The 56,445-nt window shown below is 72.2% G+C and carries 56 protein-coding genes (1 of these 56 cut by a window edge); 38 read left to right on the top strand and 18 right to left on the bottom strand.

Translation table 11 applies throughout. From position 1 onward, the window contains the following. The 3 genes in view from ASG76_RS03470 to prcA are tightly spaced (at most 11 nt apart) and all read left to right on the top strand, a layout consistent with a single transcriptional unit that may run on beyond the window. Positions 1-87, top strand: the final stretch of a protein-coding gene (locus ASG76_RS03470) for a ubiquitin-like protein Pup (protein WP_056600169.1). The gene continues 111 nt to the left of window position 1, outside the view; only the last 87 of its 198 coding nucleotides appear in the window; its start codon lies off the left edge, out of view; its stop codon occupies positions 85-87. A gap of 4 nt (positions 88-91) precedes the next feature. Beyond that, complete coding sequence (prcB, locus tag ASG76_RS03465; protein WP_056600166.1) at positions 92-922, top strand: proteasome subunit beta; 831 nt, start codon at positions 92-94, stop codon at positions 920-922. Positions 923-933: 11 nt separating this feature from the next. After that, positions 934-1,848 (top strand): proteasome subunit alpha, encoded by a 915-nt coding sequence (gene prcA / locus ASG76_RS03460; protein ID WP_056600163.1) that lies wholly within the window; start codon positions 934-936, stop codon positions 1,846-1,848. Positions 1,849-1,872: 24 nt separating this feature from the next. Here the strand turns inward: prcA and ASG76_RS03455 are convergent, their stop codons facing one another. After that, complete coding sequence (locus ASG76_RS03455; protein WP_056600160.1) at positions 1,873-2,283, bottom strand: hypothetical protein; 411 nt, start codon at positions 2,281-2,283, stop codon at positions 1,873-1,875. A 119-nt stretch (positions 2,284-2,402) separates the two neighbouring features. Between ASG76_RS03455 and pafA the strand changes: the two genes are divergently transcribed. The 11 genes from pafA to ASG76_RS03400 all read left to right on the top strand — a co-directional run bounded on the left by pafA (position 2,403) and on the right by ASG76_RS03400 (position 13,649). Further along, on the top strand, positions 2,403-3,764 hold the full coding sequence (gene pafA, locus ASG76_RS03450; RefSeq protein WP_056600158.1) for a Pup--protein ligase: 1,362 nt from the start codon (positions 2,403-2,405) through the stop codon (positions 3,762-3,764). Between the two features lie 75 nt (positions 3,765-3,839). Then, on the top strand, positions 3,840-4,808 hold the full coding sequence (locus ASG76_RS03445; protein ID WP_157558926.1) for an FKBP-type peptidyl-prolyl cis-trans isomerase: 969 nt from the start codon (positions 3,840-3,842) through the stop codon (positions 4,806-4,808). Between the two features lie 73 nt (positions 4,809-4,881). Then, a complete protein-coding gene (locus ASG76_RS03440) occupies positions 4,882-5,829 on the top strand; it encodes a helix-turn-helix transcriptional regulator (RefSeq protein WP_056600152.1) in 948 nt (315 codons plus the stop codon). Continuing rightward, positions 5,826-6,821 carry a helix-turn-helix transcriptional regulator gene (locus ASG76_RS03435; RefSeq protein WP_056600149.1) on the top strand — a complete coding sequence of 332 codons (996 nt, stop codon included), beginning with the start codon at positions 5,826-5,828 and terminating at the stop codon, positions 6,819-6,821. Before ASG76_RS03440 ends, ASG76_RS03435 begins: the two co-directional genes overlap by 4 nt. A gap of 46 nt (positions 6,822-6,867) precedes the next feature. Beyond that, positions 6,868-7,164, top strand: coding sequence for a twin-arginine translocase TatA/TatE family subunit (tatA, locus tag ASG76_RS19795; RefSeq protein WP_056600145.1), 297 nt, complete (start codon positions 6,868-6,870; stop codon positions 7,162-7,164). A 19-nt stretch (positions 7,165-7,183) separates the two neighbouring features. After that, entirely contained in the window at positions 7,184-8,020 is an 837-nt protein-coding gene (gene tatC / locus ASG76_RS03425) for a twin-arginine translocase subunit TatC (protein WP_056600142.1), read from the top strand. Between the two features lie 32 nt (positions 8,021-8,052). Further along, positions 8,053-8,478 carry a hypothetical protein gene (locus tag ASG76_RS03420; protein WP_056600138.1) on the top strand — a complete coding sequence of 142 codons (426 nt, stop codon included), beginning with the start codon at positions 8,053-8,055 and terminating at the stop codon, positions 8,476-8,478. Positions 8,479-8,501: 23 nt separating this feature from the next. Beyond that, positions 8,502-9,416: a YegS/Rv2252/BmrU family lipid kinase gene (locus ASG76_RS03415; protein WP_056600137.1), complete on the top strand. Its 915-nt coding sequence runs from the start codon at positions 8,502-8,504 to the stop codon at positions 9,414-9,416. After that, positions 9,413-12,226 carry a DEAD/DEAH box helicase gene (locus tag ASG76_RS03410; protein WP_056600133.1) on the top strand — a complete coding sequence of 938 codons (2,814 nt, stop codon included), beginning with the start codon at positions 9,413-9,415 and terminating at the stop codon, positions 12,224-12,226. Before ASG76_RS03415 ends, ASG76_RS03410 begins: the two co-directional genes overlap by 4 nt. Positions 12,227-12,247: 21 nt before the next feature. Then, a complete protein-coding gene (locus tag ASG76_RS03405; RefSeq protein ID WP_235529391.1) occupies positions 12,248-13,186 on the top strand; it encodes a 5'-3' exonuclease in 939 nt (312 codons plus the stop codon). Between the two features lie 10 nt (positions 13,187-13,196). Then, positions 13,197-13,649 carry an Lrp/AsnC family transcriptional regulator gene (locus ASG76_RS03400; RefSeq protein ID WP_082587280.1) on the top strand — a complete coding sequence of 151 codons (453 nt, stop codon included), beginning with the start codon at positions 13,197-13,199 and terminating at the stop codon, positions 13,647-13,649. Between the two features lie 374 nt (positions 13,650-14,023). Here ASG76_RS03400 and ASG76_RS03395 read toward each other — a convergent pair whose 3' ends face one another. Together ASG76_RS03395 and ASG76_RS03390 are read right to left on the bottom strand one after the other, a co-directional pair. Next, on the bottom strand, positions 14,024-14,977 hold the full coding sequence (locus tag ASG76_RS03395) for a hypothetical protein (protein ID WP_056600128.1): 954 nt from the start codon (positions 14,975-14,977) through the stop codon (positions 14,024-14,026). Between the two features lie 214 nt (positions 14,978-15,191). Beyond that, entirely contained in the window at positions 15,192-16,658 is a 1,467-nt protein-coding gene (locus ASG76_RS03390) for a KamA family radical SAM protein (RefSeq protein ID WP_056600126.1), read from the bottom strand. A 163-nt stretch (positions 16,659-16,821) separates the two neighbouring features. Between ASG76_RS03390 and ASG76_RS03385 the strand changes: the two genes are divergently transcribed. From ASG76_RS03385 to ASG76_RS03355, 7 genes are all read left to right on the top strand, one after another. Beyond that, complete coding sequence (locus ASG76_RS03385; protein WP_056600973.1) at positions 16,822-17,898, top strand: hypothetical protein; 1,077 nt, start codon at positions 16,822-16,824, stop codon at positions 17,896-17,898. After that, positions 17,898-19,493 carry a lysine 5,6-aminomutase subunit alpha gene (locus tag ASG76_RS03380; RefSeq protein WP_056600124.1) on the top strand — a complete coding sequence of 532 codons (1,596 nt, stop codon included), beginning with the start codon at positions 17,898-17,900 and terminating at the stop codon, positions 19,491-19,493. The genes ASG76_RS03385 and ASG76_RS03380 overlap by 1 nt, the downstream gene beginning before the upstream one ends. Continuing rightward, on the top strand, positions 19,490-20,245 hold the full coding sequence (locus tag ASG76_RS03375) for an OAM dimerization domain-containing protein (protein WP_056600121.1): 756 nt from the start codon (positions 19,490-19,492) through the stop codon (positions 20,243-20,245). The genes ASG76_RS03380 and ASG76_RS03375 overlap by 4 nt, the downstream gene beginning before the upstream one ends. Positions 20,246-20,289: 44 nt before the next feature. Next, positions 20,290-20,643, top strand: a complete 354-nt coding sequence (locus ASG76_RS03370) for a hotdog domain-containing protein (protein ID WP_200948070.1) — start codon at positions 20,290-20,292, stop codon at positions 20,641-20,643. A gap of 408 nt (positions 20,644-21,051) precedes the next feature. Continuing rightward, positions 21,052-22,599 (top strand): apolipoprotein N-acyltransferase, encoded by a 1,548-nt coding sequence (gene lnt / locus ASG76_RS03365; RefSeq protein WP_056600114.1) that lies wholly within the window; start codon positions 21,052-21,054, stop codon positions 22,597-22,599. Positions 22,600-22,625: 26 nt separating this feature from the next. Continuing rightward, entirely contained in the window at positions 22,626-23,348 is a 723-nt protein-coding gene (locus ASG76_RS03360; protein WP_056600971.1) for a polyprenol monophosphomannose synthase, read from the top strand. Then, positions 23,345-23,851, top strand: a complete 507-nt coding sequence (locus ASG76_RS03355; RefSeq protein ID WP_056600110.1) for an FxsA family protein — start codon at positions 23,345-23,347, stop codon at positions 23,849-23,851. The genes ASG76_RS03360 and ASG76_RS03355 overlap by 4 nt, the downstream gene beginning before the upstream one ends. Positions 23,852-23,860: 9 nt before the next feature. On the opposite strand, the gene ASG76_RS03350 is transcribed toward ASG76_RS03355, so the two are convergent. The 3 genes from ASG76_RS03350 to ASG76_RS03340 all read right to left on the bottom strand — a co-directional run bounded on the left by ASG76_RS03350 (position 23,861) and on the right by ASG76_RS03340 (position 26,700). Further along, entirely contained in the window at positions 23,861-24,241 is a 381-nt protein-coding gene (locus tag ASG76_RS03350) for an RNA polymerase-binding protein RbpA (protein WP_056600970.1), read from the bottom strand. 246 nt (positions 24,242-24,487) lie between these two features. Then, positions 24,488-25,879, bottom strand: a complete 1,392-nt coding sequence (locus ASG76_RS03345; RefSeq protein ID WP_056600107.1) for an MFS transporter — start codon at positions 25,877-25,879, stop codon at positions 24,488-24,490. Then, complete coding sequence (locus ASG76_RS03340; RefSeq protein ID WP_056600104.1) at positions 25,876-26,700, bottom strand: glycerophosphodiester phosphodiesterase; 825 nt, start codon at positions 26,698-26,700, stop codon at positions 25,876-25,878. The genes ASG76_RS03345 and ASG76_RS03340 overlap by 4 nt, the downstream gene beginning before the upstream one ends. Positions 26,701-26,734: 34 nt before the next feature. Here ASG76_RS03340 and ASG76_RS03335 point away from each other — a divergent pair, with 34 nt between their 5' ends. Continuing rightward, entirely contained in the window at positions 26,735-26,995 is a 261-nt protein-coding gene (locus ASG76_RS03335; protein WP_082587224.1) for a zf-TFIIB domain-containing protein, read from the top strand. Between the two features lie 18 nt (positions 26,996-27,013). Here ASG76_RS03335 and ASG76_RS03330 read toward each other — a convergent pair whose 3' ends face one another. Together ASG76_RS03330 and ASG76_RS03325 are read right to left on the bottom strand one after the other, a co-directional pair. Further along, positions 27,014-28,537 carry a helix-turn-helix domain-containing protein gene (locus ASG76_RS03330; RefSeq protein ID WP_056600097.1) on the bottom strand — a complete coding sequence of 508 codons (1,524 nt, stop codon included), beginning with the start codon at positions 28,535-28,537 and terminating at the stop codon, positions 27,014-27,016. Between the two features lie 59 nt (positions 28,538-28,596). Beyond that, positions 28,597-30,036, bottom strand: coding sequence for a hypothetical protein (locus ASG76_RS03325; RefSeq protein WP_056600094.1), 1,440 nt, complete (start codon positions 30,034-30,036; stop codon positions 28,597-28,599). A 113-nt stretch (positions 30,037-30,149) separates the two neighbouring features. Between ASG76_RS03325 and ASG76_RS03320 the strand changes: the two genes are divergently transcribed. Together ASG76_RS03320 and ASG76_RS03315 are read left to right on the top strand one after the other, a co-directional pair. Then, entirely contained in the window at positions 30,150-31,166 is a 1,017-nt protein-coding gene (locus ASG76_RS03320) for a zinc-dependent alcohol dehydrogenase family protein (RefSeq protein WP_056600092.1), read from the top strand. Further along, positions 31,163-32,968, top strand: coding sequence for an alkaline phosphatase D family protein (locus ASG76_RS03315; protein ID WP_200948051.1), 1,806 nt, complete (start codon positions 31,163-31,165; stop codon positions 32,966-32,968). The genes ASG76_RS03320 and ASG76_RS03315 overlap by 4 nt, the downstream gene beginning before the upstream one ends. On the opposite strand, the gene ASG76_RS19335 is transcribed toward ASG76_RS03315, so the two are convergent. Next, positions 32,955-33,101 carry a hypothetical protein gene (locus ASG76_RS19335; RefSeq protein WP_200948050.1) on the bottom strand — a complete coding sequence of 49 codons (147 nt, stop codon included), beginning with the start codon at positions 33,099-33,101 and terminating at the stop codon, positions 32,955-32,957. The two genes, ASG76_RS03315 and ASG76_RS19335, sit on opposite strands and share 14 nt — an antisense overlap. A 189-nt stretch (positions 33,102-33,290) precedes the next feature. Between ASG76_RS19335 and ASG76_RS03310 the strand changes: the two genes are divergently transcribed. Then, positions 33,291-34,400 (top strand): DNA glycosylase AlkZ-like family protein, encoded by a 1,110-nt coding sequence (locus ASG76_RS03310; protein WP_235529390.1) that lies wholly within the window; start codon positions 33,291-33,293, stop codon positions 34,398-34,400. On the opposite strand, the gene ASG76_RS03305 is transcribed toward ASG76_RS03310, so the two are convergent. Further along, positions 34,390-35,013 (bottom strand): CG0192-related protein, encoded by a 624-nt coding sequence (locus tag ASG76_RS03305; protein WP_056600089.1) that lies wholly within the window; start codon positions 35,011-35,013, stop codon positions 34,390-34,392. The two genes, ASG76_RS03310 and ASG76_RS03305, sit on opposite strands and share 11 nt — an antisense overlap. Before the next feature lie 32 nt (positions 35,014-35,045). Further along, the gene (locus ASG76_RS03300) at positions 35,046-35,846 is read right to left on the bottom strand and encodes an SRPBCC family protein (protein WP_056600087.1); all 801 of its coding nucleotides are present in this window, start codon (positions 35,844-35,846) and stop codon (positions 35,046-35,048) included. 224 nt (positions 35,847-36,070) lie between these two features. Here ASG76_RS03300 and ASG76_RS03295 point away from each other — a divergent pair, with 224 nt between their 5' ends. Continuing rightward, positions 36,071-38,434 carry an ATP-binding cassette domain-containing protein gene (locus ASG76_RS03295; protein WP_056600084.1) on the top strand — a complete coding sequence of 788 codons (2,364 nt, stop codon included), beginning with the start codon at positions 36,071-36,073 and terminating at the stop codon, positions 38,432-38,434. An 89-nt stretch (positions 38,435-38,523) separates the two neighbouring features. After that, positions 38,524-38,682: a hypothetical protein gene (locus ASG76_RS18970; RefSeq protein WP_157558925.1), complete on the top strand. Its 159-nt coding sequence runs from the start codon at positions 38,524-38,526 to the stop codon at positions 38,680-38,682. 22 nt (positions 38,683-38,704) lie between these two features. On the opposite strand, the gene ASG76_RS03290 is transcribed toward ASG76_RS18970, so the two are convergent. Beyond that, on the bottom strand, positions 38,705-39,496 hold the full coding sequence (locus tag ASG76_RS03290) for an Fpg/Nei family DNA glycosylase (RefSeq protein ID WP_056600081.1): 792 nt from the start codon (positions 39,494-39,496) through the stop codon (positions 38,705-38,707). A 62-nt stretch (positions 39,497-39,558) separates the two neighbouring features. Here ASG76_RS03290 and mmuM point away from each other — a divergent pair, with 62 nt between their 5' ends. Further along, on the top strand, positions 39,559-40,461 hold the full coding sequence (gene mmuM, locus ASG76_RS03285) for a homocysteine S-methyltransferase (RefSeq protein WP_056600078.1): 903 nt from the start codon (positions 39,559-39,561) through the stop codon (positions 40,459-40,461). A 17-nt stretch (positions 40,462-40,478) separates the two neighbouring features. Here mmuM and helR read toward each other — a convergent pair whose 3' ends face one another. After that, positions 40,479-42,671, bottom strand: a complete 2,193-nt coding sequence (helR, locus tag ASG76_RS03280; protein WP_056600076.1) for an RNA polymerase recycling motor ATPase HelR — start codon at positions 42,669-42,671, stop codon at positions 40,479-40,481. A 64-nt stretch (positions 42,672-42,735) separates the two neighbouring features. Here helR and ASG76_RS03275 point away from each other — a divergent pair, with 64 nt between their 5' ends. Next, complete coding sequence (locus ASG76_RS03275) at positions 42,736-43,185, top strand: PaaI family thioesterase (RefSeq protein ID WP_200948049.1); 450 nt, start codon at positions 42,736-42,738, stop codon at positions 43,183-43,185. A gap of 2 nt (positions 43,186-43,187) precedes the next feature. Continuing rightward, positions 43,188-43,583 (top strand): DNA polymerase ligase N-terminal domain-containing protein, encoded by a 396-nt coding sequence (locus ASG76_RS03270; protein WP_056600070.1) that lies wholly within the window; start codon positions 43,188-43,190, stop codon positions 43,581-43,583. Positions 43,584-43,613: 30 nt separating this feature from the next. Here ASG76_RS03270 and ASG76_RS03265 read toward each other — a convergent pair whose 3' ends face one another. From ASG76_RS03265 to ASG76_RS03255, 3 genes are read right to left on the bottom strand one after another with little or no spacing between them, the layout of a single operon-like run. Further along, positions 43,614-44,474, bottom strand: a complete 861-nt coding sequence (locus ASG76_RS03265) for a carbohydrate kinase family protein (RefSeq protein WP_056600067.1) — start codon at positions 44,472-44,474, stop codon at positions 43,614-43,616. After that, the gene (locus tag ASG76_RS03260) at positions 44,471-45,007 is read right to left on the bottom strand and encodes an SRPBCC domain-containing protein (RefSeq protein ID WP_056600064.1); all 537 of its coding nucleotides are present in this window, start codon (positions 45,005-45,007) and stop codon (positions 44,471-44,473) included. Before ASG76_RS03260 ends, ASG76_RS03265 begins: the two co-directional genes overlap by 4 nt. Continuing rightward, positions 45,004-45,321 (bottom strand): ArsR/SmtB family transcription factor, encoded by a 318-nt coding sequence (locus ASG76_RS03255; RefSeq protein WP_056600061.1) that lies wholly within the window; start codon positions 45,319-45,321, stop codon positions 45,004-45,006. The genes ASG76_RS03260 and ASG76_RS03255 overlap by 4 nt, the downstream gene beginning before the upstream one ends. Positions 45,322-45,401: 80 nt before the next feature. Between ASG76_RS03255 and ASG76_RS03250 the strand changes: the two genes are divergently transcribed. The 3 genes from ASG76_RS03250 to ASG76_RS03240 all read left to right on the top strand — a co-directional run bounded on the left by ASG76_RS03250 (position 45,402) and on the right by ASG76_RS03240 (position 47,475). After that, positions 45,402-46,241, top strand: coding sequence for an aldo/keto reductase (locus ASG76_RS03250; protein ID WP_056600059.1), 840 nt, complete (start codon positions 45,402-45,404; stop codon positions 46,239-46,241). A 25-nt stretch (positions 46,242-46,266) separates the two neighbouring features. Continuing rightward, a complete protein-coding gene (locus ASG76_RS03245) occupies positions 46,267-46,950 on the top strand; it encodes a peptidylprolyl isomerase (RefSeq protein WP_056600056.1) in 684 nt (227 codons plus the stop codon). A gap of 72 nt (positions 46,951-47,022) precedes the next feature. Then, positions 47,023-47,475, top strand: a complete 453-nt coding sequence (locus tag ASG76_RS03240; protein WP_056600054.1) for a GyrI-like domain-containing protein — start codon at positions 47,023-47,025, stop codon at positions 47,473-47,475. Between the two features lie 23 nt (positions 47,476-47,498). Here the strand turns inward: ASG76_RS03240 and ASG76_RS03235 are convergent, their stop codons facing one another. After that, entirely contained in the window at positions 47,499-47,945 is a 447-nt protein-coding gene (locus ASG76_RS03235) for an OsmC family protein (protein ID WP_056600051.1), read from the bottom strand. A 40-nt stretch (positions 47,946-47,985) separates the two neighbouring features. Beyond that, positions 47,986-48,129 carry a hypothetical protein gene (locus ASG76_RS18965; protein ID WP_157558924.1) on the bottom strand — a complete coding sequence of 48 codons (144 nt, stop codon included), beginning with the start codon at positions 48,127-48,129 and terminating at the stop codon, positions 47,986-47,988. A 149-nt stretch (positions 48,130-48,278) separates the two neighbouring features. Between ASG76_RS18965 and ASG76_RS03230 the strand changes: the two genes are divergently transcribed. The 5 genes from ASG76_RS03230 to ASG76_RS03210 are packed head-to-tail and all read left to right on the top strand — an operon-like array spanning position 48,279 to position 56,276. Beyond that, on the top strand, positions 48,279-49,106 hold the full coding sequence (locus tag ASG76_RS03230) for a formate dehydrogenase accessory sulfurtransferase FdhD (protein WP_056600049.1): 828 nt from the start codon (positions 48,279-48,281) through the stop codon (positions 49,104-49,106). Positions 49,107-49,164: 58 nt separating this feature from the next. Next, complete coding sequence (locus ASG76_RS03225; protein ID WP_056600046.1) at positions 49,165-50,328, top strand: exonuclease SbcCD subunit D; 1,164 nt, start codon at positions 49,165-49,167, stop codon at positions 50,326-50,328. 53 nt (positions 50,329-50,381) lie between these two features. Next, entirely contained in the window at positions 50,382-53,327 is a 2,946-nt protein-coding gene (locus ASG76_RS03220; RefSeq protein ID WP_414858314.1) for an AAA family ATPase, read from the top strand. Positions 53,328-53,352: 25 nt separating this feature from the next. Continuing rightward, on the top strand, positions 53,353-54,888 hold the full coding sequence (locus ASG76_RS03215; RefSeq protein WP_056600041.1) for a TldD/PmbA family protein: 1,536 nt from the start codon (positions 53,353-53,355) through the stop codon (positions 54,886-54,888). Further along, the gene (locus ASG76_RS03210) at positions 54,888-56,276 is read left to right on the top strand and encodes a metallopeptidase TldD-related protein (RefSeq protein WP_056600038.1); all 1,389 of its coding nucleotides are present in this window, start codon (positions 54,888-54,890) and stop codon (positions 56,274-56,276) included. The genes ASG76_RS03215 and ASG76_RS03210 overlap by 1 nt, the downstream gene beginning before the upstream one ends. Positions 56,277-56,445: the final 169 nt, after the last annotated feature.

Below are 56,445 nucleotides of genomic sequence, written 5' to 3'. Positions count from 1 at the left end.
GACGCGATCCTCGACGAGATCGACGAGGTCCTCGAGACCAACGCCGAGGACTTCGTGAAGTCCTTCATCCAGAAGGGCGGGCAGTAGCGGCATGAGCGACTCCCGCCTCCCGGCGTCGTTCATGACGCCGGGCACGTCGAGCTTCGCCGACTTCCTGGGTGCCGAGGCCCCCGACCTGCTGCCGTCGCGTCGCGCCGTCCCGGCGGGCAACGCCGCCGACCTCGCCCCCCACGGCACGACGATCGTCGCCGCCACCTTCGCCGACGGCGTGGTGATGGCCGGCGACCGGCGCGCCACGATGGGCAACATCATCGCCCAGCGCGACATCCAGAAGGTCTTCCCCGCCGACGAGTACTCCGTGGTCGGCATCGCCGGCACCGCCGGCCTCGCGGTCGAGATGGTCCGGCTGTTCCAGACCGAGCTCGAGCACTACGAGAAGATCGAGGGCAGCACGCTCTCGATGGACGGCAAGGCCAACCGGCTGGCGGCGCTCATCCGCGCCAACCTCGGCATGGCGATGCAGGGCCTGGCCGTGGTCCCGCTCTTCGCGGGCTACGACCTCGCCGCCGACCAGGGCCGGATCTTCAGCTACGACGTCACCGGCGGGCGCTACGAGGAGACCGCGTTCCACTCGGTCGGATCCGGCTCGCTGTTCGCGCGCGGCTCGCTCAAGAAGCTCTACCGCGACGACCTGAGCGCCGTCGAGGCCGTGACCGCGGTGGTGCAGGCGCTCTACGACGCCGCCGACGACGACTCGGCCACCGGTGGCCCCGACATCACCCGCCGGATCTTCCCGGTCGTCCACGTGATCACGCCCGACGGTGGGCGCCACATGCCCGAGGCCGAGGTCGCCGACATCGCCGACCGCATCATCGCCTCGCGGATGCAGCGCCCCGACGGTCCCGCCGCCCCCCTGACGTAGGAGCCACCTCGATGTCCATGCCGTTCTACGTCTCGCCCGAGCAGATGATGAAGGACCGCGCCGACTTCGCGCGCAAGGGCATCGCCCGCGGCCGCTCGGTCGTCGCCCTCCAGTACGCCGACGGCGTGCTGTTCGTCTCGGAGAACCCGTCCCAGGCGCTGCACAAGGTCAGCGAGATCTACGACCGCATCGCCTTCGCCGCGGTCGGGCGCTACAACGAGTTCGAGAACCTGCGCATCGCCGGCGTGCGCCTCGCCGACATGCGCGGCTACGCCTACGACCGTCGCGACGTCACCGGGCGCGGGCTGGCCAACGCCTACGCCCAGACCCTCGGCACGATCTTCTCCTCCGGCGGGGAGAAGCCCTACGAGGTCGAGATCTTCGTCGCCGAGATCGGCGACGCCGCGGAGGACGACCAGCTCTACCGGCTCACCTACGACGGCCAGGTCGCCGACGAGCACGGCTATGCCGTCATGGGCGGCGCCGCCGACGTGGTGGCCCAGCACCTCGCCGAGCACTACGTCGCCGGTTCGTCCCTCGACGACGCGATCCGGGTCGCGGTGGCGGCGCTCGGGCACAGCGAGGGCGACGACCGGGTCATCCCGACCGGTGACCTCGAGGTCGCCGTCCTCGACCGCACCCGCGCGCAGCCGCGCAAGTTCCTGCGGCTGCGCGAGCCGCGTCTCGCCGGGGTCCTCGGCGGCCGCGGTCCCGAGCAGGCTGCCCCACCCGCACCGGAGGACGCCCTCGCCGGCTCCGCCCCGCGGCCCTCCGGCCAGGACGACCCCGCCGACCCGACCGACCAGGTCTCCGGGGCCACGCCGCCGCTGGAGGACCCGGTGACCGGCGAGCCTCCGGTCGCTCCTCCGGTCCAGCCCGCCCCACCCGACGGGGGCACCTCGCCGGAGCAGCCCGGCCAGCCCTGAGGCCCGCTGGGCCCGATCCGGAGGTCAGCGGAGGTTGAGCCCGGGCCAGCTCGTCGTACGCACGGCCGGGATGCCGCTGAGGCGGCGCCGGTAGCGCACCAGTGGTCCGAACTCCTCCAGGGCACGCCACAGGCGCTGGTGCGCGGCCCAGGGGAGCGGGCCCGAGGGCTGCACGTCGCCGTCGGGGCCGAACTCGTGCCACGCGTCGCCGAAGCCGATCCACGTCGGCGTCCACGTGGCAGCGTCGTCCCACGCACCGCCCCTCTGCTCCACCAGGCGCCGGCGCAGCTGGAACTCCATCCGCTCGCCGTCCACGACCACGGGTGCGGTGCGCACGGGCCAGAGCCACAGGTCGTCGGTCATCACCCGCAGCTCGAGGTCGGCGACCGTGCCGGGCTCGACCAGCGCGGTCGCGACGAGGTGACGGGGTCCCATGACGGCACGTTCACCCGGGCGGAGCGCCCGAGTCAAGGGGGAGGCTGCCTCGGCCCACCGTGCGGGATTTCGGCGCGGAGTGCACGGCACCGCGTGGTGGACCGGCCTAGGGTGGGTCCATGGACCGCCGGATCTTCGGGATCGAGAACGAGTACGGCGTCACCTGCACGTTCAAGGGCCAGCGCCGGCTGAGCCCCGACGAGGTCGCGCGCTACCTGTTCCGCAAGGTGGTCAGCTGGGGACGCTCGTCCAACGTGTTCCTGCGCAACGGCGCCCGGCTCTACCTCGACGTCGGCAGCCACCCCGAGTACGCCACGCCCGAGTGCGACGACATCGTCGAGCTCGTCACCCACGACAAGGCGGGGGAGCGGATCCTCGAGGGCCTGCTCCTCGACGCCGAGGAGCGCCTCCACGAGGAGGGCATCGCCGGCGACATCTACCTGTTCAAGAACAACACCGACTCCGCCGGCAACTCCTACGGCTGCCACGAGAACTACCTCGTCGGCCGCGCCGGTGAGTTCAGCCGGCTCGCCGACATCCTCATCCCGTTCCTGGTGACGCGGCAGATCATGGTCGGCGCGGGCAAGGTCGTGATGACGCCGCGCGGAGCCTCCTACAGCGTCAGCCAGCGCGCCGAGCACATCTGGGAGGGCGTCAGCAGCGCCACCACGCGCAGCCGCCCGATCATCAACACCCGCGACGAGCCGCACGCCGACGCCGAGCGCTACCGCCGACTCCACGTCATCGTCGGCGACTCCAACATGAGTGAGACGACCACGCTGCTCAAGGTGGCGTCCTGCGACCTGGTCCTGCGGATGATCGAGGAGGGCGTGGTGATGCGCGATCTCACCATGGAGAACCCGATCCGCGCGATCCGCGAGATCAGCCACGACCAGACCGGTCGCCGCAAGGTGCGCCTGGCCAACGGTCGCGAGGCCAGCGCCCTGGAGATCCAGGCCGAGTACCTCGGCAAGGCACGTGACTTCGTCGACCGCCGCCAGATCTCCACGCCCACCATCGAGCGGGCCCTCGACCTCTGGGAGCGCGCGCTCAAGGCCGTCGAGTCCGACGACCTGGGGCTCGTCGACCGCGAGCTCGACTGGGTCATCAAGCTCAAGCTCATCGAGCGCTACCGCGCCAAGCACGGTCTCTCGCTGGGCGACGCCCGCATCGCCCAGCTCGACCTGGCCTACCACGACATCCACCGGGGGCGCGGGCTCTACTACCTGCTGGAGAAGCGCGGCGCGGTGGCCCGCGTCAGCACCGACCTCAAGATCTTCGAGGCCAAGAGCGTGCCCCCGCAGGACACCCGGGCGCGCCTGCGCGGCGAGTTCATCCGCAAGGCGCAGGAGCGCCGGCGTGACTTCACCGTCGACTGGGTGCACCTCAAGCTCAACGACCAGGCCCAGCGCACCGTGCTCTGCAAGGACCCCTTCAAGGCCTACGACGAGCGTGTGCAGCGCCTGATCGACGGCATGTGACGGTGTCCTGCCGCGGCCGGTGGGGCCGCTGGATAGGGTGTCCGGGCAACGCCGACCGATCGAACAGGTGAACCAGTGTCTCGTCCACGTTCCGCTGCCCTCAGCGGCGTCCTCGTCCTCAGCATGCTCGGCCTCGCCGCGTGTGGCTCCGGCTCCAGCGACTCCGAGGAGGCAGGCGCCCCTCTGAGCTCGGTGACCATCGAGGGCAAGCAGGGCGCCGAGCCCAAGGTCACCTTCGACGGCCGTCTCGACGGCAGCGACACCGAGAGCGAGGTGCTCGTCGAGGGCGACGGTGACACCGTGGCCGACGGCCAGACCGTCGAGGCCAACTGGTGGATCGGCAACGGCTTCACCGAGGAGGAGGCGCAGAGCACCTGGACCAAGGGTGGCGGCACCCAGTCGGTCGAGCTCACCAAGGACGTCCTGCCGTTCCTGCGCGAGGCGATGATCGGCAACCAGGTGGGCGACCGGGTCGTGCTGCTCACCTCCTCCGACGAAGCGTTCGGCGCGGGCGGGCGTCCCGACCTCGGGATCGGCAACAAGGACGCCGTGCTCGCGGTCGTCGACATCCTGGGCACCAAGGAGACCGTGCCGCCCACGCCGCCGCTCGACGGCCCGAAGGGTGAGGACAAGAAGCCCGCCGGGTGGGCGCCCACGCTCATCGAGAAGGGCGGTGTCATCACCGGCCTCGACTTCACCGACGCCCACAAGCCCAGCGGCAAGCTCATCGCGACGACGCTCGTCAAGGGCGACGGCGCCAAGGTCAAGGCCGGCCAGACCCTCACCGTCGACTACCTCGGCCAGGTCTACGACGCCAAGGCGCCGTTCGACGAGTCCTACAGCAAGGAGCCGGCCGAGTTCCCGATCGGCGTCGGCCAGGTCATCAAGGGCTGGGACGAGCGGCTCGTGGGCCGCACCGTCGGCTCACGGGTGATCCTCGAGATCCCGCCCGCCGACGGCTACGGCGAGACCGGCAACGAGCAGGCCGGCATCAAGGGCACCGACACGCTCTTCTTCGTCGTCGACATCCTCGCCGCCAACTGAGGCCGGCCGGGCCGGGACACACCTACGCAGCGGGGGAGGGGAGCAGATGGCACAGCCACGGGCTGAACGCCTGATGAACCTGCACATCCTGCTGCTGGGTGCGAAGCGGTTCATCAGCAAGGACGCCATCCGCGAGGCGGTCTACCCCGAGCACGCCCGCGGTCCCGCGGGCGACGAGGCCTTCGAGCGCGCCTTCGAGCGCGACAAGGACGCGCTGCGCCAGATCGGCGCGGTGATCGAGGTCGGCAGCGCGGACGCGTTCTTCGACGACGAGATCGGCTACCGGATCCCGACCGAGCAGACCTCGCTGCCCGAGATCCGCTTCGAGTCCGACGAGGCAGCGGTGCTCGGCCTGGCCGCCCAGGTCTGGCAGCAGGCCACGCTGGCCAAGGCCACTGGTCGCGCGCTGGCCAAGCTCAAGGGCCAGGGCGTGGAGATCGACCCCTCGCGCCTCGAGGTCGTGGCCCCCGCGATCGCCGCCGACGAGCCGGCCTTCGAGCCGCTCTGGGACGCCGTCGGCAAGCGCCGCCAGGTGAGCTTCCCCTACCAGCGCGCCACCGATGCCGAGGCCACCACGCGCCGCGTGCAGCCGTGGGGCCTGGCCCGCTCGTCGGGTCGCTGGTACGTCGTCGGCTTCGACGTCGACCGCGGGGCCGAGCGCGTCTTCCGCCTCTCGCGCATCGTGGGTCCGGTGCGCGCGACGGGCAAGTCGGCGGCGTACGACGTCCCTGCCGGCACCGACGTGCGCGCGCTCGCGCGCCGGCTCTCGCCGTCGTTCCCGTCGGTGCGCGCCGAGCTGCGGCTGCGCCAGGGCACGGGGGTGGGCCTGCGGCGGCGAGCCGAGAGCGCGACCCCGCTGGCCGACCACCCCGGCTGGGACCTCGTGGTCGTCGAGGGCCCGGTGCACGAGCTCTCCGACGAGGTGCTCACCTGTGGCGCCGACGTCGTGGTGCAGGCTCCCGACACGCTGCGCGACGACGTGGTCGCGCGGCTGCGGGCGATCGCGGAGGTGCAGTCGTGACCGCGCAGACCGGCGACACCGCCCCCGACCAGGTGGCCCGCCTCCTCGCCCTGGTGCCCTACCTCCTCGCCCACGGCGAGGTGCGGCTCGACGACGCAGCAGCGCACTTCGGCACCGACGCCGAGCAGATCGAGCGCGACCTGCGCCTGCTCTTCATGACCGGCCTCTCCCCGGGACTGCCCGGCGACCTCATCGAGGTGGACCTCGAGGCCCTCGAGGGCGAGCGCATCATCCGCGTCGACAACGCCGACTACCTCGCGCGCCCGGTGCGGTTCTCTCCGGCCGAGGCCACCGCTCTGGTCGTCGCGCTGCGCACGATGCTGGAGGCGGCGCCCGCAGAGGCCCGCGACGTCATCGAGCGCACGCTGGCCAAGCTCGAGGAGGCCGCCGGCCAGGACGGCGAAGGGCTGCTGCGTCTGCACGTGGCTCCCACCCCGCTCGAGACGAGCGCCGTCGTGCCGGTGCTCGAGTCGGCGATCCGCAGCGGCCACCAGGTCGAGATCACCTACCACGTGCCCTCGCGCGACGAGGAGTCGCGCCGCGTCGTCGACCCCCGCGGGCTGGCCCGGGTCGAGGACCTGCTCTACCTCGACGCCTGGTGCCACACCGCCGGCGGCGACCGCGCCTTCCGCGTGGACCGCATCCTCGAGGCCACCGAGCTCGACACCACGGTCGCGGACCCCGGCGCCCGGGCCCGTGACCTGACCGGCGGCTGGTTCAGCGACTCCGAGACCACGACGGTGACGCTGCGGCTCACCCCACCGGCGCGCTGGGTCATGGAGTACTACCAGGTCCTCGACCAGCGCCCCGGGCCCGACGACACCGTCGACGTCGACCTCGCGGTGGCGAGCGAGGCGTGGCTGCGCTCGCTGCTCCTGCGCCTGGCGCCACACGCCTCCGTGCTGGCTCCGGCCGAGCACGCCGCCACCCTGGTGGCCACCGCACGCGCGGCGCTCGGGCACTATGAGGACGACGGCGTAGACTTCCCGTGACCCATCGCGCAACCCCCACTGACCACGAGAACGACGGAGACAGCTGATGATCAACCCACTGGTCGGCATGCCGCAGGGCCTGGAGTGGCTCGTGATCCTGGCGATCGTCGTCCTCGTGTTCGGCGCCGCCAAGCTGCCCGACCTCGCCCGCTCCTCGGGTCAGGCACTGCGGATCTTCAAGACCGAGACCAAGGGCCTGCGCGACGAGGACGAGAAGAAGACGCCCGAGCAGCGTGACATCGAGGCCCGCGAGATCGAGGCCCGCGGCGAGGCCCAGGCCCCGCTGGGCAACGAGGCGCCGGGCGAGGTCCTGCGCGAGCGCCGCGACGACACCACCGCCTGACGCCGGAGTCTCGACGAGCGTGAGGATCGCTGGCCTCGCGGGCCTGTTCAAGGGTCCGCCGGCGGAAGCCGTGGGCCCCGACGGGCGGATGGCGCTCGCCGACCACTTCCGGGAGTTCCGGGCACGGCTGCTGCGCTGCCTGCTGGTGTTCGTGATCGCGCTCGCGGTGGCGATCTTCTTCCGTCACGCGATCTACGACGCCGTCTACGGTCCCTACCAGGACGCGCAGAAGACACTGGCCGAGGGCAAGTCGATCGCCACGACGAGCGGAGCCGGCGCAGGCCTCCTGCTGTGGCTGACGTTGTGCGGCTTCGCCTCCGCGATCGTGACGGCGCCCTACTGGCTCTACCAGGTGTGGGCCTTCGTGCTGCCCGGGCTCTACGCCCAGGAGCGGAAGATGACCCGCGTCTTCGTCGCGGTGGCCGGCCCGCTCTTCATCGTGGGCGTCGTGCTGGGCTACGTCACCCTCCCCGTGGCCCTCGAGGTGCTGATCGGGTTCAACCCCAAGGGCGTCACCAACCTCATCGACTTCAACGACTACCTGCAGTTCTTCACCCGCACCCTCTTCGTGTTCGGGCTGGCCTTCAACATCCCGGTCTTCGTGGTGCTGCTCAACTTCGCCGGCGTGGTGAAGGGCTCGGCGCTCAAGGCCTACCGGCCCTGGATCATCATCGGCACCTTCATCTTCGCCGCGGTGGCGACGCCGTCCGCCGACCCGTTCACGATGACCCTCATGGCCGTGCCCATGGTGCTGCTGTTCTTCCTCTCCGAGGCCATCGCCCGGGTCAACGACCGACGCCGTGCCAACAACCGCCCCAACAGCGGGCTGTCGCCCGACGAGCTGTCCTCCATCTGATCCGCGGGCAGGGCTCTGACAGGCTGGACCCCATGCAGGCCGTGATCACCGACGTCGACCCGTTCGACCTGCCCGACTGGCTCGGCACCCACGACGTGGTCTGGCACGCCGAGGCGGGCCTGCGCACCGGGCACCTCGTGCGGGGACGGCTGGTCGCCGGGGACGGGCAGTCGCCCGTCGCGGACGACCAGGTCGCCTGCGACCTGCTCGCCGTCGACGAGGCCTACCCCGAGCCGGTCGTCGACGACGCCAGCCGGCTGCGCGTGCACCAGGCCTGGCGGCACGGCCAGGTCGTGATCGGCACCATGTCCGTCGACGGTTCGGGCGACCGACTGGTCCTCGCCGTCCCCGGCACCCGCTTCGGTCCCGACCTGGTGCTCGACGCGCTCGGCCGCCTCGCGCGGGCCGTGGGCGCACACGCCGAGTCCTACGCCGCCCTCTTGCGGCTCGGCGCCTAGAGGCGGGGGATAGGGTCGCGCTCATGCACGACCCGACAGCCCCCGTGTCCGCGCGGGGCCGTGAGATCGCGCTGCTGACCAACCCCACCTCGGGCCGCGGACGGGGCGCCCGGCACCGAGACGCCGCGCTCGCCCGCCTGCGCGAGAGCGGCTTCGTCGTGCGCAACCTCCAGGGTCGTGACGCCGACGAGGCCGCCGACCTGGCCCGCGGCTGCGTCGCCGACGGCGTCGAGGCGCTGGTGGTGTGCGGCGGCGACGGCCTGGTGCACCTCGGCGTGCAGGCCGTCGCCGGCACCGGCGTACCGCTCGGGCTGATCCCCAGCGGCACCGGCAACGACGTCGCGCGCTACCTCGGCCTCCCGCGCACCGACCCGGTCGCCGCCGCCGACCGGGTCATCGCCTCGCGCCGGCGCACCATCGACCTCGCCCGCAGCGGCGACCGCTTCTTCGTCACCGTCCTCGCGGCCGGCTTCGACGCGATCGTCAACGAGCGGGCCAACGCGATGACCTGGCCGCGCGGCCAGATGCGCTACAACCTCGCCACCCTCGCCGAGCTGCGCACCTTCCGGCCGATCCCCTACGTGCTGCAGCTGGACAGCGGTGCGGGGACCGAGACCGTCGAGCACGAGGCCATGCTGGTCGCGGTGGGCAACGGGCCGTCGTTCGGCGGCGGCCTGCGGATCACCGAGGGCGCCCTGCTCGACGACGGACTGCTCGACGTCGTGGTCATCACCCGGATGAGCAAGCCCAAGCTCGTGCGTTCCTACCCCCGGCTGTTCACCGGCAAGATCGACGGCGTCGCGGAGTACGTCCACCGCCGGGTCCGCTCGGTGACCGTCGCCGCGCCCGGCATCGTGGCGTACGCCGACGGCGAGCGCTTCGGCCCGCTGCCCCTCACGATCGAGTGCGTCCCCGGCGCGCTGGAGGTCATCGCATGAGCACCCCGGACAACACCGCCGACGAGGAGCTCTCGCCCGCCGAGCGCTACGCAGCGTTCCGGCGCGACAAGGCGTACCCGATGCTGAAGGACTTCGCCGGCCTCTACGGCTTCGAGCTCGACGACTTCCAGGTGCGCGCGTGCCAGGAGATCGAGTCCGGCCGCGGTGTGCTCGTGGCCGCGCCGACCGGTTCGGGCAAGACGATCGTCGGCGAGTTCGCCATCCACCTGGCCCTGCAGACCGGGCGCAAGGCGTTCTACACGACGCCGATCAAGGCGCTGTCGAACCAGAAGTACAACGACCTGGTGAAGCGCTACGGCGCCGCCAACGTCGGCCTGCTGACCGGCGACAACGTCGTCAACGGCGAGGCGCCCGTGGTCGTGATGACCACCGAGGTGCTGCGCAACATGCTCTACTCCAGCTCGCGCACGCTGCTCGGCCTCGGCTACGTCGTCATGGACGAGGTGCACTACCTCGCCGACCGCATGCGCGGCGCGGTGTGGGAGGAGGTCATCATCCACCTCCCCGAGTCGGTGACCCTGGTGTCGCTCTCGGCGACGGTGTCCAACGCCGAGGAGTTCGGCGAGTGGCTGGCGACCGTGCGTGGCGAGACCAGCACCATCGTGGAGGAGCGGCGACCGGTGCCGCTGTTCCAGCACGTCATGGTCGGGCGCCGCCTGCTCGACCTGTTCGCCTCCTCCGACGTCGACGCGAGCGCAGGCTTCGTCAAGGAGGGCGCGCCGGTCAACGACGAGCTCACCCGCATCGCCCGCGACGACTGGGCGAGCTCGCGCCTGATGCGTGACCGCCGCTCGCCACGCAAGGGCAAGCCCGGCTCGTCGAAGAACCCCCGCGCGGTGGGCAACGGCCGCCGGGTCTGGATCCCCAGCCGGGTCGACGTCGTCGAGCGGCTCGACCGCGAGGGCCTGCTGCCCGCGATCATGTTCATCTTCAGCCGGGCCGGCTGCGACGCGGCGGTCAGCCAGCTCGTGCAGGCCAACACACGGCTCACGACGGCCGCCGAGCGCGACGAGATCTTCGCGCGGGTGGAGGAGGCCTCGCGCTCGCTGCCGGAGGAGGACCTCCACGTCCTGGGCTACCACGAGTTCCTCGACGGCCTCACGCGCGGCATCGCCGCCCACCACGCGGGCCTGCTGCCGGCGTTCAAGCAGGTGGTCGAGGAGCTGTTCCAGGAGGGTCTGGTCAAGGTCGTCTTCGCCACCGAGACCCTCGCACTGGGCATCAACATGCCGGCGCGCACCGTGGTCATCGAGAAGCTGTCGAAGTGGAACGGCGAGAGCCACGCCAACCTGACGCCGGGGGAGTACACCCAGCTCACCGGGCGCGCCGGGCGCCGCGGCCTCGACATCGAGGGCCACGGAGTCGTGCTCTACCAGCCCGGGATGAACCCCGGCGAGGTCGCGGGCCTGGCCTCGACCCGCACCTACCCGCTCCGCTCGTCGTTCCGCCCGTCCTACAACATGGCGGTCAACCTCGTGCACCAGTTCGGCCGCGCGCGCTCGCGCGAGCTGCTCGAGCAGTCCTTCGCGCAGTTCCAGGCCGACAAGGCCGTGGTCGGGCTCGCGCGCCAGGTGCACAAGGCCGAGGAGGCCCTCGAGGGCTACCGCGAGGCCGCGACCTGCCACGTCGGCGACTTCATGGAGTACGCCGCCATGCGCCGCAAGATCTCCGACCTCGAGAAGGGCGCCTCGCGCGAGCGCCGCCAGGACCGCCGCGGGGAGGCGGCCGCCTCGCTGGGCCGGCTGAAGCCCGGCGACGTGATCCAGGTGCCGGCCGGCAAGTTCAGCGGGCTCGCGGTCGTGGTCGACCCCGGCGCAGGTGGCGACGAGCCGCGCCCCTACGTCGTCACGGCCGACCGCCAGGCACGCCGCCTGGCGATGATGGACTTCCCGGTCCCGGTGGAGTCGATCGGGCGGCTGCGCATCCCCAAGTCGTTCAACGGCCGCAACCCGGCCCAGCGCCGCGAGCTCGCCAACGCGCTGCGCGCGCGTGCTGACTCGTTCGACGCGCCGGCACGGCGTACGAAGCAGCAGGACTCCTTCAGCGACACGCCCACCGACCGCGAGATCGGGCGGCTGCGCGCCGACCTCAAGTCCCACCCGTGCCACCAGTGCCCCGAGCGCGAGGACCACGCCCGCTGGGCGGAGCGCTGGTTCAAGCTGCAGCGCGACACCGAGACGCTCAAGCGCCGCGTCGAGAACCGCACCAACACGGTCGCGCGCACGTTCGACCGGGTCTGCGACGTGCTCACCGCCCTGGGCTACCTCGACGGCGACAAGGTCACCGAGCAGGGCTCGCACCTGCGCCGCATCTACACCGACATGGACCTCGTCGCCGCCGAGTCCATCCGGGCGGGGCTCTTCGACGAGCTCACCCCGTCCGAGCTCGCCTCGGTGCTCTCCGCCCTCGTCTTCGAGGCCCGTCGCGCCGACGACGCGTCGTCGCCGAAGCTCCCCGGCGGGCAGGTGCGTCCGGTGCTCGGCGAGCTGGTGCGGGTGTGGGGCCAGCTCGACGCCCTCGAGCGCGACCACAAGCTCGACTTCCTCCGCGAGCCCGACGTCGGCTTCGCGTGGGCCGCCTGGCGCTGGGCCGAGGGCGACGACCTGGACGACGTGCTGATGGCCACGGGTCTGTCGGCGGGTGACTTCGTGCGCTGGATGAAGCAGCTGCTCGACCTGTGCGGGCAGGTGGCCGACGCCGCGGGAGACGCGCCCCTGCGCAACACCGCGCGTGCCAGCGCCAAGCTGCTCAAGCGTGGCGTGATCGCCTACAGCGTGCTGGCGGAGTAGGGCTGTGGCAGGCTCCGGGTCGTGACCGCCTCATCTGGCCGCCTGCTGCTGCTCGACACCGCGTCCCTCTACTTCCGCGCGTTCTTCGGGGTGCCCGACTCGGTGAAGGCGCCCGACGGCACGCCGGTCAACGCGGTGCGCGGGCTGATGGACTTCATCAGCCGCCTGGTGGGGGAGTACGACCCGAGCCACCTCGCGTGCTGCTGGGACGACGACTGGCGCCCGCAGTGGCGCGTCGACCTCATCCCGTCCTACAAGGCGCACCGCGTGGTCGCCGAGGTGCCGGGCCCGAGGCCTGACGTGGAGGAGGTGCCCGACCCGCTCGAGGCGCAGATCCCGGTCATTGTGTCCGTGCTGGAGGCCTACGGCATCCCGATCGTGGGCCACGCCGAGATGGAGGCTGACGACGTCATCGGCACCCTCGCGACCGACGCCGGCATGCCGGTCGACATCGTCACCGGCGACCGCGACCTGTTCCAGCTCGTCGACGACGAGGCCGAGGTGCGGGTGCTCTACACCGCGCGCGGGGTGAGCAAGCACGACCGCGTCGACAACGCCTGGGTGCGCGCCAAGTACGGCGTCGACGCCCACCAGTACGCCGCCTTCGCGACCCTGCGCGGCGACACCTCCGACGGCCTGCCGGGGGTGGCCGGGGTGGGGGAGAAGACCGCCGCGACGCTGCTCGAGCGGTTCGGCACCATCGAGGCGATCGTCGAGGCCGCACACGACCCCGAGTCCGACATGGGCCCCGGTCCGCGGGGCAAGATCAAGGCCGCCGCTGACTACCTCGCGGTTGCGCCGCGCGTCGTCGCCGTACGCCGTGACCTCGACCTCGGGGCACCTGACCTCAGCCGGCCCCGCACCCCCGCCGACCACGAGGCCGTGGTCGCGCTCGACCAGCGCTGGGGCCTCGGCTCGTCTGCCGTGCGCCTGGTGGAGGCCCTGTCCGGGTCGGACTAGGGTGTCGCGCGTGAGCACCTCCGAGGTCGAGTCCAAGGACCGCCAGATCCTGGCCCTGCTGGCGGCAGACGGCCGCATGTCGTTCACCGACCTCGGCAAGGCGACCGACCTGTCGACCTCCGCGGTGCACCAGCGCGTGAAGCGGCTCGAGCAGCGCGGTCTGATCAAGGGCTACGGCGCCACCGTCGACCACGACCAGCTCGGCCGGCCGCTGACGGCGTTCATCTCGATCACCCCGATCGACCCGTCGCAGCCCGACGACTACCCCGAGCGCCTCGTCGGGATCACGGAGATCGAGTCCTGCTGGTCGGTCGCCGGCGAGGAGTCCTACATCCTCAAGATCCGCGTCGCCACGCCGCTCGCGCTCGAGGAGCTCCTCGCCCGGATCCGCGGTGCCGCCAGCGTGTCGACCCGGACGACGATCGTGCTCTCCACGCCCTACGAGAACCGCCCCGTCGACTGAGAGCCGCTCGCCGCGGGCTGGCCGCGGCGATTTGTTGGAGTCACCGCTGGAGCGGTGACTTCAACGCGATTAGGGGGTTGCAACGCACCGGACGCGCAAGACTGCCCCCACCCATGTGACCAGAGGGGCTGGCGGGTCGCCGGACGATTCGTGCTCACCCATTCGACTGAGTTCCGAGGTGATCGACCCCCCGACAACGACGAGCTCGTCATGGGACAGGAAGGCCGGCGGGTACGACGCCCTTCGTGCATCGCCACACCCGTCAGCACGGCGCGGATGTCCGCGCCACCTTGCGCGCGGCATGCGTGCCGCATGTCAGGTCGCGTTGGAATTTGGGGGGTGAGGTTCGTCTTTGGGTGACTGCTTACCCACCCTCACGCCACCGCCCGCTTGGCGAGGATGGCACGGATGCGCCGCGCGAGCGCCCGTGGGTCCTCGAGGTCGGCCCAACCGATCCTGATGCAGACCCATCCTGTCTCCAGACAGATCCGCTCCTCACGTCTCTTCTCCCGCATGAGGTAGTCCGCGAGCGTCTCGCCCGGCCGGCGATGGATCTCGTACTTGATGCGACCGTCGAACTCGAGGAAGACCCCGTGCTGTGGCCAGAGGAAGTCAACGATCCCGGTCAGCCGACCGCTCGCGTCATGGACCTCGACCTGGACCATCGGCAACGGGACGTTCTCGCGGTGGAGGACGTACATCGTCCGACTCTCCGCGATGCTGGACAGTCGGTGATCAGCCAGTCCGAGAGCGATACGCACACTGAGCGTGTTGGGCCAGTGCTCGGCCTGCGCCGCCACCCTTCGCACCTGCTCGATCGTCGTCCGCTGCGTGTGCAGGACGGCATTGAGCAGGCAGAAGCCGAGCTCGGAGTCCGTGGTCGTCAACACCTCGATCGCAGCACGCGCGGGGGTCGAGACGGGGACGCCGTGACGCACCGTGATGTGCTCGAGGTGCAGCGCACCGGAGTGGTGGACGATGCCGGCTTCTGTGCGGCCCGCCACCCCGTCAGTGCGCGTGACGGCGACCTCGTCAAGCGGCAGCCGCCACAGCGTGCTGACATGCTCGGCCAAGGCTGACTGATGGGTGAGCACGCTGCTCGGATGAGCCGTGCGGAGCACTGCGCGCGCACGAGCACGGTGCTGGTCCCTCCCCGCGTCGAGCCTCGTCCACAGGCTTGCGTCCACGTAGGCGCCGTACCGGACGCGGTGGATCAACCCGCTCGCGACCGAACGGGCGATGTCGCGGTCCGTCCACCCGGCGGCGACGAGCTCGCGCCGGAGCCTGATGTCGTGCGTGCCGATTGGGAAGTCGCGCTCGTCGTCCATGCGGACACTCTGCGTCCGTCCGGCGACACGGCGCGGCTCGTGGCTGCGGCGGCTGTGGAGGGCGACCCGATGGTCGCGCCTGTGGAGGCCCGGTGGGGCACGAGGACGGGTCAGTCGTGAACCAGGTGAGGGAAGTTTGACGCCGTCGGGGTGTTGCAACACCCCAACGGTGCTGGAGTCACCGCTCCAGCGGTGACTCCAGCATGCGGGGCCCTCAGTACGCCTGGAGGGCCGCCGTACGCCGAGAGGCCTCCGCCATCTCCGCAGCCTTGAGCGAGGCCTCGTCGAGGCGGCCGTGCTGCTCCCACCACTGCTGGCCGGACTCGGGCAGCGTGTGGATCGGGTCGTAGTACTCGTAGAAGCGCGAGAGCGCCTCGGCGTCGTCGGCCTCGATGGAGGTGCGGTAGTTCTTGGTCCAGAACGAGATGCCGCGCTCGGTGTCGTAGTCGGCGTTCTGGTGCACCCAGCGCTTGCCGACGAACGGCACGTCGCACACGATGCGCGGCGTCGCGAAGCCCGGCAGGTAGCCCATGATGTGGTGCTGCAGGCGCTGCGCGTCGGCGAGCGAGACCCGCCAGTGCTCCGAGAACGGGATCGTGTCGCACATGTAGAAGTAGTAGGGCATGATCTGCGCGCCGTCGAGCAGGCGGAAGCAGAGGTCGAGCAGCGCGTGCGGGTCGGCGTTGACGCCGTTGAGCAGCACGCCCTGGTTGCGTACGTCGCGCAGGCCCGCGTCGAGCATCGCCCGGGAGGCCTCGGCCACGATCGGGGTCACGGAGTTCGCGTGGTTGGCGTGGGTGTGCATCGCCAGCGAGACGCCGCGCGAGCGGGCGACCGCGGCGACGCGGGAGACGCCCTCGACCACGTCGGGCTGCAGCCAGTGCTGGGGCAGGCCGATGAGGGCCTTGGTGGCGAGGCGGATGTCGCGGATGTTCTCGATCTCGAGCACCGACATGAGGAAGGCCTCGAGGCGCGGCCACGGCATGTTGGCCACGTCGCCGCCGGAGACCACGACGTCGCGCACCGAGGGCGTGCGCCGCAGGTAGTCCATCATGTCGCCGAGGCGGTCGTTGGGCTTGCCGGCGAACTTCAGCTTGTCGATGACCGGGGTCGAGTTGCCCACGAGGTCCATCCGGGTGCAGTGGCCGCAGTACTGCGGGCAGGTCGGCAGCAGCTCGGCGAGCACCTTGGTGGGGTAGCGGTGGGTGAGGCCCTCGGTGGCCCACATGTCGTGCTCGTGGAGCGAGTCGCGCGCGGCGTGCGGGTGGGAGGGCCAGTCGGTGCGGCGGTCGCTGAAGACCGGGATCATGTAGTGGCGCACCGGGTCGGCGTAGAACGCCTCGGTCAGCGAGCCCGGACCGGCGGGCGTCACGGTCGGGACCATCGTGTTCATCATCTGCGGCGGCACCAGCATCGACATGGTGGCCCGCTCGGCCTGGTCGCGCTCGAGGTCGGCGTAGAAGCGCTCGTCGAGCAGGTCGCCCATGAGCTCGCGCAGCTGCTTGAGGTTCTTGATGCAGTGGGCACGCTGCCACTGCACCGAGGCCCAGTCCGCCGCGGTGACGTCGGCCCAGCCCGGGAAGCGCGTCCAGTCGGGCTCGACGAGCTCGACGCGCGCATAGGGGTAGGGCTGGCCGGTGGCGATCGCCTGCTCCAGCGAGGTGGCGGTGTCGATGCTCATGAGGTCTCCTTGCGGGCCCGGGGCGACCGGGTCGTGGCGGGTCGGCGCGCCGGTTGTGTGGTCGGCGACACATCTGGAAGAGTACGCGGAGTTCCTGCGGCGAGTCCAATGCCACGCCGCAAGATTTGCGGTCCAGACGCGATGACGTAGAAGGATGACCGGCATGAGTGCCTCCACCGACCTCCGCACCGGCGACCCGACCGGGCTGCACCGGGTCCTCGACGAGGGCGTCGTGCTCCCGCAGGCCGCCCAGCGCCTCGACACCCGCCGGGAGCTGTGGCCCGACGAGGTGCGCGTGCGCGTCGAGCGCCTCAACCTCGACGCCGCGTCGTTCCGCCAGCTCGAGCGCAAGCACACGACGTACGGCGTGGCCGACGGCGATGCCGTGCGCGCCGAGGTCCTCGAGATCGTCGCCTCGCGCGGCAAGATGCAGAACCCCGTCACCGGCTCCGGCGGCATGCTCGTCGGCACGGTCGAGGAGGTCGGCCCCGAGTCGCCGCTCGGCCTCGCGGTCGGCGACCGGGTCGCCACCCTCGTCAGCCTCACCCTCACCCCGCTCGTGATCGAGGACGGCCTGGCCCGGTGGGACGGCCACGGCGAGCAGGTGCCGTGCGACGGCTACGCGGTGCTCTTCGGCCGCTCCATCGCCGCGGTCATCCCCGACGACCTCGACCCCGCGCTCTCCCTCAGCGTCATGGACGTCTGCGGCGCACCTGCGCTGACCGCCCGCGTCGTGGGGGAGTACGCCGCCCGCGCCGAGGCCGGCAGCGCGCCGGCCGTCGCCGTCATCGGCGGTGCGGGCAAGTCTGGCTCCCTGAGCCTGGCCGCCGCACGGGCCGCCGGCGCGGGCCGCACCATCGGGGTCGTGCCCCACCTGGGAGAGCACGACCTGCTCGCCGACGCCGGGCTGGCCGACGCGGTCGCGATCGCCGACGCGCGCGACCCGATCGCGCTGCGCGACGCGGTCGCCGCTGCCGGGGGACCGGCCGACGTCACCGTCGTGTGCGTCGACGTGCCGGGCTGCGAGGGCGGCGCGATCCTCGCCACCGCGGAGGGCGGCACCGTCATCTTCTTCTCCATGGCCACCAGCTTCAGCGCCGCCGCGCTCGGCGCCGAGGGCCTCGCCGCCGACGTGCGCATGCTCGTCGGCAACGGCTACGTCCCGGGCCACGCGGCCTACGCGATGGACCTGCTCCGCGCCGACGCCGGCGTGCGCGGACTCTTCGAGCGGAGGCTCTGATGGCACCCCGCAAGCCGACCAGCCAGCTCGGCATCGACCGCGCCGACGTACGGCGTGCGCGCACGCTCGCGCGCCAGGTCGGCAAGCCGATCGTCGACCTCGCGCAGCGCCACACCACGGTGAGCGTCGAGCGCGCCACGCTCCGCCTCGCCGGGCTGGGCGGGGCCGACCCCGACGGCACGCCGTGGGTCAACCGGCTCACCGACGTCGTGCGCGCCGACGTGGGCCTCGAGCACGGCGTCAGCCTTCCCGTGTGGGACGCGCTGCTGCGCGGCGAGGGCGACGACCTCCTGTCCCTGGCGCAGAAGGCGGCGGCCGGGTCGGTGACGTTCCGCGTGCCCGAGGGCAAGGACGCCACCCGCGCCCGCGCCGCCTCGCGCAAGGCAGTCGGCGCCGGGATCAAGCAGATCGACCGGCAACGGGTCGCGCGCGAGAAGATGATCGCCAAGGTGGGCGACGCGCCGAGCAAGCCGTGGATCTACCTGATCGTCGCCACGGGCGACATCCACGAGGACATCCCGCAGGCCCAGGCCGCCGCGCGCGAGGGCGCCGACGTCATCGCGGTGATCCGCTCCACCGGGCAGTCGCTGCTCGACTTCGTGCCCGAGGGCGCGACCCGCGAGGGCTTCGCCGGCACCTACGCCACCCAGGAGAACTTCCGCCTGATGCGTGCCGCCCTCGACGAGACGTCGAAGGAGCTCGGCCGCTACGTCCGGCTCACCAACTACGCCTCCGGGCTGTGCATGCCGGAGATCGCGGCGCTGGCCGGGCTCGAGCGCCTCGACATGATGCTCAACGACTCGATGTACGGCATCCTCTTCCGCGACATCAACCCGATCCGCACCTTCGTCGACCAGCGCTTCAGCCGCCAGGTCCACGCTCGCGCCGGGATCATCATCAACACCGGTGAGGACAACTACCTCACCACCGCCGACGCCATCGAGGCCGCGCACACGGTGACCACGAGCCAGCTGCTCAACGAGTACTTCGCCAAGGAGGCCGGCCTCGAGGACTGGCAGCTCGGCCTGGGCCACGCCTTCGAGATCGACCCGGAGGTGCCCGACTCGTTCCGCCTCGAGCTCGCCCACGCGATGCTCGCGCGTGAGCTCTTCCCCGACGCCCCGCTGAAGTGGATGCCGCCGACGCGCCACATGACCGGCGACATCTTCAAGGGCTACCTCCTCGACGGGTTCTTCAACCTCGTGGGCGCCCTCACCGGCCAGGGCATCCTGCTCGTCGGCATGATGACCGAGGCGGTCGTCACGCCGTGGATCTCCGACCGCGACCTGGCCCTGCAGAACGTCCGCTACGTCATGAACGCCGCCGGCAACCTGCGCGAGGACTTCCACCCCGCGCCCGACGGCTTCATCGCCACGCGGGCGCGCGAGGTGCTGGGCGAGGCGATCGACCTGCTGCAGGACATCAAGGACGACTCCGACGCCGCGGGCGACCCGCCGCTGCTGGCCGCCATCGCCGACGGCACGTTCGGGCTGATGAAGCGTCCGGCCGACAAGGGCAGGGGACTCGACGGCGTGGCCCGCAAGGCCGCCGACTACTACAACCCCGCGACCGAGATCCTGGAGGAGGACAAGTGAGCCTGATCCGTCCCTACGGCGACACCACCGGCGACGGCATGGTGCAGCTGTCGTTCACCCTCCCGATCGAGCACTCCAAAATCGCCGAGGGCGCCGCGGTGCAGCTGGCCAACAAGATGGGCATGGACCCGGCCCTCGTGGTGCACGCCAAGCCGATGGGGCAGGGCTTCACCTTCTTCGTCGTCTACGGGCGGGTCAACCACCTCGTGGACCCCAGCACCGTCGAGGTCGTCGAGCGCGACTACCCGCTGCTGACGCCCAAGGAGGCCAACGCCGCGATCAAGCGCTCGATGCGTCGGCGCCTCGTGGTCGTCGGGGGCTGCATCGGCACCGACGCGCACACCGTGGGCATCGACGCGATCCTCAACATCAAGGGCTTCGCGGGGGAGAAGGGCCTGGAGTACTACCGCGAGCTCAAGGTGGTCAACCTCGGCGCCCAGGTCTCGGTGCCCCAGCTCGTCGAGGCCGCCCGAGAGGAAAAGGCCGACGCCGTCCTGGTCTCCCAGGTCGTCACCCAGCGCGACGCCCACCTGCTCAACACCCGCGAGATGTCGGCGGCCTTCCGCGAGGCCTACCCGGCAGCGAAGCGACCGCTGCTCGTCGTGGGGGGTCCCCGCTTCGACGAGACCATGGCCGACGAGCTCGGCGTCGACCGCGTGTTCACGCGTGGCACGACCCCCGGTGAGGTCGCGTCGTTCATCGTCCACCGGATCGCGGGCGCGGCCGGTCAGAAGAAGGAGAAGGTGTCGTGAGCACCACTGACCGGGTCGGCACGGTGGTCACCCACCGTCGCTACGTGCCCTACTCCCACGCCCACTACGCCGGCAACCTCGTCGACGGCGCCTACAGCCTCGGGCTCTTCGGCGACGTCGCGACCGAGATGTGCATCGTGCTCGACAGCGACGAGGGGCTCTTCGCCTCCTACTCCGACGTGCAGTTCAAGGCGCCCGTGCGCGCCGGCGACGTCCTCGAGATCACCGCGACGCTGGTGCGCGAGGGCACCCGCAGCCGGGTGATGGACTTCGCCGTCCACGTGGTCGGGCGCGGGGCGCCGACCGACGCCGCACCCGGTGCCGCGCAGGTGCTCGACCCGCCGGTCGTGGCGACCACCGCCACGGGCACGGTCGTCGTACCACCTCCCGCCGGGTGAGCCACGGCGTGTCACGCCGCGACACGCCGATCTGGGTGAAATTTTGTCCGCGAGTTCTTCTGGAGCGCACGCCGCTGACCTGCGCAAACGCGTGTTCGGGCAGGTCAGGCGCGTGTTGACACTGCCCGCGTCCGGAGAGAGGGTCTCGGGGTCCGCCTGTGCAGCTCGTGGGTGGCGCCTTCGACAGTGGGAGGTCAGACGTGGGGTACGCCGAGCCAGCGATGCCCGCCGTCCGACGTCTCGTCGACAGCGCCCCGCGGGGGCCGGATGCGGGAGGGACCCCGGGGCCGTAGACAACTTCACGCGATCGCCAGCCAGACGGTCGCGCGTTGGTCCGAAGCCCCTGCGCCCCTCCCGCACCGCTGCAGGCCGTGCAGCACCCGACCTGGCGTCGGCTACGGTCTGAGCGTGCCGCAGCGCTGCCTCCTCGCCCTCGTCGGCGGTCTCGTCCTGGCAGCGGCCTTCGAGCCTGTGGGCTGGTCGTGGCTGATGCCGCCTGCGCTGGCCGCCCTCGTGCTGTCCCTGCGGGGGCTGCGGCCGGGCCGCGCCTGGATCCCGAGCCTGCTCTTCGGCACGACCTTCGTCTATGCCGTGATGGTGTGGATGCGGTCGGTGGGCACCGACGCCTGGATCGCGATGTGCGCGCTGGAGGCGGCGTTCTTCGTGCCCCTGGGGCTCGGCATGGCGTGGAGCATGCGCCACCGCGCGTGGCCGCTCTGGACGGCGCTGTGGTGGGTCGGCATCGAGACCTGGCGCAGCGGTTTCCCCTTCAGCGGGATGCCGTTCGGCCGCCTCGTCTACGCCACCGCCGACACGCCGTGGGCCGACGCGCTGCCGTGGATCGGGATGACCGGGGTGAGCCTGCTGGTCGCGCTCACCGGCACGACGCTGGCCTGGCTGCTCCTGCGGCTGCGCGACCTGGACGCGCTGCGCACGCGCTCGACGTACGCCGTCGTGGGCACGCTCGCGGTCGTCACCCTGGCCCCCGCGCTGGTGTCCTTCCCCGTGCGCGAGACCGGCACCACCACCGTGGCCGCGGTGCAGGGCGACGTGCCCGGCACCGGCCTGGACGTCGTGGCGGTGCACCGCGACGTCACCGCCAACCACGTGCGGCTCACCGAGGAGCTCGCCGAGGCCGTGGCGGCGGGGGACGAGCCGGCGCCCGACTTCGTCGTCTGGCCGGAGAACTCCACCGCCGTCGACCCCTTCACCGACCCCGGCGTCCACGCCGGCGTCGTGGCGGCCACCGATGCCATCGGCGTCCCGGTCATCGTCGGCGCGATGGCCAACGACCCGCTCGACGACGAGCAGGTGCTCAACCAGGGCATCGTCTACCGTCCCGGGCTGGGCAGCGGCGACCGTTACACCAAGCGGCACCCGGTGCCCTACGGCGAGTACATCCCCTTCCGCGGCAGCCTGATCCCCTCGAGCTACGGCAAGCTGCGGATGATCCCGCGCGACATGGCCCGCGGCACGGGGCTCGAGCCGCTGCGGGTCGGTGACGTGCGGGTGGCCGACGCGATCTGCTTCGACGTGGCCTACGACGAGGGCATCGGTGGCCAGGTCGCCCGCGGCGCCGAGCTGGTGACCGTGCAGACCAGCAACGCGATGTTCAGCCGGACCGGGCAGCTGGCGCAGCAGTTCGAGATCAGCCGGCTGCGCGCGCTGGAGACCGGTCGCTGGGTCGTGGTGGCCGCGATCAACGGCGTCTCGGGCGTCGTACGCCCCGACGGCACCGTCGTCGCCTCGGTGCCCGCGCGCGGCCAGGACGTGCTGGTGGAGACGGTCGGGCTCAGCACGACGCTCACCCCCGCCGTTCGTCTCGGGGTGTGGCCGGCACGGGCCGCCCTGGCTTTCCTCGTCGTGCACACCCTCGCGGTCGCGATCGCCTATCGTCGTCGCCGACGTGGCGCCCGCGACGTCGCAGTCGCGGAGCAGCAAGGTGGTCAGGCGTGAGCGTCGAGGGCCTCGGCAGGGTCGTCATGGTCGTCCCGACCTACAACGAGTCCGAGAACATCGAGTGGATCGTCGAGCGGCTGCGCCGGGCGCAGCCGGGGGTGGACGTGCTGGTCGTCGACGACGGCAGTCCTGACGGCACCGGCGAGATCGCCGACCGCCTCGCGAGCGACGACCCCGCGGTGTCCGTGGTGCACCGCACGGAGAAGGCGGGCCTCGGCGCTGCCTACCTCCACGGCTTCGACGTGGCGCTGCGCGCCGGTTACGACGTCATCGGCGAGATGGACGCCGACGGGTCGCACCAGCCCGAGCAGCTGCAACGGCTGCTCGACGCGCTGCGCACGGCCGACCTCGTGATCGGCTCGCGCTACGTGCCGGGCGGCTCGGTCGTCAACTGGCCGGTGCAGCGCCTGCTGCTCTCCCGCGGGGGCAACCTCTACGTCCGGCTGCTGCTGGGCATCAAGGTCAAGGACGCGACCGCGGGCTTCCGGCTGTTCCGGCGCACGACGCTGGAGTCGATCGACCTTGCCTCGGTGCTGTCTACTGGATACGTGTTCCAGACCGACCTCGCCTACCGCACCGTGTCGCGCGGCCTCACCGTGGCCGAGGTGCCCATCGAGTTCGTCGAGCGCGTGCGCGGCGACTCCAAGATGAGTGGTCAGGTGGCCAGCGAGTCGCTGAAGAAGATCACCCGGTGGGGCCTCGCGGAGCGACGCGCGCGACTGGCTCGACGCCGGGGCCGGCCATGAGCCGGGTGCACATCCCCCGCAGCAGCACCCGGCGACGCGCCTGGCTGCGGCCGGCCCTCGCGATCGCGTTCGTGGTCGTGCCGCTGGCCGAGATCTGGGCGATCCTCCAGGTGGGGCGACTCGTCGGCCCCTGGTGGACCATCGCGCTGCTGGTGCTCGACAGCCTCGTCGGCGCGTGGCTGGTCAAGCGCGAGGGCGGCCGCGCGTGGCGAGCCCTGCGTGAGGCGCTGCAGGGTGGCCGGATGCCGGCGCGCGAGCTGGCCGACGGCGCCCTGGTGCTCATCGGCGGCACGCTGATGCTGAGCCCCGGATTCCTGCTCGACGTCGTGGGCATCCTGCTGGTCCTGCCGTTCACGCGGCCGTTCGCGCGGCGCCTGCTCACCTCGGTGGTCGAGCGTCGCCTGGTGGCCGCACCCTTCGGTCCCCGGTCCGGGCCCGGAGACGCAGGACGCCCCGGACCGGGCGGCGATGGGCCGGTGGTCCGGGGCGACGTGGTCGACTGACGGCTCAGGTCAGGAGACGCGCTTCTTCTTGTTGGCGCGGTGCAGGTGCGCGGGACCGATCTCGCCGCCGCGCAGCAGCTCGAGGCGCTCCTTGAGGATGTCCTCGAGCTCCTTCTCGGAGCGACGCTCGAGGAGCATGTCCCAGTGCGTGCGGGCAGGCTTCTCGACCTTCTCCTCGGCCACGATGCCCGCCGTGCTGAGGGCCTCGGCCCCGCACCGGGGGCACTCCCACTTCGCGGGGATGTCGGCCTCGACCGACATCGTCACCTCGAAGTCGTGCCCCTGCTTGCACTGATATCCGACCTGCTGCCGAGCCGCGAACTCGATCCCGCGCTCGTCCTCGAAGCTCTGGCCGCCGAGCCTTGCGCCACGCAGTGTGCGCTCCGCCACCGTGCCCACCTCCAAATGGGTTGCTGACACCCGTTGAGTTGTGTCCGGGTTCTCTGGGTGGAACGAGCCGGACCGTGATCCGTGACGCCGCTCGTGACGACGCGGCTCGCCCCTCTGTGATCATTCAACCGTAGCGGGGCGCCCGCAATTCCGCGGATTCGTGGTGTCACGCACCACGCTCAGGCGCGGCAAGCTCCACCCCTTGGGGTGGAGAGCGCCTCGCTGGGGGTCGTGGCCGGGAGGTGCTCAGACGACCTGCGGCTGCCTGTTGCCGGCTTCTTCGATCCCGCGGCGCGGGTCCACCTTGGCGAGCAGCACGATGCCGACGGCGAAGAAGATGATCAACGCGAAGATCGCCGGCCGGTAGGAGTCGGCCCACTGGTGGACGAGGCCGAAGACGAGCGTGCCGAGCCACGAGGTCCCGCGCTCACAGGCCTGGTAGAGCGAGAAGTACTCCGCCTCCTTGCCGCGGGGGATCAGCTGGCTGAAGAAGGACCGCGAGAGCGCCTGCGTGCCGCCCATCACGAGGCCGATGCCCACCGCGAGCAGCAGGAAGAGCGGGACGTTCTTGGCAGGGATGAAGTAGCCGACCGTCACGACGACCATCCACATGACGAGGCCTCCGAGGATGACCTTCCGGCTGCCCCGCGAGCGGGCGAGTCGGCCGAAGAGCAAGGCACCGCCGAACGCGACGAACTGGACGAGGAGGATCGTCGCGATGAGCACCTCGGTGGCGAAGCCGAGCTGCTTCTCGCCGTAGACCGAGGCCGAGCCGATGACCGTCTGGATGCCGTCGTTGTAGAAGAGGTAGGCCAGCAGGAAGGTCAGCGTCATCGGGTAGTTGCGCATGTCGCGCAACGTCGCCCACAGCTGCCCGAAGCTCTGCCGCACCAGGCCGCCCGGCTCGCGCTCGACCGCGCGGGGCGCATGGTCGCGAAGTCCGCGGTAGGGGATGAACGTGAAGACGGCCCACCAGACGGCGGCCATCAGCATGCTGACGCGCACCGCCATTCCCTTGTCCATGCCCAGCGCGTCGTGGAAGGTGACCATCGCGAGGTTCACCGCGAGCAGCAGGCCGCCCCCGAGGTAGCCCAGGGCCCAGCCCCGCGACGAGACCCGGTCGCGGTCGTCCGGCTCGGCGATCTCGCACAGGATGGCGTCGTAGACGACGAGTGACGCGCCCAGGCAGATGTTGGCGACGAAGAGCATCAGCACCGGCAGCACCCAGTTGGTGCCGGTCGCGAAGAACATCATGGCCGCTGCAGCGGAGCCCGCCCACGCGAAGCCGGCCATGATCGACTTCTTGCGCGCCGACCTGTCGGCTGCGGCGCCGACGATGGGAAGCAACAACGCGGACGCGATCGTCGCGATCGTCACCACGTAGAAGATCAGCGAACCGGGGGAGACTGCGATCCCGAGGACGTCGAGGTCCTGGGTGCACTTGAGGCCCTTGGCCTCGTCGGTGACGAACCCGCACGCGGCGCGCTCGGCGATCGTGGTGACGTACGGCCCGAACAGCACCGTCGCGATCGTGGTCACGTAGGCACTGTTGGCCCAGTCGTACCAGTACCAGGCCTTCTGCTCCCGGGCCCGCGCCAGCGGCTCCAGGTTGGCGATCCCGCCGTCCACCTGACTCATGCGTCACCCTCCATCGGGTTTCCCTCGGGGCCCGTCCACTGTCCGCGGGCGCGGAGCACGTCCCTGAGTATGTCCGTGCGATCGGTCATGATGCCGTCGACACCACGGTCGAGGAGGGTGTTCATCTCATCCGGGTCGTCGATGGTCCACACGTGCACCTGGACGCCGGCGGCGTGGGCGCGTCGTACGAGCCCGGGGGAGACCACCCGCAGCCGACCGCGTCGGTGCGGCACCTGCAGCGCGACCGGGCGCCCGCGGGTCACCCACCGTGCGAGCCGGGCGCTGCCGAGCACGCGGTACGCCACCACCTCGAGCGGGTGGGCCGACGTCGCGACCCGTCCGGCCGTACGCCGCCGGAACGCGCCCATGCGCCGCGCCGAGAACGAGCCGACCAGCACCCGGTCCCAGGCCTCGCGCTCGTCGAGGAAGCCGGCGAGTGCCTCGACCGCCCCCTCCGACTTGAGGTCGATGTTGAAGCGCGCCCCGGGGAAGGCGTCGAACAGCTCCGCGAGCGTCGGCACCGGCTCCGAGCCCCCGATGAGCGCCTGCTGCACCTCGGCCCAGGTCGCCTCGGCGATGCTGCCGGTGCGGTCGGTCACCCTGTCGAGCACGGTGTCGTGGAAGGCGAGCAGCACGCCGTCACGGGTGACGTGGACGTCGGTCTCGAGGTAGGTGTAGCCGAGCGCGACGGCGTGCCGGAACGCGGCGAGGGTGTTCTCCAGGCCCTCGATCTCGGGGTGGTAGGCACCCCCGCGATGGGCGAAGGCGAGGGGCCGCGGCGAGTCGAGATAGGCCGTCGCGGGCGGGCGCGGTGGGGTCACGCGAGAAGTATGGGGTGAGGAGTAGGTTCAGGACATGGAGAGCATGACCTGTCCTCGATGTGGCGCCGAGATGGACGAGCGAACCCTCGGCCAGGCCACCATCCACCAGTGCCCGGACGGGCACGGCGTCTTCCTCTCGCGTGCCGACCTCGGCGTGCTGGTGGAGGCGGAGAACGACTGGCACGCCCAGGCCGGCCAGCACACCGCCCCGCTGCCGCGGATCACCGCGGACATGACCGCGCCGCCGTCGGTCGGCAAGCAGTCGCGCGCGTGGGTGGAGACCCTGTTCGGCTGAGGCGTCAGCGTCGCTCGATCAAATGTCCCTGAACGTCTCGATGTTGGCGCCGAGCTCGTTGAGCCGCTCGGCGAGGTCCTCGTAGCCACGGTGGATGACGTACGTCGAGCGCAGCACGCTGCGGCCCTTCGAGGCGAGCATCGCGATCAGGAGCACGACGGCCGGGCGCAGTGCCGGTGGGCAGACGATCTCGGCGCCGGAGAAGTGCGTGGGTCCCTCGACGAGCACCCGGTGCGGGTCGAGCAGCTTGACCTGCGCGCCGAGCTTGTTGAGCTCGGTGAGGTAGATCGCGCGGTTCTCGTAGACCCAGTCGTGCAGCAGCGTCTGCCCCTCCGCGACCGCGGCGATGACCGCGAAGAACGGGAGGTTGTCGATGTTGAGGCCGGGGAACGGCATCGGGTGGATCTTGTCGAGCGGCGCGCGCAGCTCGGAGGCGTGCGTGGTGAGGTCGACCAGCCGGGTCTCGCCGTTGTTGGCGACGTACTCCGCGGAGCGGTCGTAGCGGAAGCCCATCTCCTCCAGGGTCGCGAGCTCGATCTCGAGGAACTCGATCGGCACCCGGCGGATGGTGATCTCCGACTTCGTCACGATGGCGGCCGCGAGCAGCGACATCGCCTCGATCGGGTCCTCGGAGGGGGAGTAGTCGACGTCGACGTCGATCGAGGCCTTGCCGGTGATGCGCAGCGTGGTGGTGCCGACCCCCTCGATGTGCACGCCGAGCTTCTGGAGGTAGAAGCAGAGGTCCTGGACCATGTAGTTGGACGAGGCGTTGCGGATCACGGTGGTGCCGGGGTGCAGCGCGGCGGCCATCAGCGCGTTCTCGGTGACGGTGTCGCCGCGCTCGGTGAGCACGATCGGGCGCTGCGGCTCGATGGTGCGGTTGACGCTGGCGTGGTAGCTGCCGTCGCTGGCCTTGACGTCGAGGCCGAAGGGGCGCAGGGCCGACATGTGGGGCTCGACGGTGCGCTCGCCCAGGTTGCAGCCGCCGGCGTAGGGCAGGTCGAACTCGTCGTAGCGGTGGAGCAGCGGGCCGAGGAACATGATCACCGAGCGGGTGCGCCGCGCGGCGGTCTCGTCGATGGCCAAGAGGTTGAGCTCGGCCGGCGGGATGATCTCGAGGTCGTTGTCCTCGTTGAGCCACCGGGTCGCCACGCCGAGGGAGGTGAGCACCTCGAGCAGGCGGTTGACCTCCTCGATCCGCGCGACCTTGCGCAGCGTCGTACGTCCCTTGTTGAGCAGGGAGGCGCACAGCAGCGCGACACCGGCGTTCTTCGAGGTCTTGACGTCGATGGAGCCCGACAGCGTGGTGGGGCCGTCGACGCGCAGGTGCGTGGGGCCGGCGCCGAGGGCGACGATCTCGGAGTCGAGCGCGGCGCCGATGCGCGCGAGCATCTCGAGCGAGAGGTTCTGGTGGCCCTTCTCGATGCGGTTGATCGCGCTCTGGCTCGTGCCGAGCAGCTCGGCCAGCTGGTGCTGGGTGAGTCCGCGGTGCTTGCGGGCGTCACGGATGAGGTTGCCGATGCGACCCTTGTAGTCAGCCATGCCCGTCACGATATCTCAGATATGAGATAACGCCAGAACGGGCGCGCCCGCGACACCGGTCACCTGCTGCGCGGCACGACCCGCACCCGGACCCGGTCCGTGACCGCGGGCGCGATCCGGTCGCGGTAGAGCACGACGAGGCGGTGGCGCCCGACATGGAGGCCCTGGACACGCAGCCGCAGCCTCCCGTCCGCGGACGGCGCGAGGACGCGGCTGGCCACCGGCTCGCGATGGCCCGCCACACGCACGACCAGCCGGCCGGAGGGCACGGTGCCGTCCGAGAGGCGCGCTCGCGCGCGCAGGACGACAGGACGCGGACGTGCGAAGCGGTGCCGCACCGGTCGCACCCGCAGGGTCGCGGTCGGCGTGCCGGCAGCCGGGGGAGGCGTGGTCGTCGGCGCTCCTGCGCCGAAGGTCCCGCGGGCGAGCAGCAGCTGTGCGTAGGCCGCCTGGCCGAGGTCGTTGGGGTGGTACCAGAGGCTGGTGTCGGGGCCGCTGAAGGCCTGGTTGATCCACGTCTGCGGGTTGGTCGCCTGGGCATCGGGCTCGTGGCCGGAGAAGGCCGCGGTGACCCCGTCGACGAAGGTCATCTGTCCCGGGTGGCCCACGTTGGCCGACGCAGGCAGCGTCGCGAGCTCGGCGGTCGCGTCGGAGATGAGGCTGCGTACCGCGTCGCCCGCGGGATAGGGGGTCAGCGGGGCGTCGGGGTCCGGGAGCGTGAAGCCGTTGTCGAGCTGGAGCCACGGATAGCCCAGCTGCACGATCTTCGCGTCCTCCCGCAACCCGTGCGCGCGCAGGGCAGCCACGTCGTCGAGCAGGCGCTGCTTGATCGCCGGGACCAGGGCGCGGGCGTCGTCCACGGCAGTGCGGCAGGCCGACGCGCTTCGGGTGCCGAGGACGAAGCACCCCTGGACGATCGTGCTGAAGCCCGCGTCGTTGCCGCCCATCGTGAACACGACCAGGTCGGTGTCGGCGGTGACGAAGTCGGCCTGCGGACGCAGCGTGCGCGTGCAGTCGTAGGTGATGCTCCCGCCGGAGACGGACGTGGCGCGATAGGTCCAGAACTCCTCCTCCGGGAAGGCCCGGGTGTTGCACGGGTCCGCGTCGCGGAGGTGGGCATCGGCCTCCGACGTCGTCGTCACGCCGGACGGCGCCGGCATGGTCCTCCCGGACTGGGTGTCCATCGGGCGCGGCGTGTGGACGTCTGGCGTACGTCCGCCGCTGCAGGCATGGTTGGACAACGTCACCGTGTGGCCCGTCTCGCGCAACCCGGCGGCGTACCGCTCGCCCCAGTGGGTCGTGTTGCGGTAGCACCCGGCCGGCCCGTAGGTCGCCCCCGTGGCGCCGTTGCCGGCGGAGTAGGAGTCGCCGAGGACCAGCACGTCGAGCGTCCGGCCGGCCGCCGGTGCGGCGGCCTGGGCGCTCGGCGGGGCTGCCTGCGCGCCCGGCGCGGTGCCCGCGACGAGGACGAGGACGATCGAGGCCAGGCTGCGGTTCACGGGGAGCTCCTCCTTGACGGCGACTGCTGGACCTACAACGACGACCGGCGTCCGCCGTCACGACCCGCGCGTGCGGGTAGGTCGGTTCGGCGGCGCGTGGCAGGATCGCGACCATGCGCGCAACCACCATCCACGCCCCCGGAGACATCCGCTTCGAGGAGGTCCCGGACCCGGTCATCGAGGAGCCCACCGACGCCATCGTCAAGGTCGTCGCCGGCTGCATCTGCGGCTCGGACCTCTGGCCCTACCGCGGCCACAACGACATCACCGCCGGGTCGACGATCGGGCACGAGTGCGTTGGTGTCGTCGAGGAGGTCGGGCGCGAGGTGCGTGACGTCAAGGTCGGCGACTTCGTGGTGGTCCCGTTCGACCACTGCGACAACACCTGCGCCCACTGCCGCGCCGGCATGCAGTCCGCGTGCGTCAACCTCGGCATCACCCAGAGCGGGCAGGGGGAGTACGCCCGGGTCACCCAGGCCGACGGCAGCCTCGTCGCCACCGACGGCATGCCCGACGACCACCTCATCCCCTCGTTGCTCGCGCTCACCGACGTGATGGCCACCGGCTGGCACGCCGCGGTCGCGGCCGGCGTACGCCGCGGCGGCACCGCGGTCGTGGTCGGCGACGGTGCAGTCGGGCTCAGCGGGGTCCTCGCGGCGGCGCAGATGGGCGCCGAGCGCGTCATCGCGATGTCGCGGCACGAGCCGCGCCAGGAGATCGCCCGCGCCTTCGGGGCCACTGACATCGTCGCCGAGCGCGGCGAGGAGGGTGAGGCGCGCATCGCCGAGCTCACCGGCGGGATCGGCGCCGACGCGGTGCTGGAGTGCGTCGGCACCGACGGCGCGATGAAGACCGCGTTCGCCGTGGCCCGTCCCGGTGCCACGGTCGGCTTCGTCGGGGTGCCCCACGGGGTCGAGCTGCCGGTGCGCCGGATGTTCCAGAAGAACGTCGGTCTCGCGGGCGGCATGGCCCCGGTGCGGCGCTACCTCCCCGACCTGCTCGAGCGCGTGCTGTCAGGGTCGATCGACCCCGGTCGCGTCTTCGACCTCACCCTCCCGATGTCGGAGTCCGCCGAGGGCTACCGCGCGATGGACGAGCGCCGGGCGATCAAGGTCCTGCTCCAGCCGTGAGCGGCTCCGACGAGCTCCTCGTGCTCGGCCCCCTGCTGCGCCACGTCGACGCGACGTCCGCGGCGGTGTGGGTCGAGACCGGCCGGCGGGCGACGGTGACCGTCACCCGCGGCGCGGCCTCGGCGAGCGCGCCCACCTTCGCCGTGCACGGGCACCACTACGCCCTGGTCTGCCTCGAGGGCCTCGAGCCGGGCACCTCCGAGGCCTACTCGGTCAGCATCGACGGACAGACCGTGTGGCCGGAGGCGGCCTCGGCCTTCCCCGCGCCCGTGATCGCCACGCTCGAGCCCGGCCGGCCGCTGCGCCTGGCCTTCGGCTCGTGCCGCACCTCGGTCTCCCACGACGAGAAGGGCAACCGCACCCACGGGGTCGACGCGATGCGCGCCTGGGCGCTCGAGCTCGCAGGCCAGGTCGCGCCGGTCGACCCCGACGACGACGATCTCGACCCGAGCCGGCTGCCCGACCTGGTGCTGTTCCTCGGCGACCAGGTCTACGCCGACGAGACGACCGAGGCGATGCACGACTTCATCAGCGCGCGCCGCGACATCGAGCAGCCGCCCTGGACCGAGCTGCAGGACTACGAGGAGTACGCACACCTCTACGCCCTCGCGTGGTCCGACCCGGCCAACCGCTGGCTGCTCTCGACCGTGCCGAGCGCGATGATCTTCGACGACCACGACATCCGCGACGACTGGAACACCTCGCAGGAGTGGCGCCGCGAGATGGAGGCCACGTCGTGGTGGCACGGCCGCATCGTGGCCGGGCTGGGGTCGTACTGGGTCTACCAGCACCTCGGCAACATGTCGCCGTCCGAACGCGCGGAGGACGAGATCTGGGCGCAGGTCCTCGCTCACGCCGGCGACGACGAGCTCGACCTCGGTGAGCTGCTCGACGCCTTCGCCGACCGCGTCGACCAGCACCCGCGCACCTACCGCTGGAGCTATGTCCGCGAGTTCGACACCCAGGCGCGCCTCGTGGTCGTCGACTCCCGCGCGGCACGTGAGCTCGAGCCCGCCTCGCGGGCCCTGCTCGACCCCGACGAGGCGGCATGGCTCGACCAGCAGCTGCGCGGCGACGTCGACCACCTGCTCGTGGGCACGTCGCTGCCGTTCATGCTGGCCCGCGGCCTGCACCACCTCGAGGCCTTCAGCGAGGCGCTCGCCGACGGCGCCTGGGGTGATCGTGGCGCGCGGGCGGGGGAGCGTCTGCGCCAGCTCGTCGACCTCGAGCACTGGGGCGCGTTCCAGAAGAGCTTCCAGGAGGTCGCCCACCAGGTCATGGAGGTCGCCGCGGGGGAGCGCGGCGCCGCGCCCTCGACGGTGACGTTCCTCTCCGGCGACGTCCACCACAGCTATGTCAGCGAGGCCACGCCGGCGCGGCACGGGCGCGAGCTCCGCTCGACCATCCTGCAGGCCGTGTGCTCACCCATCCGCAACCCGCTGTCGCGCAACATGCGCTTCGCCACGGCCGTGCTGTCCTACGGCGTCGCCGGGCCGGTCGGTCGACTGGCCTCGCGGTCGGCGCGGGTGCCCGACGCCCCGCTGACCTGGCGCTACGCCGAGGGGCCGTGGTTCGACAACAACCTCGCCTGCCTGCAGCTCGACGGCCCGAGCCTGCGCATGTGGTGGGTGACCGGCGAGGTCATCGACGACCACGAGCGCCCGCGCCTGGCCAAGGTGGCGTCGTACGCCCTCGACGACCAGGGCCGTCCGCCGCCCCCCGACCGGGTGCGCGAACGGTTCCAGCGGGGCGTGAAGAGACGCGTGCGGGCGAAGGTCGTCGACCGGGTCAAACAGCGCTGAGCAGCCGGTCGCGGCCCACGGCGCACGAGCAGGTGTCGGAGCACGGCAGGTAGGTGTGCCGCCCGTGCCCGCAGCCCCCGCAGGGGAGGTCGTGCGAGAGGTGGTCCGTGCTGGTCTCGACGGTGTCCCACATGGTCTGGCTCCCTTCCCGCTGTCGGGATGTCGGGCTTCCGCCCTCGTCTGGTTGACGTCGAGACTGGCACCCGATGACGCGGGACAGGGGCGAAGACGCGCTGGTTTACCCGATCTGGCACCCGAATGACCCGTTCGGGCCATGCCCTGGTGACCCGCTCTCGCGCGGTCAGCCACCTAGGATCGCGGGGTGGGGGACGAGGTGGTGCACGAGCTCTCGCGACAGCAGGCCCGCCAGGTCGCCGTACGCGCCCAGCTGCTGTCGGCCGACCGGCCGGCCGACGCCCTCGACGTCGTGCGCCATCTCGGGTTCCTGCAGGTCGACCTGACCCGGGTGGTCGCCCAGCACGCCGATCTCGCGCTGTGGACCCGGCTCGGCGCGGCCCACGACCCCGAGGACCTCGAGGAGCTCGTGGGCGACGGGGCCCTCGTGGAGCACCAGGCGCTGCTGAGGCCCAGCGAGGACGTCGCGCTGCTGCGTGCCGACATGGACGCGTGGCCCGGCGAGCCGCCGCTCAAGGAATGGCAGGAGGACCTGCGCGACTGGGTGGCTGCCAACGACGCCTGCCGGCGTGACGTCCTGGCGCTGCTGCGCTCCGAGGGCCCGACGCCGGCGCGCGACATCCCCGACACCTGCGAGGTGCCGTGGCGCTCGAGCGGGTGGACCAACGACAAGAACGTGATGAAGCTGCTCGAGGTGATGGGGGCGCGCGGCGAGGTCGCCGTCGCCAGCCGGGAGGGACGCGAGCGCCGGTGGGACCTGGCCGAGCGGGTCCACCCGGGCGACCCGGCGGTGCCGGCCGAGCTGGCCCACCGCGCCATGGCCGAGCGGCGCCTGCGGGCGCTGGGGCTGGCCCGCCCGCGGGCGCTCGAGGCGTGGCACGAGCCCTACGACGTGCGCGACGTCGGGGAGGCCGCCCGGGTGGAGGGCGTGCGAGGCCTGTGGCGCGTCGATCCGTCCCTGCTCGACGACGACTTCGAGGGGCGTACGGCGATCCTGTCCCCGCTCGACCGTCTCGTCTTCGACCGCAAGCGGATGGAGGACCTCTTCGCGTTCGACTACCAGCTGGAGATGTACAAGCCCGTGGCGAAGAGGCAGTGGGGCTACTGGGCGATGCCGGTGCTCGACGGCGACGAGCTGGTCGGCAAGGTCGACGCCACCGCCGATCGCGAGGCCGGTGTCCTGATCGTGGACGCGGTCCACGAGGACGGGGTCTGGTCTGCCCGGCGACGTGCCCGTGTCGTCGCGGAGCTCGGCGCGCTGGCCGACTGGCTCGGGCTCGAGGTCGTCAGGCCCTGACGACGGCCAGCACCGTCTCCTCGCCCGTGTCGCCGACCGACCCGCTCAGCTGCAGGCCATCGCCCAGCGGCGTACCGACGACGCGGGCCACCTCGACCACGGCGGACCCGGCGCGGACGGTGGTGACCGGTCCGGCGTCGTCCACGGCGTCGACCCGGTCGACGTGCGGCGCGGAGTCGTGCGAGCCGCTCCCGCGCACCACGATGCGAGGGGGTACGTCGACGCGCCGACCGTCCTGCTCGATGTACATCTGCGCCTGGGTGCCGCCCGTGGTGATCGTGGCGACCAGCGTGGCCGCCCACACCGGGTCGCCGCACCCGTCGTAGACCCAGCGCTCACCGAGCACCGAGTGGTCGGTCGTGCCGACGAGGTGCTCCTCCGCGCCGGCGAGCGGTGCGGCGCGATAGGTGAGCGGGGTCTGGAGGACGGTGCCGTCCTCGGTCAGCCAGAGGATCGTCTCGACGCCGACCTCACCGGCGGGGTCGTCGAAGCGGTACTCCCCGACCTTGCCGGTCACGCGGCGACCGGCGGCCCACGACCTGCTCGGCAGCCAGGCCTCGACGAGCTCCTGCTTGGTGGGGGACAGGCTCGCGGTGTGGTGGACGATTCCCATGCTGGGAGCCTAGGGCGACCAGCCGCGGAGCGTCACGCGCCGCCGAGGCCGAGTGCCTGCGCCAAGCCCTCGGGATCGGCCACGGACAGCGTCGCGCCCGGGTGGCTGATGGTCGCGGTGGGGTCGATCGCGGGGACGGGCTCGTGGAAGCGCAAGCACAGGGCTCGCTCGCCGTTGGTCGTCATGGACACCCCGCGGTCGCTGAACGACAGGTGCGGAGGGCCGGCGGTCTTCACCCACGAGAAGCCGCCCGTCACCTCGGCCGAGGCGACGTTGCTGCGGGGCGTCACCAGGCGCCACGGGCCGTAGCGGACGTAGAGCCACTCCGGGCCGACCTCGACGGTGGTCGTGCGCGGGGTGATGCCGAACGCGCGGCCCGCGAGGGCGTACGACCTCGCGAAGGCGAAGTCGAACACCTCGACCGGCTCCTCGGCCGCACCCAGGCCGCTGCGGTCGCGCACCAGCCCGCGCAGCGCGAGGGTGGCGGGCACGCGGTAGGGCTGGAGGACCGGTGCCGAGGCGCCGGGCACCCGGAGGAACGCCCGGCTCCCACCTCCGGCTGCGGGCAGCACGTGGTGGTCCATGTGCACCGTGGCCGGGCCCCTGCCCACCGTCCACGACCACGACCGCCGCTCGGGGTCGAGGGCGGTGACGGTGAAGCCGACCGCGAGGCCGGCCGGTCCGTGGACCCGGCCGGTCGTCCCGGTGCGCAGCTCGGCGTCGGACGACTCGACGTCGCGGATCTGCGGTGCCCAGACCGGCCAGGTGGCGGGGGTGGTGAACCGCAGCCACGCGGCCTCGGCCTCGGCGGGTCCGTGTGCCTCCACGAGCATGGTGGTCGTCCTCTCAGGATTCGGGTCAGAGTGCGACGGTGTCGTTGTCGCCGAGGTCGGGCTCGTCGTGGCTGACCAGGCCCTGCCCCGACCTTGGCACGCACCACCTGAGGCAGGCCTCATCCCGCCGGGGGAGCGGTCATACCGATGCCGCGCGGGACGTCGTGCTGGCAGGATGACGACCCGCCGCACGCGACCGCGGCCAGCACAGGGGAGACGCTCAGATGACGACCACGCACCCGGCCGACGACCACGACCTGATCCGTGTCGAGGGGGCCCGGGAGAACAACCTGAAGAACGTCACCGTCGAGCTGCCCAAGCGCCGCCTCACCGTCTTCACGGGGGTGTCCGGATCGGGCAAGAGCTCGCTGGTCTTCGCCACGATCGCGGCTGAGTCGCAGCGGCTGATCAACGAGACCTACAGCGCGTTCGTGCAGGGCTTCATGCCGACGCTGGCGCGTCCCGACGTCGACCACCTCGAGGGCCTGACGACGGCGATCATCGTCGACCAGGAGCGCATGGGCGCCAACCCGCGCTCGACGGTCGGCACCGCGACCGATGCCAACGCGATGCTGCGGATCCTCTACAGCCGGCTCGGCGAGCCCTACGTCGGCCCGCCGACGGCATACTCCTTCAACGTGCCCACCCGCAAGGCGAGCGGGATGATGACCACCGAGAAGGGCGGGCGCACCGAGCGGAGGATCGCCAAGCAGGAGGTCTACCTCGGCGGCATGTGCCCGCGCTGCGAGGGCATGGGCAAGGTCAACGACATCGACCTGACCGCGCTCTACGACGACGAGAAGTCGCTGTCCGAAGGCGCCCTGACGGTGCCGGGCTACTCCATGGACGGGTGGTACGGCCGGCTCTTCGAGGGCATGGGCCTGCCGATGGACAAGCCGATCCGGTCGTTCACCAAGAAGCAGCTCGAGACGATGCTGTGGTCGGAGCCGACCAAGATCAAGGTCGAGGGCGTCAACCTGACCTTCAACGGCATCATCCCGCAGATCCAGAAGTCGATGCTCTCGAAGGACCCCGAGGCGATGCAGCCGCACGTGCGCCGGTTCGTCGAGCGCGCGGTGACCTTCCAGACCTGCCCCGACTGCGAGGGCACCCGGCTCACTCCGGAGGCGCGCCGGTCGAAGATCGGCGGCAGGTCGATCGCCGACCTGTGCGAGATGCAGATCAGCGACCTCGCCGACTGGGTGCGCGCGCTCGACGAGCCGTCGGTGGCCCCGCTGCTCAAGGGCCTGCAGCACCTGCTCGACTCGTTCTCCGAGATCGGCCTGGGCTACCTCTCCCTCGACCGCCCGGCCGGCACGCTGTCGGGCGGCGAGGCGCAGCGCACCAAGATGATCCGGCACCTGGGGTCCTCGCTGACCGACGTCACCTACGTCTTCGACGAGCCCACGATCGGCCTGCACCCGCACGACATCGAGCGGATGAACGACCTGCTCCTGCAGCTGCGCGACAAGGGCAACACCGTGCTCGTGGTGGAGCACAAGCCCGAGACGATCACGATCGCCGACCACGTCGTCGACCTGGGTCCTGCGGCCGGCTCGGCCGGTGGCGAGATCTGCTTCGAGGGGTCCGTCGAGGGGCTCCGCGCCTCCGACACCGTGACCGGCCGGCACCTCGACGACCGGGCCCGCCTCAAGAGCTCGGTCCGCACCGCGAGCGGGGCGATGGAGGTGCGGGGCGCCAGCACGCACAACCTCAAGGACGTCGACGTCGACGTGCCGCTCGGCCTGCTGACCGTCGTCACCGGCGTCGCGGGCTCGGGGAAGAGCTCGCTCATCCATGGCTCGCTCGCCGGGCGCGACGACGTCGTCGTGATCGACCAGGGCGCGATCAAGGGGTCGCGCCGCAGCAACCCCGCGACGTACACCGGGCTGCTCGAGCCGATCCGGAAGGCCTTCGCCAAGGCCAACGGCGTGAAGCCGGCGCTCTTCAGCTCCAACTCCGAGGGGGCGTGCCCGACCTGCAACGGCGCGGGGGTGATCTTCACCGAGCTCGGCCCGATGGCGACCGTGGAGTCGCCGTGCGAGGAGTGCGAGGGCCGGCGATTCCGGGCCGAGGTGCTCGAGCACACCCTCGGCGGCAAGGACATCGCCGAGGTGCACGAGATGTCGGTCGTCGACGCGCTCGCGCACTTCGGCGACGGCGAGACGAGGATCCCCGCAGCGGTCAAGGTCCTCGAGCGGCTCGCCGACGTCGGGCTGGGCTACCTCACCCTCGGCCAGCCGCTCACGACGCTGTCCGGCGGCGAGCGACAACGGCTCAAGCTCGCCACCCAGATGGCGGAGAAGGGCGAGGTCTACATCCTCGACGAGCCCACGACCGGCCTCCACCTCGCCGACGTGCAGAACCTGCTGGCGCTGCTCGACCGGCTCGTCGACGGCGGCAAGTCGGTCATCGTCATCGAGCACCACCAGGCCGTGATGGCCCACGCCGACTGGATCATCGACCTCGGTCCCGGCGCCGGCCACGACGGCGGAGAGGTCGTCTTCGAGGGCCCGCCGGCCGACATGGTCGCGGCGACGGAGCCGACGCTCACGGGCAAGCACCTGGCGGCGTACGTCACCGGGTGACGTGGAGGTCCGGGGCGCAGGGGACCTCTGCCTCTGGCCACCCCTGACGCCCGGGCGTGGACTGGTGCCGAGACAGGAGGTGACCCACGATGAAGCGTCCACGATGGCTGTTGCGGCGCCGGCACTCGTTGACGGCGTGCCCGGAGTGCGGCAAGGCGTGCGTGCCGGAGTCGTACTGCGAGTTCTGCGGCTACGACCTGGTCGAGAGGTCGCGCGCCGACGTCAGCCGCTACAAGCCGCCGGCCTGACCGGGGCCGGCACAGGGGAGGCTCAGGCCTGGCAGACGGGGCACCAGAAGAGCCGCCGGGCCGCGTGCTGCGCGTCCAGGACTGCCGTGCCGCACACGCGGCACGGCAGTCCGGCGCGGCCGTAGACGTAGTGCGCGTCGACCCTCCGTGGACGCCCGGCCGGACGCTCGCGGTCCTCGGGCAGCGTCGTGACGATCCGCCCGGCCCGCACGCCCGCGCGCAGCAGCACGACGAGGTCGTCCCAGAGCACGTGCAGCTGTGAGGCGTCGTGCTCGCGCCCCGCACGGAAGGGGTCGAGCCGCTGCCGGAAGAGCACCTCGGCGCGATAGACGTTGCCCACGCCCGCCACGACGGACTGGTCCATCAGCAGGGTGGCGATCGGGGCCCGGCTGCGCAGCACCCGCGTCACGAACGCCTCCACGTCGGGCTTGCGGCGCAGCGGGTCCGGCCCGAGCCGGGCCTGCAGGGTGCGCCGCTCGGCGTCGCTCAGCACCTCGCACGCCGTCGGACCGCGCAGCTCGAGCCAGTGCCCCGCGCCCACCAGGCGCAGCCGCAGCGCGCCGCGGGGAGGGGGAGCCGGAAGCGTGCCGTCGCGGAACGTGCCGTAGAGCCCGAGGTGCACGTGCAGCCACAGGTCGTCGTAGCGGTGGAAGAGGTGCTTGCCCCACGCGTCGGTGGCGTCGAGGACGCGCCCGTGAAGCAGGCCCGCGCCGTGCTCGAAGCGGCCCTGCGGACTGTCCGCCGCGACGGGCTGGCCCTGCAGCAGGCGCGCGTGGCGGCGGGCGAGGCGGTGGATGGTGTGTCCCTCTGGCACGCCCCGATCGTGGCCGACCCCGCCAAGCCGGGCACCCGGGGGCCACCTGCGAGCATGGACCCATGAGCCGCCCCACCCTCCGCGAGACCATCCAGGAGCGCCCCGTCGTCCTCGACGGCGGGCTCGCGACGCTCCTCGAGAGGCACGGCCACGACCTCTCCTCGCACCTGTGGTCCGCGCGCCTGCTCCGCGACGACCCCGCCGCGATCGAGGCGGCGCACCGCGAGTTCTTCGGGGCCGGCGCCGAGGTGGCGACGACCGCGTCCTACCAGGTGTCCTTCGAGGGCTTCGGCGCCGAGGGCGTCGACCACGCGGAGGTCGAGCGCCTGCTGCGCCGCAGCGTGGCGCTGGCCGCGTCGGCCCGTGACGAGGTGGCGCCCGGGGGATGGGTGGCGGCGTCCGTCGGGCCCTACGGCGCCGTGCTGGCCGACGGCTCCGAGTACCGCGGCGACTACGACCTCGATGTCGTCGGCCTGCGCGAGTTCCACCGACCGCGTCTCGACGTGCTGGCCTCGACGGTGGGCGAGGGAGCCGACGTGCTGGCGATCGAGACGGTGCCCTGCCTGTCCGAGGTCGAGGCGGTGCTCGCCGAGCTCGACGGCACGGGCGTGCCGGCGTGGCTGTCGCTGTCCGCCGCCGACGGACGCACGCGCGCGGGCGAGCCGCTCGAGGAGGCGTACGCGATGGCGGCCGACGTCGCAGAGGTCGTCGCCGTCGGCGTCAACTGCACGACCCCGCTCGATGCCCGCGACGCGGTCCAGGTCGCCGGCGCCCACGCCCCGGTCGTGGTCTACCCCAACTCCGGTCAGGGCTGGAACGCCGTGACCCGCGAGTGGGAGGGCCGCTCGGCGTTCACCGCCGACGACGTCTCCGCCTGGGTGGTGTCCGGCGCAAGGCTCGTCGGCGGGTGCTGCCGCGTCGGCCCTGAGGACATCACCGCGCTGCGCGCGACGCTCGGCAGGTGAGGCGCGGCGCGTGAGGCTCAGCTCGTGAGCACCACGAGCCGCTGGGTGGCGCGCGTCATCGCGACGTAGCGGTCCACCGCACCGGTGATCCCGTCGCCGAAGCGGTGCGGGTCGACCAGCACGACCAGGTCGAACTCCAGGCCCTTGGCGAGCTCGGGGGAGAGGGAGCGCACGCGCTCGGTGCCGGCCCAGGTCGGGTCGCCGATGACCACCGCGGTGCCGTCGGCGTGGGCGGCCGTCCACTCGGCGAGGACCCGGTCCCGCTCAGCCGCAGGGGCGTGCTCGACGGGGATCCCGCTCTCGCGCACGGACGTCGGCACGTTGGCGTGGGGGAGGACCTCCCGGATGACCGGCTCGGCGGCGTCCATCACCTCCACGGGCGTGCGGTAGTTGATGCCCAGTCGCATGACCGAGACGTCGGTCAGCCCCACTCTCGCGAGCCGCTCGGGCCACGTGTCGGTGAACCCGTGACGGGCCTGCGCCGGGTCGCCGACGATGGTGAGGCTCCGGGAGGGGCAGCGTCGCAGCAGCATGAGCCACTCGGCGTCGGTGAGCTCCTGCGCCTCGTCGACCACGACGTGCGCGAACGGCCCGGCGAGCCGGTCGATGCCGGTCGTGGGCAGCGCGCCGTCGTCGACCAGTGCGGTGCGGAGGTCGTCGTGCACGAGCATCGAGACCAGGCCGTCGCCGAGCGCATCGGCGCCGGTCTCGCGCGCGGTCGTGCGCAGGTCGTCGATCACCTCACCCATGCGCGTCCGCTCGCGGGCCTCGGCGGCCGCCGTACGCCGTCGCCTGCGCGAGGCCTCGGGATCACCGAGCCGCAGCCGAGCGGCATCGAGCAGCGGCAGGTCGGCGTGGGTCCACGCCTCCGGGTCGTTCCGCCGCAAGGCCTGCACCTCGTCGGGCGAGAGCCAGGGCGCGCAGTGCCGGAGGTAGGCCGGCACCGTCCAGAGGTCGCCGACCAGGTCGGTGTGCTCGATCAGCGGCCATGCCCGGTCGAAGGCCTCGCGCAGCCCGCCGTGGCGTCCGAGCACCCGACGGGCGTCGTCACCGGAGAGCCCGTCGGAGCCCAGCTCGTCGGAGCGGAGCTTGTCGGCGAGGATCGACACGACCTCGTCCCACACGTCGTCGCGCGCGAGGTTGTGGGGCGTGCCGGGGTCGGGGGAGTCGAAGGCCTCGGCCCACTCGCCGGCAGTGAGCAGGACGTCACCCCACGGCGTCTCGACGAGCAGCGGCTCCGTGGGCGGCTCCTCGTAGAGCGCGACGGCGGGCTCGATCGCAGCGACCATGCGCGCGTCGGCCTTCAGCGCTGCGACGCGCGCGTCCGGCTCGGGTCGCGCGCTCGGGGCCTCGGGCACCAGGTCGCGCACCGTGCAGGTCAGCACGCCCTCCTCGCCGAGGCTCGGCAGGACGTCGCCGACGTAGGCGAGGTAGGGCTGGTGCGGCCCGACGAACAGCACCCCGCCACGCCGGTGCCCGAGCCGCGGGTCGGCGTAGAGCAGGTAGGCCGTGCGGTGCAGCGCGACCACCGTCTTGCCGGTGCCCGGCCCGCCGTGGACGACGAGCGCGCCACTCGATCCGGCGCGCACGATCGCGTCCTGGTCGGCTTGGATGGTGCCCAGCACGTCGCGCATCCGCGGCGTACGGCTCGCTCCGAGCGTGGCGATGAAGGCCGACTGGTCGTCGAGGGCGGCGGTGTGCGCGAGGCCCTCGTCGGTGAAGGCTTCGTCCCAGTAGTCCACGGTCCGCCCGCCGACCCAGCGGTAGCGACGCCGGCTCACCAGTCCGTGGGGCTGCGCGTGCGTCGCGGCGAAGAACGGCTCGGCGGCAGGGGAGCGCCAGTCGACGAGCAGCCGGGAGCCGTCGGCGCCGGCGAGCCCGAGACGTCCGACGTACGTCGCCTCACCCTGCTCACCGTCCCGGCCGGCGGGCACGATCCGGCCCAGGCACAGGTCGAGGTCGTAGCGGCGCAGCGTGCGCAGCCGGGCGCTGAGGCGGTGCACCTCCTGGTCGCGCTCGAGGGCTGCGGTGCCGTGGCGCGCGGGTGCGCGCCGCGTCTCGGCGAGCATCGTCTCCAGCTCGGTGATCGCGTGCTCGAGGCTGGTGGCGATCGTGCGGAAGTGCGCGCGGTCACGGTCGATGAGGGCGGGGTCGGTCTTGGCGGCAAGGGCCTCGGGAAGGTCGAACGGAGCGGTGTCGGGCGGCGTCACGCCCTGCAGTGTGGGACCGCGACGGGGTCTTGCGGCAAGCCCCCCGATGGCCTATACGTTGAGGGTGGAGGCAGCGCAGGCCGTGGGGTCGGTCCCGATCCTGCAGGCGATGGGCGTCCGCCTCGTCGACGTACGACCTGGCTTCGCGGCCGCGGAGCTGCCGCCGGAGCCCAACGTCAACCACTTCGGCGTGACCTATGCCGGCTCGCTGTTCAGCGTCGCGGAGATGCTCGGCGGCGTGCTGTGCCTGGCCACCTTCGACCTCGAGCCGGGCGGCGAGCTCGACGGCTGCGTGCCGATCGTCAAGGAGTCGACGATCCGGTTCCGGCGGCCCGCGGTGGGCGTCGTACGCGCAGAGGCGTCGCTGCCGGACGCCGAGGTCACCAGGATCCGTCGTGACGCACTGGCGACGGGCAAGGCCGAGTTCGTGCTCGAGGCGAGGCTCACCGACGCCCACGGCGAGGTCGTCTCGACCGCGATCGGGACCTACCAGCTGCGGATTATGTCAGCCTGACGATGACGGACGCACCGCGGTTCGTCCTGCACGACCACCGCCGACCGAGCCCGCACTTCGACCTCCGGCTCGAGGAGGACGGCGTGCTGCGCAGCTGGGCGGTGCCCAAGGGCCTGCCCGACGACCCGACGCACGACCGGCTCGCCATCGCCGTCGACGACCACGGGCTCGACCACGTCGACTTCGAGGACGAGCACAAGTCGATCGCCGATGCCGGCACCTGGCAGGAGCACGACCGCGACGAGCGACGTCTGGTGTTCACGCTGCACGGCCGGCGCGGCCCACGACGGTTCGCCCTGATCCACACCGGTGGCACGCAGTGGCTGCTGCACCTGACGAAGGAACAGGCTGAGCGTGCTGACCCCTCTCGCGAGCGTGAACGCAACGCCGATAATTGACATTATGTCAGATAGCGCAGGCGCAGGACGCTAGAACAGCTCCCCGACCCGTCCCGCGAGGTGGGGCCCGCCCAGGCACACCGCCGCCTGCCGCGCGCCAGCCTCGAGGCTCGCCGTCAGGTCGCCACCTGCCAGCCGCGCCACCAGGAAGCCGGCGAAGAACGCGTCTCCGGCGCCGTTGGTGTCCACGACGTCGACGGGCTCACCAGCGACGTCGGTCCACCGGCCGTCGGCGTCGACGGCCGACGAGCCGTCGGCACCGTGCGTCACCACCACGCTCGCGCCGCGCTCGGCTGCCCTGGTGGCCCACCCGCGCCAGTCCGGCATCCGCACGGACGACAGCTGCAGGTGGTCGGCGCGGGTGAAGTCGGCATGGAACGCGCTGACGCCGTCGTAGTCGTGGAGGTCCGCCCAGACCGGCACACCGGCCTCCTGGCCCCACCCGACCCAGGATCGTGCGTGGTCGGACAGGTCCGTCACCACCACGTCGGCCGCGGACAGGTGCTGCTCGGCGTCGGAGCGGCGCCACGGCTCGAGCGGCTCCGGGAGGTGCGTGTAGATGGAGACGCGCTCCCCTGCGTCGGTCATCAGGTTGACGTGACGCTCGCACGCACCGCTCCGGCTCGGGCGGGAGACGACCCGGACGCCCGCCGCGGTCAGGCTGTCGCGCACCCGGGCGCCCGTACGGTCGGCGCCCAGCACGGTCAGCAGCGTCACCTCGGCCCCGAGCGAGACGAGGTTCAGCGCCTTGCCCGCCGACGTGCCGCCCAGGGTGCTCCACGCCCGCTCGGCGAAGTGGGTCCCGGACTGCGGTGGCGGCAACGCGGCGAGGTGGATGATCTCGTTGGCGCTCGCCGGACCGACCACGAGCACACGCGGGGACCTCGTCACGACGGCGTCGTGGACTCGTGGGCATCCTGGTACGCCGCGGTCAGCTCGGACCAGCGCTCGCGCCACGCAACCGCGGGCGCGTGCTCCGACCAGCCGTCCTCGTGCACCGGGCCGGCGTGGACCAACGAGCGCCCCAGGTCCTCGAGGTGTGCCTGCCACCCGGCTCCGTGCGCCGGCAGCGCGCCGACAGGAAGGCCGCGCTCCTCGACGACCAGCCTGGTGCGCGACCCCTCCGCGGTGAGCCAGGCCTCGACCTGCGTCTCGTCATCCGCGCCCGGCTCCATGGTCACGAGCAGGTGGGACGGCGCGTCGCAGGAGTCGATGCGCGCCTGCCCGCTCCACGTGCTCGTGAAGACCGCGTGGACCTCGCCGCCCAGCCGGAGGTCTCCCGTGACCTCGGCGATCCAGCGGGCCAGCCGCTCGGTTGAGGTGCACGCCTGCCAGAGGTCCTCGATGGAGGTGTCGTACACGTCCTCGACGCGCACGACTCCCCTGTCCTGGTCGAGCGCCCGCATCGTCGCGTTGATCCTCATGCCTGATCCCTCTTCCCCCGTGCGATCTCGGTGTGCAGCGCGTCGAGGCGCTGCTGCCAGAGGCCCCGGTAGGCCTCCAGCCACTCGTCGACCTCGACGAGCGCCTCCGGCCGGAGGCTGTAGATGCGGCGTTGCGCCTCCTGCTCCACCGTCACCAGTCCCGCCTCGCGCAGCACCCGCAGGTGCCGCGAGACGCCGGGCCGCGCGATCGGCAGGGCGTCGGCGAGCTCGGTGACGGTGGCCGGGTGGTCGCGCAGGATCTCGAGCATCGTGCGACGGTTCTCGTCGCCGATCGCCTGCAGCACCGCGTCCATGACTCCGAATGTACCTGATCGGTTACGTATCCGCAAGGGTACGTTGGCCGCAGTCTCCGGCCGTCGCCTAGGTTGGCCCCATGGCCCAGATCCCGACGTACGCGCTCAACGACGGCACGACCCTGCCCGCCATCGGCTTCGGCACCTATCCCCTGCGCGGCGAGGCCGGCATCCGCGCCATGGTGGGGGCGCTCGAGGCGGGCTACCGGCTGCTCGACACCGCGGTGAACTACGACAACGAGTTCGAGGTCGGGGAGGCCGTGCGGCGTTCGGGACTTCCCCGCGACGAGGTGCTCATCGCGAGCAAGATCCCCGGGCGGCACCACGCCTACGACGACGCGATCGCGTCGGTCCGCGGCTCCCTCGAGCGCCTCGGGGTCGAGCACACCGACCTGCACCTCATCCACTGGCCCAACCCGAGCCAGGGCACGTACGTCGAGGCGTGGCGCGCGCTCGTGCAGCTGCAGAAGGACGGCCTCGTCCGCTCCATCGGCGTCTCGAACTTCACGCCGACGCACCTCCAGCGCATCATCGACGACACCGGTGTCACGCCGGCGGTCAACCAGGTCGAGATGCACCCCCGGTTCCCCCAGGCCGAGCTGCGCGAGGTCCACGAGCGCCTCGGCATCCGCACCGAGGCCTGGAGCCCGATGGGCAAGCGCCGGGCGCCGCTCGAGGAGGAGGCGGTGACAGCGGCGGCGAGCGCCCACGGCGTCTCCCCCGGCCAGGTCATCCTGCGCTGGCACGTGCAGCTCGGCTCGCTGCCGATCCCCAAGTCGGCCGACCCGGCCCGCCAGGCACAGAACCTCGACGTCTTCGGCTTCGAGCTCACCGACGACGAGGTGGCCGCGATCACCGCGCTCGGCGAGGACGACGGCCGGCTGTTCGGCGGCGACCCCGACACCCACGAGGAGATGTGAACCGGCGCTGGCTACCATCGGCGCCATGCTGAAGCGACCCGCCGCCGTCCTGGCCTGCCTGTCCGTGCTCCTCCTCGCCGGTTGCGGCAACGAGGCCGACACCGACACCGCGGCCGACACGTCGCAGACCCCGGCCGCGGGCAAGACCACGACCTGCGACTACCCCGAGGACGGCCAGGAGGCTGCTCGCGAGGTGGAGGTGCCCGACGCCGAGGCCCCGGCCGAGGGCACGGTGGCCGCGACCATCACGACCAACTTCGGCGACATCGGGCTCACCCTCGACGCCGCGTCGGCCCCGTGCACGGTCAACTCGTTCGTCTCGCTGGCCGAGCAGGGCTTCTACGACAAGACCCCGTGCCCGCGCATCGGCGACCAGGAGGGCTTCGGCATCCTGCAGTGCGGCGACCCGACCGGCACCGGTGCCGGGGGCGCGGGCTACTCGTTCGCCGACGAGCTGAGCGGTGACGAGACCTACCCCGCCGGGACGCTCGCGATGGCCAACGCCGGCCCTGACACCAACGGCTCGCAGTTCTTCCTGGTCTTCCGCGACTCGCAGTTCCCGCCGAGCTACAACGTCTTCGGCACGATCGACGACGCCGGACTCGACGTCCTCTCCAAGATCGCGGCCGAGGGCAACGACAACGCCAACCCCGCGGGCGGAGGCGCGCCCAACAAGGACGTCACCATCGAGAAGGTCACCGTCGGCTGATCTGCGGCGGTCCCGATGCCGTCGGGACCTTGTCCCCTCGCGTCGCGACCTGGGGCGCGGCACGGTCGTGACATGGAGCACGAGATCACCGTGGTGGACCTGACCGAGCAGCCGACAGCAGTGGTGCGGGATCGCGCTGCGCCAGAGACCATCTCCGACGTGCTCGGCCGCTCCTTCGGCTCCGTGGCCCGCGCCGCGGCCGGCCAGGGTCGCCAGATCACCGGACCTCCCTTCGCGCGCTACCACACGATGGACGCCTCGGGATGGGAGCTGGAGGCAGGGTTCCCCGTCGACGCGCCGGTCGTCGCCGACGGGCCCGTCGAGCCCTCGACCCTGCCTGCGTGCCGGGCGGCGCGCCTGGTGCATGTCGGGCCCTACGACACGGTCGGCGGCAAGGCCTGGAACGAGGCATCGGCCTGGCTGTCCGAGCACGGGTACGCCGCCACGGAGGCACCGTGGGAGAGCTATCTGGACGAGCCGGACGTGGAGCGTCCGCGGACCGTCATCCTGATGCCGTTCGCCTGATCGACCCAGGGATCGGACCTGGATCAGGACGGGTCTGCGTCAGTGGGCGCATCCTCGTAGTGGACGTCCTCGCCCAGCTGGACCGTGCGCGAGACAGCGCACAGCCGGTCGCGCGACATCTCGATCGCGCCCTGCAGGCGCTCACGGGCCGCGTCACCCTCAGCGCCCTCGGGGAACTGCACGTCGAAGGAGACCCGCAGGCCGGTCAGGTGGTTGCCGTCGGCATCGCGCACCTTCTGCCCCTCGGCGTGCACGTCGAAGGTCGTGCTCGAGGTGCGCTTGTGGGTCAGCGCCTCCACGTCGAGCGCGCTGCATCCCGCGATCGCGGCGAGCAGCAGCTCGACGGGGGTGAAGTCGGGGTCGTCTCCCCCGGTGCCGAAGAAGGTCTCGCCGCCGCGGGCGTTGGTGGCCTTGAAGCGGGCGTGCCCGATGCGGGTGATCTCGACGCTGCGCAGGCTCTCGTCCGTCATGCGGGACAGCCTGCCAGAGGACGCCCGACCGGGCTCGGGGTCAGCGGGCGGCGCGACGCGCGGCGCGACGGGCGCGCCGCTCTTCGCTGCGGGCGATCTCCACGTTGCGCAGGAGGGCACGGTCCTCGGCCGAGCGAGCCCGCGAGTCGACGAGGCTGAAGGCGACGTGCAGCTGCGTGGTCATGGAGATCTGTCCTCTCGAGGGCTTCTGTCCCTCATGTGGTGTGTAAGAAGTGGCCGCACCGTTGCGGCTCTTACATTCTACTGTTACGGAATCGTTGTCACCCATCGCCGACGACGTGATGTCGCACACCCGGCGGCTAGGGTCGAGGCGTGACGAGCGAGCGCGTACGACGCCCCGGACCGTCGGTGCGGACACGGGTCGTCGAGCACGCGTCCGGGCAGGAGGTCGCGCGCGAGGACCGGCTGATCACCGAGGAGCCACTGGAGATCCGGGTGGCCGCACCGGGGGCCGCACCGCGCCGCGCGTGGGTCACGATGCGCACGCCGGGCCACGACTTCGAGCTCGCCGCGGGATGGCTGGTCAACGAGGGGGTCGCCGTTCCCGGCGCCATCGCGCGGGTGGCCTACTGCACCGACACCGACCTCGAGCCCGAGCAGGAGTTCAACGTCGTCACCGTCAACCTCGCCGGCGCGGCCGACCTGCCGCACCGCCACGTCGCGGCATCGGCCGGATCCTCGGCGTGCGGTGTGTGCGGCAAGGACAGCGTCTCGGAGGCCCTGGCCACGCGCACGGCTGTGCCGTGGCCGGGCGAGCGCCCCGGCGCGGACGTCGTACGCCGCCTGCCTGACGCGCTGCGGGACCGGCAGACCCTCTTCGACCGGACCGGGGGCGTGCACGCGGCCGGCCTGGCCGAGGCCGACGGCACCCTGCTCGTGGTCCGCGAGGACGTCGGGCGCCACAACGCGGTCGACAAGGTCGTGGGCGCGCGTGCGCTCGCCGGCGAACCCGTGGCCGCCGCCTGCCTGGTGCTGAGCGGGCGGGTCGGCTTCGAGCTCGTGCAGAAGGCCGCGGCGAGCGGCATCGGCTCGATCGTCGCCGTGGGGGCGCCGACGAGCCTGGCGGCCCGACTGGCCGGCGAGGCGGGCATCGACCTGTGGGGCTTCACCTCGCCGGGGCGGACCGTCCGCTACACCTAGCGGTCCTCGCGCGGCGTGGTGGCCCGTCGCTGTCGGTGCGGCGTTCTAACGTCGTCCCGTGCGCATCCTCCACACCTCGGACTGGCACCTGGGGAGGTCCTTCCACCGCGAGGACCTGCTCGGGCACCAGGCCGCGTTCGTCGACCACCTCCTCGGGGTCGTGGAGTCGGAGAAGGTCGACGTCGTGGTGGTCGCCGGCGACGTCTACGACCGCGCCCTGCCGCACGTCGACGCGGTCGCCCTGGCCGACGAGACCTTCGCCCGGCTGGCGGCCTCGCGCGCCAAGGTGGTCGTGAGCAGCGGCAACCACGACAGCGCGCAGCGACTCGGCTTCGGCTCGCGGCTGATGGACGCGGCCGGGGTCTTCGTGCGCACCAGCGCGGCCTCGGTCGGCAACCCGGTCGTGCTGAAGGACCGCCACGGCGAGGTCGCCTTCCACGCCCTGCCCTACCTCGACCCCTCCGCGCTCCTCGAGCCGTGGGGCCTGGCCCAGCGCAGCCACGAGGCCGCCCTGGCCGAGGCCATGAGCCGGGTGCGCCGCGACCTGGCCGAGCGCGGCACCAAGACCCGCTCGGTCGTCCTCGCCCACGCCTTCGTGGCCGGCGCGACGCCGTCGGAGTCCGAGCGCGACATCAGCGTCGGCGGGGTGTCCCGGGTCGCGACCAGCCTGTTCGAGGGCATCGACTACACCGCGCTCGGGCACCTGCACGGCCCCCACGTCCTGACCGACTCCCTGCGCTACTCCGGCTCGCCCCTGGCCTACTCGTTCTCCGAGGCCGACCAGGTCAAGGGCTCGTGGCTGGTCGAGCTCAACGCCAAGGGACTCGCCTCCGCGCGCTGGATCGACGCGCCGTTGCCCCGGCGCCTCTCGCGCATCTCCGGGTCGCTCGCCGACCTGCTGGCCGACCGGTCCATGGACGACCGCGAGCAGGACTGGGTCCAGGCCACCCTCACCGACGTCCCCCGCCCGGCGCGGGCGATGGAGCAGCTGCGGCGCCGCTTCCCCCACACCCTCGTGCTGCAGTTCCCAGCCCCGGTCGGCGACGCGCACGCGCCGGCGCGCCCCGCGTCGGGCGTCAGCGACCACTCGATCGCCCTCGACTTCGTGCGCCACGTGCGCAGCGTCGAGGCCACGCCCGCCGAGTCCGCGCTGCTGCGCGAGGCCATCGACGCGTGCTGCGACGATCCCGACCTCGACGTGCTCGTGGGAGGTGCCCGATGAGGCTGCACCACCTCGAGGTGGTCGCGTTCGGGCCGTTCGCCGAGCCCGTACGCATCGATTTCGACGCGCTCTCCGAGGCAGGACTCTTCCTCCTGAGCGGCCCCACCGGAGCCGGCAAGTCCAGCATCCTGGACGCCGTCTGCTTCGCCCTCTACGGTGACGTGCCCGGCGACCGGGCCGCGGCCAAGCGGCTGCGTTCCGACCACGCCGCCGACGACGTGGCGCCACGGGTCGTCCTCGAGGCCACGCTGTCGGGACGGCGCTTCCGCATCGACCGCTCCCCTGCCTGGACCCGCGCGAAGCGTCGCGGGTCGGGCACGACGACCGAGCAGGCCCGGGTCGTGATCTCCGAGCGCCGGTCGGGCGCCGAGGGCGACACCGACGAGGCGTGGCACCCGTTGAGCACCCGCCTCGACGAGACCGGCCACCTGGTGACCCGTCTGGTCGGGATGACGCTCCCCCAGTTCTGCCAGGTCGCGCTGCTCCCCCAGGGGCGCTTCCAGGCCTTCCTGCGCGCGCGGTCCGAGGAGCGGCACGCGCTGCTCCAGCAGGTGTTCCAGACCGGCCGATTCGACCGCACCGAGCGCTGGCTGCGCGAGCGACGCGTCGAGCTGCGGCGCGCCTCCGAGCAGCAGCAGCGCTCGGTCGCCGACCTCGTCAGCCGGGTCAGCGAGGTGGGCGACGACGAGGCGCCCGCCGACTGGCCCGAGGCCCCCGACGCACTGCTCGCCTGGCTGCAGGACCTCACCACGGCCGCGGTGACCGCGTCGGTGGAGCAGGCGATCGCGGTCGAGGCTGCCTCCGCGGCCGAGGTCGCGGCTGCCGGGGCCTCGGCCGCCGGCATCGAGCTCGCCGGGATGCGCGCCACCCACGCGGCCGCCCGTCGCGCGTGGGCGACGCTGGAGGCTGCGGACGCCGAGCACTCGAGCCGCAGGCGACGCATCGACAAGGCGCAGCGCGCCGCCGGCGTACGCCGCCTGCACGACCTCGCCCAGCACTCGCTGGCCGACGCCGACGACCTCGAGCGCCAGCACGCCACGGCACGCGCCCGCCTCGAGGAGCTCCTCGGCGCGCCCGTCGACGACCAGCAGGTCGCCGAGCACCAGCGCGCCGCCACGCGCGCCCTCGCCGACATCGCGCGCGTGCGCCCCCTGCAGCGCCAGGCCGTCGACCTCGAGCGCCAGGTGGCACGCAGCAGCCGCAGCAGCCAGGAAGCCGACGACCGGCTGGCGCGGGTGCAGCAGCGCGCCGACGCGATCCCGGCCGCGCTCGACGAGCTCCTCCCCCGCCAGGCTGCGGCTGCCGACGCGGTGGCCGCGGCCGAGGCCCTGGCGCGCGACCTCGAGGTGCTGCGCGGACGGGTCCGGGCCGCCAGGTCCGCGGAGTCGCTCGCCACGGAGCTGCGCACCGCGGAGGGTGCGCTGCGCGAAGCCGTCCAGAGTCGGCTGCTGGCGCGCGAGACGCTCGTCGAGATCCGCGAGCAGCGGCTCGACGGCATGGCCGCCGAGATCGCGGCCAAGCTCGCCGTCGGCGCGTGCTGCCCGGTGTGCGGCTCGGCCGAGCACCCGACCCTCGCCGCGCCGGCACCCGGCGCTCCCGACGATGCCTCCGAGCGGGAGGCCCGGCGCGAGGTCGACGACCTCGAGGTGGTCGTCGAGGCGCACGCGCAGCAGGTGCGCGGGCTGGAGTCCCGGCTCGCGGCGGCGCTGGCGGAGTCGGGCGACTCGGTCGAGCGGCTGCTGGTCGCCGAGGAGGACACCGTGGCGGCGATGGACCGGGCCCGCGCGGCCGCGGCCCGGCTCCCGGTGCTCACCGCACAGGTCGAGGCCCTGCGCTCCGAGCAGGACGACCTCCTCCGCGAGCGCGAGCACCTGGCGGGGGTGGTCGCCGAGCACGCCACCGAGGCAGCCGTCCTCACCTCCCGGCTCGAGGCACTGCGCGAGCAGGTCGCGGCGGTCGTGCCCGACCAGGACGCCGGGGCGCCCGTCGACCTCGACGCCCTCGCCGACCTCCACCAGCAGGTCGAGACGCTCTGCCAGCGGTGCACCGACCTCACCGCGGACCTGGCCCGGGCGCGCGCCACCGCCGTGAGCACCCAGGAGGCCGCCGACGAGGTGGCGGTCAGCGCCGGTTTCGAGTCGTCGGCGGCCGCTGCCGCGTCGTGGCTCGACGCACGTGCGGTGGCCGACCTCCAGCAGCAGGTCGAGCGGCACGAGCGCGAGGTGGCGCGGGTGAGCGACCTGCTCGCCGACGACGAGCTCGCGCGCTCCGCCGCAGCCGACCCGCCCGACCTCGAGGCGCTCGCGCAGGAGCACCACCGCGCCAAGGAGGCTGCTGCCGCCGCCCGTCACCGCGACATGAGCCTGCGTGACCGCGGCCGGCGGCTGCGCGGGCTGTCGGAGGAGGTCACGAGCGCGCTGGCGGCGTGGGCTCCGCTGCGCACCGAGCTCGACCTCGTCACCGACCTCGCCGCCATGGTCGAGGGCAAGCACCCCGAGAACCGGCTGCAGATGCGGTTGTCTGCCTACGTGCTGGCCCACCGCCTCAGCCAGGTGGTCGAGGCCGCCAACCTGCGGCTGTCGTCGATGAGCGACCAGCGCTACTCCCTCGTCCACACCCCGCAGCGCGGGGCGGGCGAGACCCGCGGCGGGCTGAGCCTGGTCGTGCGCGACGACTGGACGGGTGACGACCGCGACCCCGCGACGCTGTCGGGCGGCGAGACCTTCGTCGTCTCCCTCGCGCTCGCGCTCGGCCTGGCAGACGTGATCACCGACGAGGCCGGCGGCACCGACCTCGAGACGCTGTTCGTCGACGAAGGCTTCGGCTCACTCGACGCCGAGACCCTCGAGGGCGTCATGGACACGCTCGACACGCTGCGCGACGGCGGACGGGTGGTCGGCGTGGTCAGCCACGTGCCCGAGCTGCAGACCCGGATCCCGACGCAGCTGCGCGTGCACCGCGGCCGCACCGGCAGTCGTACGACCCTCGAGCTGGCCTGAGCGCAGTTCGGCTAGGTTCGTGCCCATGAGTGCGCCCGGGCTCGACCCGACCTTCAGCGAACTGCCTCACCGCCGTCTGGGGGACGTGGCCCTGGCCCGCGCCCAGGAGCTCGGGGCGAGCCACGCCGACTTCCGCTTCGAGCGCAACAGCTACCAGTACCTCGGCGCACGTGACGGCGTGCTGCAGACCGCCAGCGACAGCGAGGACCTCGGGTTCGCCGTCCGCGTGATCCACCGGGGTGCATGGGGCTTCGCCTCCGGCGTGGTGCTGACCGACGACGAGGCGCGCCGGCTGGCCGAGACCGCGGTCGCCGTCGCGCAGGTGGCCGCGACCATGACCACGACGCCGGTGGAGCTGGCCCCCGAGCCGGTGCACGACGACGTCACCTGGATCTCCGGCTACGAGGTCAACCCGCTCGAGGTGCCCACGCGCGACAAGGCCGACCTGCTCGTCGACTGGACCGAGCGGCTGCGCGCCGGCTCTGCGGTCGCCCACGCGACGTCGTTCCTCCAGCAGGTGCAGGAGAACAAGTACTACGCCGACCTGTCCGGCACCCGCACCACGCAGCAGCGCGTCCGCCTCCAGCCCGGCTTCGAGGCCACCGGCGAGGACGAGCAGAGCGGCATCTTCGACTCGATGGCCTCCATCGCCCCGCCGGTCGGGCGCGGGTGGGAGTACCTCACCGGCGACCACTGGGACTGGGACGCAGAGCTCGCCGAGGTGCCCGAGCTCCTCGCCGAGAAGCTGAAGGCCCCCAGCGTCGAGGCCGGCGCCCACGACCTGGTCGTGGACCCCTCCAACCTGTGGCTCACCATCCACGAGTCGATCGGACACGCCACCGAGCTCGACCGCGCGCTGGGCTACGAGGCCAACTACGCCGGCACGTCGTTCGCCACCTACGACAAGCTCGGCACGCTGCGCTACGGCTCCGAGGTGATGAACGTGCGCGGCGACCGCACCCGCGAGCACGGCCTCGCCACCGTCGGCTACGACGACGAGGGCGTGCAGACCCAGGAGTGGGACATCGTGCGCGACGGGGTGCTCGTCGGCTACCAGCTCGACCGCTCCATGGCTCACCTCAAGCCCGAGCTCGCCGGGCTCGAGTCGGGCGAGGGCCGGTCCAACGGCTGCGCCTACGCCGACTCCCCCGGCCACATCCCGATCCAGCGGATGGCCAACGTCTCGCTGATGCCCGGCACCGACGGCCTCTCGACCGACGACCTGGTCTCGCGCGTGGAGCGCGGGATCTACGTCGTGGGCGACAAGTCGTGGAGCATCGACATGCAGCGGTTCAACTTCCAGTTCACCGGCCAGCGGTTCTACAAGATCACCGACGGCAAGCTCGACGGCATGCTCCGCGACGTGGCCTACCAGGCCACCACGACCGACTTCTGGGGCTCGATGGAGGCCGTCGGCGGGCCCGACACCTGGGTGCTCGGTGGCGCCTTCAACTGCGGCAAGGCCCAGCCGGGTCAGGTCGCAGCGGTCAGCCACGGCTGTCCGTCCGCGCTGTTCCGCGGCGTCAACATCCTGAACACGATCGACGAGGCAGGCCACTGATGAGGACCACCGCACAACAGCTCGTCGAGCACGCGCTCGCGACCTCGACCGCCGACGACTGCATCGCGATCGTCCGCGACGTCACCAGCGCCAACCTGCGCTGGGCCAACAACACCCTCACCACCAACGGCGTGATGACCGAGGTCTCGGTGACGGTGATCAGCTTCGCCGCGGTCAGCGGCGGCGTGGCCACCGGCTCGGTGTCGGGCAGCGCGTCGACGCCTGAGCAGGTGACCGCACTGGTCGAGGGTGCCGACGCCGCCGCGCGCGCAGGCTCCCCCGCCGAGGACGCCGGTGAGCTGCTCGGCGACGTCACCTCCCCCCAGTGGGACCTCGAGCCCGAGACCACCGACATCGGCGTCTACGACTCCTTCGCCCCGGCGCTCGGCGAGGCCTTCGGCCAGGCCGCGGCGGAGGACCGGCTGCTCTACGGCTTCGTCAACCACGACGTCGCCACCACCTACCTCGGCTCGACCCGCGGGCTCCGGCTGCGCCACGTGCAGCCCACCGGTCACTACGCGTGCACCGGCAAGGACACCTCGCTGACCCGGAGCGCGTGGACCGGCGGCGCGACCCGCGACTTCCGCGACGTCGACGCAGCGGCCATGGCCGCCACGGTCGCCCAGCGCCTGAGGTGGGCCGAGCGGCGCATCGACCTGCCCGCGGGCCGCTACGACACCGTCCTGCCGCCCTCGTCGGTCGCCGACCTGATGATCGACGCCTACTGGGGCGCCGGCGCACGCGTCGCGCACGAGGGCGAGTCTGTCTACAGCCGTCGCGGCGGCGGCACCCGCATCGGCGACAAGGTCGCCGCGCCCGGCGTCAGCCTCTTCAGCGACCCCACGCACCCGGGCCTGGAGTGCGCGCCGTTCGTCATCGCCGGGGCCTCCGACAACACCGAGTCGGTCTTCGACAACGGCCTCGGCCTCGAGCGCACCGACTGGATCCGCGACGGCCTGCTGACCGGCCTGCTCCAGACGCGCCACTCGGCCGCGATGACGGGCCAGCCCGTCACCCCGATGATCGACAACCTGGTCCTCGAGGTCGGCGACGGCGCGGGCAGCATCGAGGAGATGGTGGCCGGCGTGCAGCGCGGGCTGCTCCTGACCTGCCTGTGGTACATCCGGGAGGTCGACCCGCAGACCATGCTGCTGACCGGGCTCACCCGTGACGGCGTCTACGTCGTCGAGGACGGGGAGATCGTCGGCGCGGCCAACAACTTCCGCTGGAACGAGAGCCCCATCGACCTGCTCAACCGGTTCAGCGCGGCCACCGAGTCGGTGCCCAGCTTCAGCCGGGAGTGGGGCGACGACTACTTCTCCCGCACCGCGACCCCTGCCCTGCGCATCCCCGACTTCAACATGTCCAGCGTCTCCCAAGGCGTCTGAGCCGCCCCCGCAGCGGTGGGTGAGGGGGATCATGGCCCGTCCGAATCCTCCTCACTCACCGCCCGCCGGGGTGTCGTCGTACGACGCACCAAGCAGCGGTGCGTGACGCGGACCCTGGCCCGCCGGAATCCTCCTCACACACCGCCCGGCGGGGTGTCGTCGTACGCCG

This window comes from Nocardioides sp. Soil774, assembly GCF_001428125.1.
GTDB lineage: Bacteria > Actinomycetota > Actinomycetes > Propionibacteriales > Nocardioidaceae > Nocardioides.
Note: the sequence above shows the minus strand (reverse complement) of the source record. Positions and strands in the feature narration are given on the sequence as shown.

Bases quoted from the DNA above. Each gene is read 5' to 3' on its own strand.
- prcB (WP_056600166.1), top strand. From the start codon at position 92: ATGAGCGACTCCCGCCTCCCGGCGTCGTTCATGACGCCGGGCACGTCG.
- prcA (WP_056600163.1), top strand. From the start codon at position 934: ATGTCCATGCCGTTCTACGTCTCGCCCGAGCAGATGATGAAGGACCGC.
- ASG76_RS03455 (WP_056600160.1), bottom strand. From the start codon at position 2,283: ATGGGACCCCGTCACCTCGTCGCGACCGCGCTGGTCGAGCCCGGCACG.
- pafA (WP_056600158.1), top strand. From the start codon at position 2,403: ATGGACCGCCGGATCTTCGGGATCGAGAACGAGTACGGCGTCACCTGC.
- ASG76_RS03440 (WP_056600152.1), top strand. From the start codon at position 4,882: ATGAACCTGCACATCCTGCTGCTGGGTGCGAAGCGGTTCATCAGCAAG.
- tatA (WP_056600145.1), top strand. From the start codon at position 6,868: ATGATCAACCCACTGGTCGGCATGCCGCAGGGCCTGGAGTGGCTCGTG.
- ASG76_RS03420 (WP_056600138.1), top strand. From the start codon at position 8,053: ATGCAGGCCGTGATCACCGACGTCGACCCGTTCGACCTGCCCGACTGG.
- ASG76_RS03415 (WP_056600137.1), top strand. From the start codon at position 8,502: ATGCACGACCCGACAGCCCCCGTGTCCGCGCGGGGCCGTGAGATCGCG.
- ASG76_RS03410 (WP_056600133.1), top strand. From the start codon at position 9,413: ATGAGCACCCCGGACAACACCGCCGACGAGGAGCTCTCGCCCGCCGAG.
- ASG76_RS03395 (WP_056600128.1), bottom strand. From the start codon at position 14,977: ATGGACGACGAGCGCGACTTCCCAATCGGCACGCACGACATCAGGCTC.
- ASG76_RS03390 (WP_056600126.1), bottom strand. From the start codon at position 16,658: ATGAGCATCGACACCGCCACCTCGCTGGAGCAGGCGATCGCCACCGGC.
- ASG76_RS03385 (WP_056600973.1), top strand. From the start codon at position 16,822: ATGAGTGCCTCCACCGACCTCCGCACCGGCGACCCGACCGGGCTGCAC.
- ASG76_RS03380 (WP_056600124.1), top strand. From the start codon at position 17,898: ATGGCACCCCGCAAGCCGACCAGCCAGCTCGGCATCGACCGCGCCGAC.
- ASG76_RS03360 (WP_056600971.1), top strand. From the start codon at position 22,626: ATGGTCGTCCCGACCTACAACGAGTCCGAGAACATCGAGTGGATCGTC.
- ASG76_RS03355 (WP_056600110.1), top strand. From the start codon at position 23,345: ATGAGCCGGGTGCACATCCCCCGCAGCAGCACCCGGCGACGCGCCTGG.
- ASG76_RS03345 (WP_056600107.1), bottom strand. From the start codon at position 25,879: ATGAGTCAGGTGGACGGCGGGATCGCCAACCTGGAGCCGCTGGCGCGG.
- ASG76_RS03335 (WP_082587224.1), top strand. From the start codon at position 26,735: ATGGAGAGCATGACCTGTCCTCGATGTGGCGCCGAGATGGACGAGCGA.
- ASG76_RS03330 (WP_056600097.1), bottom strand. From the start codon at position 28,537: ATGGCTGACTACAAGGGTCGCATCGGCAACCTCATCCGTGACGCCCGC.
- ASG76_RS03320 (WP_056600092.1), top strand. From the start codon at position 30,150: ATGCGCGCAACCACCATCCACGCCCCCGGAGACATCCGCTTCGAGGAG.
- ASG76_RS19335 (WP_200948050.1), bottom strand. From the start codon at position 33,101: ATGTGGGACACCGTCGAGACCAGCACGGACCACCTCTCGCACGACCTC.
- ASG76_RS03305 (WP_056600089.1), bottom strand. From the start codon at position 35,013: ATGGGAATCGTCCACCACACCGCGAGCCTGTCCCCCACCAAGCAGGAG.
- ASG76_RS03300 (WP_056600087.1), bottom strand. From the start codon at position 35,846: ATGCTCGTGGAGGCACACGGACCCGCCGAGGCCGAGGCCGCGTGGCTG.
- ASG76_RS03295 (WP_056600084.1), top strand. From the start codon at position 36,071: ATGACGACCACGCACCCGGCCGACGACCACGACCTGATCCGTGTCGAG.
- ASG76_RS18970 (WP_157558925.1), top strand. From the start codon at position 38,524: ATGAAGCGTCCACGATGGCTGTTGCGGCGCCGGCACTCGTTGACGGCG.
- mmuM (WP_056600078.1), top strand. From the start codon at position 39,559: ATGAGCCGCCCCACCCTCCGCGAGACCATCCAGGAGCGCCCCGTCGTC.
- ASG76_RS03270 (WP_056600070.1), top strand. From the start codon at position 43,188: ATGACGGACGCACCGCGGTTCGTCCTGCACGACCACCGCCGACCGAGC.
- ASG76_RS03260 (WP_056600064.1), bottom strand. From the start codon at position 45,007: ATGAGGATCAACGCGACGATGCGGGCGCTCGACCAGGACAGGGGAGTC.
- ASG76_RS03255 (WP_056600061.1), bottom strand. From the start codon at position 45,321: ATGGACGCGGTGCTGCAGGCGATCGGCGACGAGAACCGTCGCACGATG.
- ASG76_RS03250 (WP_056600059.1), top strand. From the start codon at position 45,402: ATGGCCCAGATCCCGACGTACGCGCTCAACGACGGCACGACCCTGCCC.
- ASG76_RS03245 (WP_056600056.1), top strand. From the start codon at position 46,267: ATGCTGAAGCGACCCGCCGCCGTCCTGGCCTGCCTGTCCGTGCTCCTC.
- ASG76_RS03240 (WP_056600054.1), top strand. From the start codon at position 47,023: ATGGAGCACGAGATCACCGTGGTGGACCTGACCGAGCAGCCGACAGCA.
- ASG76_RS03235 (WP_056600051.1), bottom strand. From the start codon at position 47,945: ATGACGGACGAGAGCCTGCGCAGCGTCGAGATCACCCGCATCGGGCAC.
- ASG76_RS18965 (WP_157558924.1), bottom strand. From the start codon at position 48,129: ATGACCACGCAGCTGCACGTCGCCTTCAGCCTCGTCGACTCGCGGGCT.
- ASG76_RS03215 (WP_056600041.1), top strand. From the start codon at position 53,353: ATGAGTGCGCCCGGGCTCGACCCGACCTTCAGCGAACTGCCTCACCGC.
- ASG76_RS03210 (WP_056600038.1), top strand. From the start codon at position 54,888: ATGAGGACCACCGCACAACAGCTCGTCGAGCACGCGCTCGCGACCTCG.